The organism is Bacteroides sp. OF03-11BH (assembly GCF_003604005.1).
GTDB classification, from domain to species: domain Bacteria; phylum Bacteroidota; class Bacteroidia; order Bacteroidales; family Bacteroidaceae; genus Bacteroides; species Bacteroides ovatus.
The window spans coordinates 1-57060 of the sequence record NZ_QTMW01000025.1; the positions used below are offsets into that span (position 1 = coordinate 1).

At 40.9% G+C, this 57060-nt stretch carries 57 protein-coding genes, 2 tRNA genes and 2 pseudogenes (1 of these 61 only partly in view); 36 read left to right on the plus strand and 25 right to left on the minus strand.

The annotated features are described in order from the left end of the window. Nucleotides 1–299: 299 nt before the first annotated feature. From DXA54_RS17480 to DXA54_RS17570, 18 genes and pseudogenes are all read left to right on the plus strand, one after another. Complete coding sequence (locus tag DXA54_RS17480) at nucleotides 300–740, plus strand: hypothetical protein (protein WP_004306908.1); 441 nt, start codon at nucleotides 300–302, stop codon at nucleotides 738–740. A gap of 152 nt (nucleotides 741–892) precedes the next feature. Beyond that, complete coding sequence (locus DXA54_RS17485) at nucleotides 893–1690, plus strand: MotA/TolQ/ExbB proton channel family protein (RefSeq protein ID WP_004306909.1); 798 nt, start codon at nucleotides 893–895, stop codon at nucleotides 1688–1690. A 33-nt stretch (nucleotides 1691–1723) separates the two neighbouring features. Next, on the plus strand, nucleotides 1724–2329 hold the full coding sequence (locus tag DXA54_RS17490) for an ExbD/TolR family protein (RefSeq protein WP_004311924.1): 606 nt from the start codon (nucleotides 1724–1726) through the stop codon (nucleotides 2327–2329). Nucleotides 2330–2344: 15 nt separating this feature from the next. Then, a complete protein-coding gene (locus DXA54_RS17495; RefSeq protein WP_004296286.1) occupies nucleotides 2345–2998 on the plus strand; it encodes an ExbD/TolR family protein in 654 nt (217 codons plus the stop codon). A gap of 26 nt (nucleotides 2999–3024) precedes the next feature. Next, nucleotides 3025–3840 carry an energy transducer TonB gene (locus DXA54_RS17500; protein ID WP_008652020.1) on the plus strand — a complete coding sequence of 272 codons (816 nt, stop codon included), beginning with the start codon at nucleotides 3025–3027 and terminating at the stop codon, nucleotides 3838–3840. A 3-nt stretch (nucleotides 3841–3843) separates the two neighbouring features. Further along, nucleotides 3844–4788 carry a PstS family phosphate ABC transporter substrate-binding protein gene (locus DXA54_RS17505; protein ID WP_004296284.1) on the plus strand — a complete coding sequence of 315 codons (945 nt, stop codon included), beginning with the start codon at nucleotides 3844–3846 and terminating at the stop codon, nucleotides 4786–4788. A 21-nt stretch (nucleotides 4789–4809) separates the two neighbouring features. After that, complete coding sequence (locus DXA54_RS17510) at nucleotides 4810–6276, plus strand: tetratricopeptide repeat protein (RefSeq protein ID WP_008652018.1); 1467 nt, start codon at nucleotides 4810–4812, stop codon at nucleotides 6274–6276. A gap of 172 nt (nucleotides 6277–6448) precedes the next feature. Continuing rightward, nucleotides 6449–7294, plus strand: coding sequence for an ATP-binding cassette domain-containing protein (locus DXA54_RS17515; protein WP_004327120.1), 846 nt, complete (start codon nucleotides 6449–6451; stop codon nucleotides 7292–7294). 6 nt (nucleotides 7295–7300) lie between these two features. Next, entirely contained in the window at nucleotides 7301–8152 is an 852-nt protein-coding gene (locus tag DXA54_RS17520) for a hypothetical protein (protein WP_008652015.1), read from the plus strand. Between the two features lie 11 nt (nucleotides 8153–8163). Beyond that, nucleotides 8164–8532 (plus strand): GntR family transcriptional regulator, encoded by a 369-nt coding sequence (locus DXA54_RS17525; protein ID WP_004306916.1) that lies wholly within the window; start codon nucleotides 8164–8166, stop codon nucleotides 8530–8532. A gap of 10 nt (nucleotides 8533–8542) precedes the next feature. Beyond that, the gene (locus DXA54_RS17530; protein WP_008652011.1) at nucleotides 8543–9349 is read left to right on the plus strand and encodes a hypothetical protein; all 807 of its coding nucleotides are present in this window, start codon (nucleotides 8543–8545) and stop codon (nucleotides 9347–9349) included. A gap of 283 nt (nucleotides 9350–9632) precedes the next feature. Continuing rightward, nucleotides 9633–10279 (plus strand): annotated as a pseudogene (locus DXA54_RS17535) (tyrosine-type recombinase/integrase). Between the two features lie 370 nt (nucleotides 10280–10649). Further along, nucleotides 10650–11093: a VOC family protein gene (locus DXA54_RS17545; RefSeq protein WP_004306920.1), complete on the plus strand. Its 444-nt coding sequence runs from the start codon at nucleotides 10650–10652 to the stop codon at nucleotides 11091–11093. 62 nt (nucleotides 11094–11155) lie between these two features. Beyond that, complete coding sequence (locus DXA54_RS17550) at nucleotides 11156–11605, plus strand: hypothetical protein (protein ID WP_032853010.1); 450 nt, start codon at nucleotides 11156–11158, stop codon at nucleotides 11603–11605. A gap of 8 nt (nucleotides 11606–11613) precedes the next feature. Continuing rightward, nucleotides 11614–12408 (plus strand): alpha/beta hydrolase, encoded by a 795-nt coding sequence (locus DXA54_RS17555; RefSeq protein WP_004306922.1) that lies wholly within the window; start codon nucleotides 11614–11616, stop codon nucleotides 12406–12408. Between the two features lie 134 nt (nucleotides 12409–12542). Further along, nucleotides 12543–13472: a hypothetical protein gene (locus DXA54_RS17560; protein WP_004306923.1), complete on the plus strand. Its 930-nt coding sequence runs from the start codon at nucleotides 12543–12545 to the stop codon at nucleotides 13470–13472. 1 nt (nucleotide 13473) lies between these two features. Further along, entirely contained in the window at nucleotides 13474–14271 is a 798-nt protein-coding gene (locus DXA54_RS17565; protein ID WP_120080195.1) for a helix-turn-helix domain-containing protein, read from the plus strand. Between the two features lie 99 nt (nucleotides 14272–14370). Further along, complete coding sequence (locus DXA54_RS17570; RefSeq protein WP_004323390.1) at nucleotides 14371–14568, plus strand: hypothetical protein; 198 nt, start codon at nucleotides 14371–14373, stop codon at nucleotides 14566–14568. Between the two features lie 408 nt (nucleotides 14569–14976). Here the strand turns inward: DXA54_RS17570 and DXA54_RS17575 are convergent. Both DXA54_RS17575 and DXA54_RS17580 read right to left on the minus strand, forming a co-directional pair. Further along, nucleotides 14977–16614, minus strand: a pseudogene (locus DXA54_RS17575) (alpha-galactosidase D). Between the two features lie 107 nt (nucleotides 16615–16721). Further along, a tRNA-Pro gene (locus DXA54_RS17580) sits at nucleotides 16722–16794 on the minus strand. Nucleotides 16795–17396: 602 nt separating this feature from the next. On the opposite strand from DXA54_RS17580, the gene DXA54_RS17585 reads away from it, so the two are divergent. The 5 genes from DXA54_RS17585 (at nucleotide 17397) to DXA54_RS17605 (ending at nucleotide 20059) form a co-directional block, all read left to right on the plus strand. After that, a complete protein-coding gene (locus tag DXA54_RS17585; protein WP_004315354.1) occupies nucleotides 17397–18023 on the plus strand; it encodes a Type 1 glutamine amidotransferase-like domain-containing protein in 627 nt (208 codons plus the stop codon). Then, complete coding sequence (locus DXA54_RS17590; RefSeq protein ID WP_005645910.1) at nucleotides 18020–18952, plus strand: helix-turn-helix transcriptional regulator; 933 nt, start codon at nucleotides 18020–18022, stop codon at nucleotides 18950–18952. The genes DXA54_RS17585 and DXA54_RS17590 overlap by 4 nt, the downstream gene beginning before the upstream one ends. Nucleotides 18953–18983: 31 nt before the next feature. Continuing rightward, on the plus strand, nucleotides 18984–19223 hold the full coding sequence (locus tag DXA54_RS17595) for a hypothetical protein (RefSeq protein ID WP_005645908.1): 240 nt from the start codon (nucleotides 18984–18986) through the stop codon (nucleotides 19221–19223). Next, nucleotides 19177–19596 carry an RteC domain-containing protein gene (locus tag DXA54_RS17600; RefSeq protein ID WP_005645906.1) on the plus strand — a complete coding sequence of 140 codons (420 nt, stop codon included), beginning with the start codon at nucleotides 19177–19179 and terminating at the stop codon, nucleotides 19594–19596. The genes DXA54_RS17595 and DXA54_RS17600 overlap by 47 nt, the downstream gene beginning before the upstream one ends. Before the next feature lie 130 nt (nucleotides 19597–19726). Then, complete coding sequence (locus DXA54_RS17605; protein WP_005645903.1) at nucleotides 19727–20059, plus strand: helix-turn-helix domain-containing protein; 333 nt, start codon at nucleotides 19727–19729, stop codon at nucleotides 20057–20059. Between the two features lie 42 nt (nucleotides 20060–20101). Here DXA54_RS17605 and DXA54_RS17610 read toward each other — a convergent pair whose 3' ends face one another. The 6 genes from DXA54_RS17610 to DXA54_RS17635 all read right to left on the minus strand — a co-directional run bounded on the left by DXA54_RS17610 (nucleotide 20102) and on the right by DXA54_RS17635 (nucleotide 25072). Next, nucleotides 20102–20827 (minus strand): hypothetical protein, encoded by a 726-nt coding sequence (locus tag DXA54_RS17610; protein WP_005645893.1) that lies wholly within the window; start codon nucleotides 20825–20827, stop codon nucleotides 20102–20104. A 4-nt stretch (nucleotides 20828–20831) separates the two neighbouring features. Continuing rightward, on the minus strand, nucleotides 20832–21755 hold the full coding sequence (locus DXA54_RS17615) for a relaxase/mobilization nuclease domain-containing protein (RefSeq protein WP_057326903.1): 924 nt from the start codon (nucleotides 21753–21755) through the stop codon (nucleotides 20832–20834). After that, a complete protein-coding gene (locus tag DXA54_RS17620; RefSeq protein WP_005645888.1) occupies nucleotides 21721–22104 on the minus strand; it encodes a MobC family plasmid mobilization relaxosome protein in 384 nt (127 codons plus the stop codon). The genes DXA54_RS17615 and DXA54_RS17620 overlap by 35 nt, the downstream gene beginning before the upstream one ends. A gap of 156 nt (nucleotides 22105–22260) precedes the next feature. Next, nucleotides 22261–23241, minus strand: a complete 981-nt coding sequence (locus DXA54_RS17625; protein ID WP_172618174.1) for a toprim domain-containing protein — start codon at nucleotides 23239–23241, stop codon at nucleotides 22261–22263. Nucleotides 23242–23550: 309 nt separating this feature from the next. Then, nucleotides 23551–24783 carry a VapE domain-containing protein gene (locus DXA54_RS17630; RefSeq protein ID WP_005645885.1) on the minus strand — a complete coding sequence of 411 codons (1233 nt, stop codon included), beginning with the start codon at nucleotides 24781–24783 and terminating at the stop codon, nucleotides 23551–23553. After that, complete coding sequence (locus DXA54_RS17635; protein WP_005645883.1) at nucleotides 24764–25072, minus strand: helix-turn-helix domain-containing protein; 309 nt, start codon at nucleotides 25070–25072, stop codon at nucleotides 24764–24766. Before DXA54_RS17635 ends, DXA54_RS17630 begins: the two co-directional genes overlap by 20 nt. 337 nt (nucleotides 25073–25409) lie before the next feature. Between DXA54_RS17635 and DXA54_RS17640 the strand changes: the two genes are divergently transcribed. Further along, a complete protein-coding gene (locus tag DXA54_RS17640) occupies nucleotides 25410–25697 on the plus strand; it encodes a helix-turn-helix domain-containing protein (protein ID WP_005645881.1) in 288 nt (95 codons plus the stop codon). Between the two features lie 4 nt (nucleotides 25698–25701). Further along, the gene (locus DXA54_RS17645) at nucleotides 25702–25983 is read left to right on the plus strand and encodes a helix-turn-helix domain-containing protein (protein ID WP_005645879.1); all 282 of its coding nucleotides are present in this window, start codon (nucleotides 25702–25704) and stop codon (nucleotides 25981–25983) included. A 130-nt stretch (nucleotides 25984–26113) separates the two neighbouring features. Here DXA54_RS17645 and DXA54_RS17650 read toward each other — a convergent pair whose 3' ends face one another. The 4 genes from DXA54_RS17650 to DXA54_RS17665 form a co-directional block, all read right to left on the minus strand. Continuing rightward, nucleotides 26114–27034 (minus strand): SDH family Clp fold serine proteinase, encoded by a 921-nt coding sequence (locus DXA54_RS17650; protein WP_005645877.1) that lies wholly within the window; start codon nucleotides 27032–27034, stop codon nucleotides 26114–26116. After that, the gene (locus tag DXA54_RS17655; protein WP_005645875.1) at nucleotides 27010–27210 is read right to left on the minus strand and encodes a hypothetical protein; all 201 of its coding nucleotides are present in this window, start codon (nucleotides 27208–27210) and stop codon (nucleotides 27010–27012) included. Before DXA54_RS17655 ends, DXA54_RS17650 begins: the two co-directional genes overlap by 25 nt. A gap of 55 nt (nucleotides 27211–27265) precedes the next feature. After that, nucleotides 27266–28507, minus strand: coding sequence for a site-specific integrase (locus DXA54_RS17660; protein ID WP_005645871.1), 1242 nt, complete (start codon nucleotides 28505–28507; stop codon nucleotides 27266–27268). 251 nt (nucleotides 28508–28758) lie between these two features. Continuing rightward, a tRNA-Phe gene (locus DXA54_RS17665) sits at nucleotides 28759–28831 on the minus strand. A gap of 199 nt (nucleotides 28832–29030) precedes the next feature. Between DXA54_RS17665 and DXA54_RS17670 the strand changes: the two genes are divergently transcribed. Continuing rightward, nucleotides 29031–30299, plus strand: coding sequence for a sensor histidine kinase (locus tag DXA54_RS17670; RefSeq protein ID WP_008649757.1), 1269 nt, complete (start codon nucleotides 29031–29033; stop codon nucleotides 30297–30299). Nucleotides 30300–30530: 231 nt separating this feature from the next. Here DXA54_RS17670 and gadC read toward each other — a convergent pair whose 3' ends face one another. Beyond that, nucleotides 30531–32258 (minus strand): putative glutamine/gamma-aminobutyrate antiporter GadC, encoded by a 1728-nt coding sequence (gadC, locus tag DXA54_RS17675; RefSeq protein ID WP_120080197.1) that lies wholly within the window; start codon nucleotides 32256–32258, stop codon nucleotides 30531–30533. Nucleotides 32259–32474: 216 nt separating this feature from the next. Between gadC and DXA54_RS17680 the strand changes: the two genes are divergently transcribed. Next, nucleotides 32475–33257 carry a potassium channel family protein gene (locus DXA54_RS17680; RefSeq protein WP_008649760.1) on the plus strand — a complete coding sequence of 261 codons (783 nt, stop codon included), beginning with the start codon at nucleotides 32475–32477 and terminating at the stop codon, nucleotides 33255–33257. A gap of 410 nt (nucleotides 33258–33667) precedes the next feature. Here the strand turns inward: DXA54_RS17680 and glsA are convergent, their stop codons facing one another. The 3 genes from glsA to DXA54_RS17695 form a co-directional block, all read right to left on the minus strand. Beyond that, entirely contained in the window at nucleotides 33668–34633 is a 966-nt protein-coding gene (gene glsA, locus DXA54_RS17685) for a glutaminase A (RefSeq protein ID WP_008774599.1), read from the minus strand. An 8-nt stretch (nucleotides 34634–34641) separates the two neighbouring features. Continuing rightward, complete coding sequence (locus DXA54_RS17690; protein WP_004311934.1) at nucleotides 34642–36084, minus strand: glutamate decarboxylase; 1443 nt, start codon at nucleotides 36082–36084, stop codon at nucleotides 34642–34644. A gap of 418 nt (nucleotides 36085–36502) precedes the next feature. Next, a complete protein-coding gene (locus tag DXA54_RS17695) occupies nucleotides 36503–36757 on the minus strand; it encodes a hypothetical protein (RefSeq protein ID WP_118032473.1) in 255 nt (84 codons plus the stop codon). Nucleotides 36758–36849: 92 nt separating this feature from the next. Here DXA54_RS17695 and DXA54_RS17700 point away from each other — a divergent pair, with 92 nt between their 5' ends. Then, nucleotides 36850–38100 carry an MFS transporter gene (locus tag DXA54_RS17700; protein ID WP_004323288.1) on the plus strand — a complete coding sequence of 417 codons (1251 nt, stop codon included), beginning with the start codon at nucleotides 36850–36852 and terminating at the stop codon, nucleotides 38098–38100. A 3-nt stretch (nucleotides 38101–38103) separates the two neighbouring features. Then, nucleotides 38104–39003 carry a DMT family transporter gene (locus DXA54_RS17705; protein WP_117937105.1) on the plus strand — a complete coding sequence of 300 codons (900 nt, stop codon included), beginning with the start codon at nucleotides 38104–38106 and terminating at the stop codon, nucleotides 39001–39003. A 52-nt stretch (nucleotides 39004–39055) separates the two neighbouring features. Here the strand turns inward: DXA54_RS17705 and DXA54_RS17710 are convergent, their stop codons facing one another. From DXA54_RS17710 to DXA54_RS17720, 3 genes are all read right to left on the minus strand, one after another. Beyond that, a complete protein-coding gene (locus tag DXA54_RS17710) occupies nucleotides 39056–39448 on the minus strand; it encodes an HIT family protein (RefSeq protein ID WP_120080199.1) in 393 nt (130 codons plus the stop codon). Nucleotides 39449–39499: 51 nt separating this feature from the next. Next, nucleotides 39500–39964: a transcription elongation factor GreA gene (gene greA / locus DXA54_RS17715; RefSeq protein ID WP_032844195.1), complete on the minus strand. Its 465-nt coding sequence runs from the start codon at nucleotides 39962–39964 to the stop codon at nucleotides 39500–39502. Between the two features lie 181 nt (nucleotides 39965–40145). After that, nucleotides 40146–41297, minus strand: a complete 1152-nt coding sequence (locus DXA54_RS17720; RefSeq protein ID WP_120080201.1) for a TlpA disulfide reductase family protein — start codon at nucleotides 41295–41297, stop codon at nucleotides 40146–40148. A gap of 196 nt (nucleotides 41298–41493) precedes the next feature. Here DXA54_RS17720 and pnp point away from each other — a divergent pair, with 196 nt between their 5' ends. Continuing rightward, on the plus strand, nucleotides 41494–43620 hold the full coding sequence (pnp, locus tag DXA54_RS17725; protein ID WP_004323285.1) for a polyribonucleotide nucleotidyltransferase: 2127 nt from the start codon (nucleotides 41494–41496) through the stop codon (nucleotides 43618–43620). Nucleotides 43621–44112: 492 nt separating this feature from the next. Here pnp and DXA54_RS17730 read toward each other — a convergent pair whose 3' ends face one another. Continuing rightward, a complete protein-coding gene (locus tag DXA54_RS17730; protein WP_004296257.1) occupies nucleotides 44113–44376 on the minus strand; it encodes a hypothetical protein in 264 nt (87 codons plus the stop codon). Between the two features lie 219 nt (nucleotides 44377–44595). On the opposite strand from DXA54_RS17730, the gene DXA54_RS17735 reads away from it, so the two are divergent. After that, entirely contained in the window at nucleotides 44596–45069 is a 474-nt protein-coding gene (locus tag DXA54_RS17735) for a helix-turn-helix domain-containing protein (protein ID WP_004296256.1), read from the plus strand. A gap of 29 nt (nucleotides 45070–45098) precedes the next feature. Further along, entirely contained in the window at nucleotides 45099–46856 is a 1758-nt protein-coding gene (locus tag DXA54_RS17740) for an ATP-binding protein (protein WP_008649769.1), read from the plus strand. 215 nt (nucleotides 46857–47071) lie between these two features. Here the strand turns inward: DXA54_RS17740 and DXA54_RS17745 are convergent, their stop codons facing one another. From DXA54_RS17745 to DXA54_RS17755, 3 genes are all read right to left on the minus strand, one after another. Continuing rightward, on the minus strand, nucleotides 47072–49354 hold the full coding sequence (locus DXA54_RS17745; RefSeq protein WP_120080203.1) for a GH92 family glycosyl hydrolase: 2283 nt from the start codon (nucleotides 49352–49354) through the stop codon (nucleotides 47072–47074). 412 nt (nucleotides 49355–49766) lie between these two features. Next, complete coding sequence (gene buk / locus DXA54_RS17750; RefSeq protein WP_008649772.1) at nucleotides 49767–50828, minus strand: butyrate kinase; 1062 nt, start codon at nucleotides 50826–50828, stop codon at nucleotides 49767–49769. Between the two features lie 25 nt (nucleotides 50829–50853). After that, on the minus strand, nucleotides 50854–51813 hold the full coding sequence (locus DXA54_RS17755) for a phosphate acyltransferase (protein ID WP_004296252.1): 960 nt from the start codon (nucleotides 51811–51813) through the stop codon (nucleotides 50854–50856). A 179-nt stretch (nucleotides 51814–51992) separates the two neighbouring features. On the opposite strand from DXA54_RS17755, the gene DXA54_RS17760 reads away from it, so the two are divergent. The 4 genes from DXA54_RS17760 (at nucleotide 51993) to DXA54_RS17775 (ending at nucleotide 55314) form a co-directional block, all read left to right on the plus strand. Further along, nucleotides 51993–52796: a glycoside hydrolase family 16 protein gene (locus DXA54_RS17760; protein ID WP_008649775.1), complete on the plus strand. Its 804-nt coding sequence runs from the start codon at nucleotides 51993–51995 to the stop codon at nucleotides 52794–52796. A gap of 8 nt (nucleotides 52797–52804) precedes the next feature. Further along, nucleotides 52805–53713 (plus strand): LD-carboxypeptidase, encoded by a 909-nt coding sequence (locus tag DXA54_RS17765; RefSeq protein ID WP_004296250.1) that lies wholly within the window; start codon nucleotides 52805–52807, stop codon nucleotides 53711–53713. Between the two features lie 70 nt (nucleotides 53714–53783). Then, entirely contained in the window at nucleotides 53784–54779 is a 996-nt protein-coding gene (locus DXA54_RS17770) for a M20 family metallopeptidase (protein WP_004311944.1), read from the plus strand. Nucleotides 54780–54888: 109 nt separating this feature from the next. Next, nucleotides 54889–55314: a SufE family protein gene (locus DXA54_RS17775; protein WP_004296248.1), complete on the plus strand. Its 426-nt coding sequence runs from the start codon at nucleotides 54889–54891 to the stop codon at nucleotides 55312–55314. Between the two features lie 13 nt (nucleotides 55315–55327). Here DXA54_RS17775 and DXA54_RS17780 read toward each other — a convergent pair whose 3' ends face one another. Together DXA54_RS17780 and DXA54_RS17785 are read right to left on the minus strand one after the other, a co-directional pair. Then, nucleotides 55328–56107, minus strand: a complete 780-nt coding sequence (locus DXA54_RS17780) for a CPBP family intramembrane glutamic endopeptidase (RefSeq protein ID WP_004311945.1) — start codon at nucleotides 56105–56107, stop codon at nucleotides 55328–55330. Between the two features lie 102 nt (nucleotides 56108–56209). After that, on the minus strand, nucleotides 56210–57060 hold the 3' portion of the coding sequence (locus DXA54_RS17785) for a bifunctional riboflavin kinase/FAD synthetase (RefSeq protein WP_120080205.1). The gene runs 97 nt beyond the window's last position; only the last 851 of its 948 coding nucleotides appear in the window; the start codon falls outside the window, past its right edge; its stop codon occupies nucleotides 56210–56212.

The following is a 57060-nucleotide window of genomic DNA, read 5'->3' on the forward strand; positions in this document are numbered from 1 at the left end:
CCGCCGTTTTTAAGAAGCCCCTTGATTCATTTTGAGTCAAGGGGCTTTCTGTGTTTTGGTACTTTGGTATTTATACCGCCCTTTTTAGCAGGTACAAACCGCATAATAGTTTCTTCAATAGAGATGCTTTTTTTAACAAATTAAAAGAATGTTCCCTAGAACAAAACACATTGCAACTTGTTTTTATAGTAGAGACAAATTTTTATGCTTAAATGATGTGAACAATGATACTCGTGTACATTTTATTGCTACATTTGTCGCCGAATCTATAACGAACGCTTTAAACAACTAAAAATACAATGAAACTTTCGCCGAAATTCATATTAGCTTTTGTTCTGCTGATGCTATCTTTTAGCATGGGTGGAAATGCTATGAATTTTTCGGCTTATGCTTCAAACTATGAGGCCTCTTGTCAATTATCAGAATCGTCTTCTGATGTTAATCGTAATTCTTCTGTAGATAATCAGTCGGTTAGTTATGATAACTCGCAGTCATTAACTATTTCTGATGTAGAATTAGGATTTAAATTAGTAACTGAATCAAACTCTAATAATTATCGCCTGCGTAGAATCATTGAAATCAATGACTCATTGAAAGACGTTATGCATAAGTTTCTCGTGTTAAGAGAGAATTCTTTAGTATTAGATCAAAGTAAATCTTTTTATTCGGATAAGGATCCACATTACTCCATTACGTGTAGCGATTACTATGTGTTCGCTCTAAGACATATCCTTATTTAGTTTATTTCCCCCTATTATCCGTTTTTTTCGTACTCTGTATGAACTGTGTGACTTTTTCCTTTTAAAAGTTGCAGGGTCTGTAGCGCAGTGTGCCTAATCGAAATTTTTACTTCCTAAATAACTAAAATTAATTTCTTAACAAAAAACTTATTATGGAAACTACTAAAAAAACTCAAGTTGTAGGTATAAAAAATGCCGGTATCGTAATCATCTGCTGTTTAGTAATAGCTGTATGTATCTTCCAATTCCTATTAGGTAACCCGTCCAACTTTATGAACAATGACCCGAACAATCACCCGTTGAACATGTTGGGTACTATTTACAAAGGTGGTATCATCGTACCTATTATCCAGACATTGTTGTTAACCGTACTTGCTTTGAGCATCGAACGTTATTTCGCTCTTCGTTCTGCTTTCGGTAAAGGTTCATTGTCTAAGTTTGTAGCTAACATCAAAGACGCTTTAGCTGCCGGTGACATGAAGAAAGCACAGGAAATCTGTGACAAACAACGTGGATCTGTTGCTAACGTAGTAACTTCTACTTTGCGTAAGTATGAAGAAATGGAAAAGAACACATCTCTTCCTAAAGAACAGAAGCTGTTGGCTATCCAGAAAGAACTTGAAGAAGCTACTGCTTTGGAAATGCCGATGATGCAACAAAATCTTCCGATCATCGCTACCATCACCACTCTGGGTACATTGATGGGATTGCTTGGTACTGTAATCGGTATGATCCGTTCATTTGCTGCTTTGTCTGCTGGTGGTGGTGCTGACTCTATGGCTTTGTCACAAGGTATCTCTGAAGCTTTGATTAATACTGCTTTCGGTATCTTGACTGGTGCATTGGCTGTTATTTCTTACAACTATTACACTAACAAAATCGATAAATTGACTTACGGACTCGACGAAGTCGGATTCTCTATCGTGCAAACTTTTGCTGCTACTCACTAATTCTGCGAACCCTTATAAAATCTATTATTAATCATGGGTAGAGCGCAAATTAAAAAGAAAAGTACGTTCATAGATATGACAGCTATGAGTGACGTTACTGTATTGCTTCTGACTTTCTTTATGTTGACTTCAACATTTGTGAAGAAAGAACCAGTACAAGTTACCACTCCGGCTTCCGTATCGGAAATCAAGATTCCGGAGACGAATGTACTCCAGATTCTGGTTGATCCGGAAGGAAAAATATTTATGAGCCTCGACAAGCAGCAGGATATGCAGGCTGTATTGGAGAGCATGGGTGAAGAGTATGGCATTAAGTTTACTCCGGAACAGGAGAAGAGATTTATCTTGTCTTCTACTTTTGGAGTACCTATCAGAAGTATGCAGAAATATCTTGATCTCCCGGAAGATCAACGGGATAAGATCCTAAAGAATGAAGGTATTCCATGCGATAGTGTTGACAATCAGTTTAAATCGTGGGTACGTAATGCACGTGCCGCTAACGCTGATCTACGTATTGCTATCAAGGCAGACGCTACAACTCCATACTCAGTGATAAAGAACGTTATGAACTCACTTCAGGATTTGCGGGAAAATCGGTACAATCTGATTACTTCTCTCAAGGCAGAATCTGAAAATTAAAAAGGAGGAAATACAATGAGTGCTGAAGTACAAGAGAGCGGCGGAAAAAGAGGAAAGAGCAAGCAAAAGAAAATGACTGTCCGGGTGGACTTTACACCGATGGTGGACATGAACATGTTGCTGATTACTTTCTTTATGCTTTGTACCACACTGAGCAAACCTCAGACGATGGAGATAAGCATGCCGAGTAATGACAAAGATATAACTGAAAACCAAAAGAGTATGGTGAAGGCTTCACAAGCAATTACGTTATTGCTGGGAGCTGATAACAAACTCTATTATTACGAGGGAGAACCTAACTATAAGGATTATACCTCGTTGAAAGAAACTAGCTACGGTGCAGATGGACTGCGTGCCGTACTTCTTCAGAAGAATGCTGTTGCTGTCAATAAAGTAAGAGAATTGAAGCAGCAAAAACTTGATCTTAAGATCACGGATGACGAATTTAAGAAGCAGGTTTCTGAGATAAAGAGCGGAAAGGATACACCGACCGTGATTATCAAAGCTACCGATGATGCTTCTTATATGAATCTGATTGACGCGCTGGACGAAATGCAGATATGTAATATTGGTAAATATGTGATAACAGATATTGCTGAAGCTGATGAATTCTTGATTAAGAATTATGATGCGAAAGGTGAATTGTCACAAAACTTGGCCGATAATTGATGTAACACCTAAAAAAGAAAAGTAAAATGGCAAAATTAGATTTAGCTTCTTCGGAATGGTGTCAACTGATTTTTGAAGGCAAAAACCAAGCATACGGCGCATATAGAATGCGTGCCAATTCAACAAAACGACATAATGTCGCTATGTTGATTGTAGTGGTCATAGCAGCGGTTGGATTTAGTATCCCTACACTGCTTAAGTTGGCAACTCCGGAGCAGAAAGAAGTGATGACAGAAGTAACTACTCTGTCAAAATTGGAAGAACCTGAAATCAAACAGGAAGAGATGAAACGCGTAGAACCGGTTGCACCTCCTCCCCCTGCATTGAAGAGTTCTATCAAGTTTACAGCTCCTGTCATCAAGAAAGATGAAGAAGTGCATGAAGACAATGAAATCAAGAGCCAGGAAGATTTGAATGCTACCAAAGTATCCATCTCTATTGCCGACGTAAAAGGTAATGACGAGGCTAATGGTAAAGATATCGCAGACCTTAAGCAGGTGGTAACACAGGCTGCACCGGAACCGGAAAAGGTTTTCGATATGGTAGAACAAATGCCGACTTTCCCTGGTGGACAGACTGAATTGATGGCTTATCTGGGTAAGAATATCAAATATCCGACTATTGCACAGGAGAATGGAACACAAGGTCGCGTTATCATACAGTTCGTTGTTGAACGTGATGGTTCTATTTCTGACGTACATGTGGCTCGTGGTGTAGACCCTTATCTGGATAAGGAAGCTGTTCGTGTGGTAAAAAGCATGCCGAAATGGCTCCCTGGTAAGCAGAATGGAAAATCGGTACGTGTGAAGTTCACCGTTCCGGTAATGTTTAGATTACAATAAAAGATGATGAAGAGACAATTTAGGCTGATAGGACTGGTAGCGTTGGTGGTTTTGAGTGCTTGTAACTCAAAATCGAAAGGACCGACGGATACTTATTCTTCCGGTGTGGTATCTATCGCAGCGGATGAGAGTTTCGAACCTATCATACAAGAAGAGATAGAGGTGTTTGAAAGTCTGTACCCTTTGGCCGGGATTGTCCCTCGCTACACAACTGAAGTGGAAGCGATAAATTTACTTCTGAAAGACAGTGTCCGGTTGGCTATTGCAACCCGGACACTGACTAAGGAAGAAATGAATTCATTCCACAGCCGTAAGTTTTTCCCTCGCGAGATAAAATTGGCTACGGATGGTCTGGCATTGATCGTGAATCGTGCTAATCCGGATTCTTTGTTGAGTGTACGTGATTTCCGCCGCATCCTTACCGGTGAGGTGAAAAACTGGAAAGAGGTTAATCCGAATTCCCGTTTGAAAGGGATTCAGGTAGTGTTCGATAATAAGAACTCCAGTACCGTACGTTTTGCAATGGACTCAATCTGTGGTGGAAAAGAGTTGGCTGAAGGTAACGTCAGTGCCTTGAAAACCAACCAGCAGGTGATAGATTATGTAGCGAATAATCCCGACGCTATGGGAGTTGTTGGAGTAAACTGGTTGGGGAACCGCAGTGATACAACCAATCTTTCTTTTCGTGAAGAGATCAGAGTGATGTCAGTGAGTGCGGAGGATGTAGCAACTCCTGCAAACAGTTATAAACCTTATCAGGCTTATTTGTTTTATGGAAACTATCCGTTGGCACGTTCTATTTATGCATTACTGAATGATCCCCGTAGTGGGCTGCCTTGGGGATTTGCTTCTTTTATGACATCCGACAAGGGGCAGCGGATTATATTAAAATCCGGACTCGTTCCGGCTACACAGCCGGTGCGTATTGTCCATGTGAAAGACGAATAATAACTAAAATTAGAGACTATCATGAAACGAGTACAAATGTTTTTAGCTGGAGCGTTTATAGCAGTAGGGTCGCTCTGCGCGCAATCAACCGATGCCGAGTGGCAGGCGGAAGTCGCCAAATTGAAAGAAACTATTCAGACGAATCCGGCACAGGCTGCTGAAGATGCCGAACATCTGATTAAAGGAAAGAATAAAAAGAATGTGGAATTGCTGGTAGCTATCGGAGATGCATATCTGAATGCTGACAAGATTCCCGAAGCGCAGGAGTATGCAGCTCTTGCCCGAAAAGCGAATGGTAAATCGTCACTTGCTTCTGTATTGGAAGGAGATATTGCCGTGAAACAGAAAAATGCGGGTCTTGCTTCTCAAAAATATGAGGAGGCGATTTATTTTGATCCGAAATGTACGGAAGCTTATCTGAAATATGCAGATATTTATAAATCAGCCAATGCAAATCTTGCCATTGAGAAGCTGAATCAATTGAAAGACCTGGAACCGTCCAACACAGCCGTAGACAAAAAACTAGCCGAGATTTATTATTTGAAAAATGATTTTAGTAAAGCGGCAGGAGCTTATGCGAATTTTGCAATGGGGCCGACTGCTACGGAAGAAGATTTGGTGAAGTATGCGTTTGCTTTATTTTTGAACCATGATTTTGAGAAATCGCTCGAAGTGGCTAATATGGGATTGCAAAAGAATGCCCATCATGCTGCGTTCAACCGTTTGGCAATGTATAACTATACTGACTTGAAGCGTTTCGACGAAGCGATAAAGGCAGCGGATATCTTCTTCAATGAATGTGAAAAAGCCGATTATTCGTATTTGGATTATATGTATTATGGACATCTGTTGGAGAGTCTGAAAAAATATGATGATGCAGTAGTACAATATGAGAAAGCGGTAAAGATGGATCCGACGAAGACGGATTTATATAAGAATATCTCTTCTGCTTACGAACAGAAGAATGATTATAAAAAAGCAATCAGTGCTTACCAGAAATATTATGCATCTCTTGATAAGGAAAAACAGACTCCGGACTTACAGTTCCAGTTTGGTAGACTTTATTACGGTGCTGGTACGCAACCTGATTCATTAGCAATCACTGTTGAAGAACGCAAGCAGGCGTTAATGTCCGCCGATTCTGTTTTCCATGCAATTGCGGAAGCAGCGCCGGACAGCTATTTGGGTAACTTCTGGAGAGCACGTGCCAATTCTGCACTTGACCCTGAAACAACTCAAGGACTTGCGAAACCTTTCTATGAGGAAGTAGCCGCTTTATTGGAAAGCAAAAACGATCCTCATTACAATTCAGCTTTGGTTGAATGCTACAGTTATCTTGGATATTACTATTTGTTAGCTATCGAAAATCCGGCATTGAAAGCCGAAGCAAAGGCTAATAAAGATAAATCCATAGAATACTGGAGTAAAATTCTGGCTATAGACCCCGCTAATGCTACTGCTAAAAGGGCATTGGATGGCATCAAATAGTGAATAATTTTAGTTGTTTGTCGTGACAGGAGGAGTGGAGAGTGATCTTAGCTCCTCCTTTTTTTGCACTTTTTTCTCCTTTTCTATTGGAATATTCAAAAGATTACCTACTTTTGTGGTGTACTATTACACTAATACACCTAAAGATCATTATTCATTAAACAGAAATACTATGATTACAGTAGAAAATCTTTCATTTACTTATCGTAAATCGAAGCGTGCGGTACTACGTGATTTTTCGCTTTCGTTCGAATCCGGCAGGGTATATGGACTGTTGGGAAAGAATGGTGCGGGAAAATCTACTCTTCTCTATCTGATGTCCGGCTTGTTGACTCCTAAAAACGGCAAAGTGATGTTTCACGATACAGATGTACGCCGTCGGTTGCCGGTTACTTTGCAGGATATGTTTTTAGTTCCCGAAGAATTTGAGTTGCCTTCGGTTTCTTTGGTCAGCTATATTGAGTTAAACAGTCCTTTTTATCCTCGTTTCAGTAAGGAAGAGATGATTAAATATCTCCATTATTTTGAGATGGATATAGATATTGATCTCGGATCGCTTTCTATGGGGCAGAAAAAGAAAGTGTTCATGAGTTTTGCGCTTGCTACGAATACCTCTCTTTTGTTGATGGATGAACCGACCAACGGGCTGGATATTCCAGGCAAAAGTCAGTTCCGTAAGTTTATAGCATCGGGTATGTCGGATGATAAGACGATTGTGATTTCCACGCATCAGGTTCGTGACATCGACAAAGTGCTCGATCATGTGTTGATTATGGATGACAGCCGTGTGTTGCTGGATGAATCGACAAGTAGTATTTGTGACAAACTTTTCTTTGTGGAGAGTGATGATCGGGAATTGGCCAAAAGTGCGCTTTTTGCAATTCCTACTATTCAGGGTAACTACCTGATCCTTCCTAACGAAGAACAGGAAGAATCGGAATTAAACCTGGAACTTCTTTTTAATGCTACGCTGGCTGCTCCTGGAGAGATAGCCCGATTGTTTCACACTCAAAAATAAAAGACGATGATAAAAGATACTTTTTTCAGTTTGCCTCGTTTTATAAATCTCTGCCGTAAGGAGATGGTGGAGAATTGGAGATCGAATGTGCTTCGTATGGTGTTGATGTATGGAGTGATGGCAGTGGTAATGGTTTGGAACGGATATTTTAAATATAGGTATCACAATACGGCTTATTTTATTCGTCATGCAAATGCTGATCCTGCCTGGGAGTTTATACTGATATCTTTTTTATGTTTTCTATTCGCTTTCGGGTGTTTGAGTGCATCGTTGCTGATGGAAAAGATGAAGAATAAGACTAGTCGGCTCTCTGCATTAATGGTGCCGGCCACTCCTTTTGAGAAGTTTTTTTCTCGTTGGCTGGTATCAACCATCGTATTTTTAGTTGTTTTTCTGATTGCTTTTAAATTGGCTGATTATACACGGGTATCGATTTATTCGCTTATTTATCCGGATGCAAAAGGGGCGATACTTCCTGTCAATCTGGGATATTTAGTAGGCAGCGGGAAACGGTGGTTTTTATTCAATGAAATGTATGAGTTGATATTTGTCCTTTCTATTTATTGCTTTATACGGTCATTGTTCGTACTAGGTAGTTCTGTCTGGCCAAAGAATTCATTTCTCAAGACTTTTGTTACTGTTACCATTATTGTTCTGATTTATGTAGTGGTAGGAATAGTGGTGGGGAATATGTTATTTAATGGAAGCAACAATAGGGATTGTAGCTATATTTTTTCTTCTATAACGGAGCAACAAGCTTTTACCTTGGCATCCATTGCCTTTGTGCTTTTTGCATTAGTAAATTGTACGCTTGCCTATTTCCGTTTTAAGGAGTCCGAAATAATTCAACGCATGTAATAATTTAGCCTATGAATTTTAAAGAAAGTAAAGCTATTTATTTGCAGATCGCTGATAGGATTTGTGATGAGATACTTCTGGGGCAATTGGGGGAAGAGGAACGCATCCCGTCTGTCAGAGAATATGCTGCTATTGTGGAAGTAAATGCCAATACAGTGATGCGTTCATTCGATTATCTCCAGTCACAGAATATTATTTATAATAAACGCGGCATTGGTTATTTTGTCGCTACCGGTGCAAGGGAATTGATTCATTCTTTGCGAAAGGATATTTTTTTGAAGGAGGAATTGGATTATTTTTTCAGGCAGATCAAGACGTTGGATATTCCTATCAAAGAGATAACCGATATGTATCGGGAATTTTGTAAAAAAGAAAAGTAAAACAAATATTATGAAACGTACAACTTATATATTAATAGGGCTTTTTGTAGCCGGATTTTGCATGCTGGTAGGCGGAATGTTTGTGATGTATTGTCTGGGGAAACCATACTTTTCCAATCAAATAAACCTGCAAGGAGAACAGCTAGTCCAAGAACTGCCGACTTGTCGGGTGATCTGGATGACTCAAACAGAGATGAATACGGAAGAACGTGGTATTTGGCTGGCAAATTCTCTCTTGGGAGTTTTGCCTTCAAAAGGAGAGAAGAATACGTTCTCTTGTTCAGAGAAAGTAAATGAATATCTGAAAATGACTGTTATGGGAGATACATTGAAGATCGTTTTGGACTATTCTCTGATTGATTTTCCACAAGAGTTTAAAGAGTCTAAATATGTGGGAATGATTACAGGAGATATGCAACTGAATTTGACATCCAAAGTGGAATGTGTTATAAATGATATTTATATGCAGAAGATAGCTCTCAAAAAACTGACAAAGGATTCCATTTCCATCGATACTCCTAATTCTATCATGGTAGATTCTTGTGATTTTAGAGCTTTGAGTGTCATTAGGGGTGGTAGAAATGTGGAATTCCAAAGTGGAAATATCAATAATCTGCATTTGAATTTAAATAGGATGAATGATTGGTCTGTGAATGTTGAAGAATGTCATATTGATACAGAATATTTAACAGGTCAAAATGTTAGTGTACAACTTCAAAAGGGAGAGTGCCGGCGTATGTTTTGGATTCCCGAGAAAGATGATTCTAAGTTGAAGGTCACATTAACTGAAAAAGCCTGTGTGACCGTAATGGAATAATCCGGTGGACGTATAAAATAAAAGTCTGATAAAAAAGCAAGTTTCAGCCAAACGAGGACAACCGCCTGATAATGTGCGGGAAACGCTCTTTGTTTGGCTTTTCTTCTGGACGGCAAAAGCCACCGATAGACAAAGGTAAGACAAAGTTAGGTTACCACATCATTACCAACGGTAAAAATGCAAATCGGCTATAAGTCGCTAATTGTCTGCTTCTTGCGTTAAGTTGCGTAACCTCTTGTAACTCAAAGTAAACTAATTTTGTAATCTGTAAACTTTGAGTAAGATGAGAAGTACCTTTAAAATTTTGTTCTATCTCAAAAAGAACAACCCCAAACCCAACGGAACAGTTCCAGTAATGGGAAGAATCACGATTGACGGAACAATCAGCCAGTTCAGTTGTAAGATGAATATATCGCCCAACCTTTGGGATACCAAAGCCGGAAGGCTGACAGGTAAAAGTACATTAGCGGTAAAAACCAACCTCGCTTTGGATAAAATCCGTGTCGATATTAACCGCCACTATTAGGAAGTAATGCAAACGGACGGCTTTGTTACGGCTGATAAGGTAAAGAACGCTTATTTAGGGTTAGGAGTAAAGCAAGATACATTTTTAACCCTCTTTGCCAAACATAACCAAGAATTTTCCCTGTACCGGGTAATGGTACTTGTAATGCCATATTAAAAAAGATAGGCAAGCAATGCGGGATTAAAACACGGCTGACCTACCATGTCAGTAGGCATACTTTCGGAACTTTATTGACTATCTCACAGGGAGTTCCGATAGAAACCGTTAGCCGAATGATGGGGCATACCAATATTAAAACAACCCAAATCTATGCCAAGATAACCAAAGAGAAAATAAGTCAGGATATGGAAGCCCTATCCCATAAATTAAAAGGATTGGAAATGCAGATAATTGAAAGAATGTGAATCAAACAAGAATTTTATTGATAAAATTGATTCATTTTTACACTCTTTGATTTGATGTATGGAGTTACCTTTGCAAAGAACAATAAGTATATTAAAATGATACGATTACAAAATATAAACCTAACTTCTACTGAAGCAATACAGAGATTAGCTAATAATCACGCAATCGCTGTAAACCTACGGGATGCGTTTCCGTATCCTTATACGATTGAGGATGCTATTACAGTATGTTATATAAACTTTCAAAATTAAAACGTCAGTGAATCACACAGTGTAAGAACATGAAGGTAATCATTACGAGGTCAACAGGAATAGTCGGTTATAAAATTGCTGACGAAAGAATATTAATAACTATAAAAATTATAAAACAATGAAATTTAGTAACGTAAGATTATTAGTTAAAGATTTTGCTAAGTGTTTTAAGTTTTATTCCGAGCAACTAGGTCTGGAACCGGCTTGGGGTGACGAGAACAGTGGGTATGCCTATTTTAAGGTAGCAGACGGAATAGAAGGATTTGCTCTTTTTGTATCCGATTGGATGGCTCCGTCTGTAGGCAACGCAGATAAAGAATTGCCTGTAGGATATCGGGAGAAATCACTTGTGGCATTCAGTGTGGATAATGTTGATGATACTTATAGAGCATTGAAAGAAAAGGGTGTGATATTTGTTAACGAACCTACCGATATGGCTGATTGGGGGAGCCGCACGGTACTTTTGCGTGATCCTGAAGATAATTTAATAGAACTTTTTTCACCATTGGCTCCGGAACAATGGAGTGAAGAACTAATAGAAGAAAATAAGAAGTACGAGTAACAGGGCTATATATAACGGTTCATAAACAGAGAAAATAAAAAAAATAATTATACTTGAATAAAATGGTACACTTAGTTTATTGTGACGATAAAGCCAAAGCATTAGATAAAATAATGAATGGCAGTAAAATAATGATCGTTCGTGGAGCGGCAGGAAGAAAAATCCCCCACAGCCGGGTAAACGAAGGTGAAATACTCTACTTCATGCAGAAAGATTCGAAGAAAATCTCTGCTAAAGCCATGGTAACCCATGTAGACAACTATACCAAACTTACCGATTCGGAGATTATCGAAAAACTAAATAACCCTAAACTCGACCTGACAGACAAACAAAAGGAACGCTGGCATAAGAAATGCCTGATATTGGTAGAGTTTTCCGGCTTGGAGAAGATTGAACCTGCACTTGATTTTGAACATCAAGGAAATATGGATGATTGGTTGATTATCGAGAAAATCGAAGATGTACTTGTGGGAACAAGCATTCCCTATAATTACGAAAAAAGTAAGTTTTAATAAGGACAATGATTAAATTGAAAGTAGAAAAAGTAGATTTATATAGTAACATCCTTGAAAAAGAGATGTCAATGCTAGTGTATTTACCCACAACCTATAATCATCTCGATTCACTTCCTGTGTTATACTTTTTACACCAAAGAAGGGGTGATGAAAATATAATGTTTGAAATTGATATACATACAACAGCAGATAAATTGATAGAAACAGGGAAAATAGAGCCGATGATAATTGTATGTCCGAGAATGGAAAACAGCCGTGGCGTAAACTCGTCCATAGTCTGTAAGGAAATCCCTGACCCTGTAAAATCTCATAGAACGATACATTTAGGGAGATATGAAGACTACTTTATAGATGAGATAATACCTTTCATAGATAAAACGTTCAAAACCATAAATGACAGGAAAGGCAGATACATCGGTGGTGCTTCCGCAGGAGGATATACCGCTTTACACAATGCATTCAGGCATCAGGATAAGTTTTCGAAAGTTGGAGGACACATGCCTGCATTACTGCTCGAACTCGAAGATGAATATAAATCCTTTTACAGAGATATGAATGATTGGGAAAAGTATGACCCGCTATATATTGCAAAGCACAATGATATTTCTTCTGAAATGAAGGTTTATCTTGATGCAGGAGAAAAGGATGAGGGCAGGTTTTATGAAGGGGGCTCCATTCTTCACAATATGCTAAAGAAAAAAGGAGTAAATACTCAAAATTACCTGTTTCCGGGACATCACAATACGGAATATGTACAATCCAATGTTAGCAAGTATCTGGAATTTTACGGTTCTATTTGAGATACTTTAATTTAACTCATAAAAAACAATTCAAATCTAGAAAAAGTGGGTTTTGAAAAAGAGGCTGTTATTAAATCCTCAGTAATAAAAGAGGGGAAAATAATTGATGAACATTTATACAGTATTAGAAAGACATGAAAAAAGATATAGGTGAACATATTATCAGCAAATTGGATTTACCGGATATAGTTAAGATACTATCCGATGAATTAAGTGGGTCGGAACTGAACACTATTTTATTGGAGGTTTTTAACAGGCGCATCCAGCAAGAAACGCCCTCGTCTTTATTAAATAAATACGAGGGGAATAAACTTGTCAAACCTGCCAATATAGATGTTTTAAGGTACAAAGAACAAGAATTGACGTGCTATAAAGTATTAGCCAGCAGAGGATTTGAACCGATAGAACATTCTCCTGCCGCACAGTTGGGAACGAGTAGTGTTGTTGCTACCGTAGACCAAAAGAAAGTGTTGACAGCTTTAAGAAATACAGAAATGCAGGCAGACCCAACCAATGCAACAGCCTTGCATTATGCTTCATTAAAGAAAAAAGGCGGATTAGATAGCCGAACCTACAACTACAGTAATATTTCACGGATTATTCGAACACAGGTATTTGACAATCCTAATTTCACTCCTCATTTTTCAGTTATTTGCCTGATTTCCTGTGGTAAAGATACAGGGAGTTTTAATTTTGAAAAAGAGGAACTACTTAAACACCTGACAGCATCGTATGACGTTTTACGAAGTTACAGCTTTGAACATATATACTTCGAGATTATCCCATGCAAAGGGTATGACGGTCAAAGCCCATTAATTACAGAGTCAATATCATATGTTCAGAAAAACAGCGACCATATAAAAGTATCGGTTGTCGAACCCGACTATGAAAATAACTATTACTATGGCTTTCGGATAAAAGCAAAAATAGTAGTAGGCGAGAATGTGATTGAGATTGGCGACGGTGGGTTGCTCGACTGGACGCAACAACTTCTAACCAACAGGAAAGAACGCATGATGACAATGGGTATTGGCTTTTCGGTACTACATATAATAACAAAATAACATGGTAAAGGGCAAGGTCATATTTGAAGATGAAGAAAAAATAGAGATTAAATATCCCTGTTTTGAACTAAAGGATATTGTCGAGTATTATTTCGAAATAAAAACTCCGGACAATTCTATAAATCCGTTCTCACTTATAGCTTTGCCCAATGCTAATATTATAGTTTCAGTTTACTTGTCAGACAAGAGCCAAACATTCAAAGTTCATCGTGGACAGGGTATGTCTGATACATCAGGAGATAAAATCTCCGGCAGTTTGACAGACGCAATCGCCGTGATACACGCTCCCGGAACCCATGAATTTTCAATAAAATTCAAGCCGGGAGTTTTATACTCCTGTTTATCCGAAGATATTCCGACTTTGGTAGATAATAGCTTGCCATTGCAAAAATATCTAAATCAAAAAATAATAGACGAACTAAAATTGAAAACCTCTTTTGATGGGCGGGTTCTGTTTGTAGAGAATTGGCTTTTAAGTAATATGAAAATCTTTAGTTCTGACTTTAAGCTTAAAGCTGTAACAAAAGCAATTTACTACATTAATAATAGCCATGATTACAAGCTAAATGTTGTAAGCAAAGAGGTCGGAGTATCAAATCCTACTCTCAACAGATATTTCAAAGAAGTATTAGGAGTATCGCCTAAACAATGCTTTAAAGCTCTACGCTTCAAAACAGCATTGAAAAACTATAGAGCCAAAGGTAGTTATGATTTATATGACGAATTGGGCTATACTGATTTTTCTCATTTTGTAAAAGAAGCTAAGAATTTAGCAAACAACCCCCCATCAGAATTATAAAAAGTAGTAAGAACGATAAAACACATAAATAAAAAATCATTCAGCATAAAACAGGACTTCGGTCTGACAATCAATATTAATCATCAAAAAATTATGCTTATGAATGAATTAGTAAAGACGGAGTTATTCAGCTTATTGTCTGAATCTTCACAAGAAAACACAAACGAAGAAATGCAAAGTGCCAAAGTAATCCTTTATTCATTTGAGATACAAAAATACACACAGGGAATAGAACGGAAACACCAAGCCCTACGGGTTTTACAGGAAATCTCCACACCTGCGCTACGCTCCGGGTAGTATTTCCTGCAAAAGTGTTGCCTTATCTATTCCCTGAATGAAAGAAAGGTATATCAAATAAAAAAAGGAAAAAAATATGTATTGGTTTGTGAGAAATAATTTGTAGATTTGCAGTGAGTTATTTGAGGAAATACAGCGCAAAACGCAGAAATACGCACGGTTGCCGAATCGTTACCTCGAACGCTGAAAAATCTCGCTTAAAGCCTTTTATTCAAAAGGTTATCTCCCAAAGATAATTTTATAAAATAAAAAGAGGCCGAAAAGGCCTTGATATTATAATATAATCTTTACTACGGTTGACCTGCGCCCCAAAAGTTAGACAGAAAACTTGAGGAGCGCAGTTCTTTATGTTGTAGTAAGGGTAATTTTTCTTTTTAGGGACTTTCCTGGCTTTTTTTATAATTGCTATTACAATGCTTTTGTCAGAGTGAAGCAGTCGATGTCCGGTGCCCAGTTATAACTATTACCCATGCGAATAGTGTTGTATCCGGCTTTTAATTCAACGGGAACTGTGATTTGGTTATGACCGTTATCCTCTCCCAAAGAGTCGATTTTGGTAATGATACCGTTTACGTCCAGTTCTATTTGTCGTCCTTTGCCATATAAATAATGGATGGTCATATCATAGCGTCCGCCATTTTCGCTATATACTTCCCGCCATTCGGCATAGTTTTCAGGTTGTCCGCCAAGGAAACCTACTTTCATTTTGCCGGAGGCTTCCTTATCATGGGCATAAATAATACCTTTAGGATTTTTGCCAAGGTCATTGAAAAGAGGTAGGTAAGCCCATTCCGCTTCGTAGAGGGTCGGTTCCAGACGTGTTTCGCCTTCTATGCGGAGGAACATGGCACTGTGTGCAGGAAGCGTTTGTTCGAAGGTACCGGAGAAGTTTCCTAAATCGCTATGTTTTACCAGATCACGTACTTTTACGTTTCCTCCAAATTCCAGTGAAGAGAACGGCACGGAAAAACTACAGATGGTATCGGAAGGATTGTAAAGAGCTACTGCACGTACATTCCCACGTTTCTGTTCAATATCTTTTACGAGTACATAACCTTCATTTTCATGTTGAGCTACATAAGCCTGTAAGCCCAGCGGATCTTGGTTGAGGGCGATCAGTTCTTTATTTGTCAGCAGTTCGAGCGAAGAATCCGGCATGTTTTCCAGATTGCATCCGATAAGCAAAGGAGAGCTCATGATACACCACAAACCGAAATGAGCTTCTTCTTCTGTCGGAGTAAGACCTTGTCCACCTACTTTACTGTCGTTGCGGAATCCGATGACCATCATATCCATGTCATTATAATGTCCGTTTCCAGCATAAGCCGACAGGTAGAGATTCTTTCCGACTACATATCTTAATGATCCCCAATGTGCATTAATATCTCCACTGATACGCCAGGAAGTTGCTGCATCTTTAGCCCAAGTGCCCGGGAAGGCCCATCGGCAAATATTGATGGAAACATCTTTGTTTACTTTGTCTATACTGTTCCGGATGGAAGTGTAGCGTTCCTTTTCATTAAGTCCCAGCGCATCTCCTCCGCAGTAATCAATTTTGATAAAGTCGAAACCCTAGTCGCCAAAGTATAATTGGGCGTCTTGCGGTTCGTGTCCATAGATACCAGCTCCTACGCCTGCTGCATCATTGTCCCACATGGAGCCACATGTACTGTTGCCCGCATCGGTATAGAGACCGGCTTTCATTCCCAGGCCGTGAACGTAATCCGCAATCGGTTTCATCCCATTCGGGAAACGTTGTTCGTGGGTATGCATAATTCCGTTGTCATCGCGCTTTCCGAAATAGCCGTCATCAACATTGACATAATGATATCCGGCATCTTTCAGACCTTTTTTTACCATCAGGTCGGCTTGATGCTTGATGATGTCTTCGCTGATGTCTACGCGAAATGCATTCCATGAACTCCATCCCATGATGGGAGGATTGACTGTCTTTTCATTCTCGGAGAGGGTAGTTTGAGTCTTTGTACAACTGATGCACATAAAAGAAGCTACTGCTACTGTAAAGAGATAAATTCTGTTTTTCATGATATAATGGGTTAGTGTTTTTTGTATAGCCGTCCCGATTTCGTCCCGGTAACTAAATAAAGATAAAGGGTAACTTGCTGTACTCCAGAAAGTTACCCTTTGCTTTGTCGGAATGAGGCGACTCGAACGCCCGACCCCTACGTCCCGAACGTAGTGCGCTACCAACTGCGCTACATTCCGATTGCTTAAGAAGTGGTGCCACCAGCAACCGAAAGTCGGCTTGTATAGCACTATTTCTCAATAAGTTATATCTTTATTACGATGTTAGTCCCTTGAATAAGGTTTTCACAACTTTGCACCGTTCAACACAAGTTTGTGTCTTAGGTTCGATTTCTGCGTGCAAAGGTAGATATTTATTTGGAATTATCAATATTTCCAAGAACTTTTTTTGTATTTACTGCTAAAAGTCTGTTTGAATTTTGTTCAGTATTCTTTTAGGAGTTGTTTTGAGGATTTTTCTCTGTATCATTAAGAAGAATTGCAGGCTATGTGACGGAAGGTTTTCAATATCCATGAAGTATATAGAAAGAACTTTAGTCGAAATGTCAGGTATCAATTTTCCCAATAGATTGAATCGTAAAGGAGTATTTTTATCGAGTAATATGTATAACTACATAAACCCCACTGGTTTCGAAACGTGCAGCCACATTACAAATAGGGTAAATTTCAATAATGGATTGTTTTGATGAAAAAAACTCTTCAATATTAGACTTACTGACATAGGGCTGTCATAGAAGACGCTATCTTTGTATCAAAAAGTATTCAACTTAATATTATAGAATATGAAAAGATTATTTTTATGCTCATCATTTGCTGATGTTGCTAATCTATTTGTCGATTGTGCCAAAGAAGATTTGCAAGGGAAAATTATAGCTTTTATACCAACTGCAAGCCTTACAGAACCAATACGATTCTATGTAAAAAAGGGGAAAAAGGCTTTAGAAGAAGCAGGAATGATTGTTGAAGAAGTCGAGATTACCCAACTGCCCAAAGAGGAAATATCTTCTATATTACATAAATGCGATTATATCTACATAACAGGTGGAAATACATTTTTCCTTTTGCAAGAGTTAAAAAGAAAAGGTGTTGATAAAATTATATCTAAACAAGTGAAATTGGGTAAACTGTATATTGGGGAATCTGCCGGAGCAATAATAGCCTCTCCCGATGCAGAATATATGAGAAGTGTGAATTTTGATCCAATAGAAAAGGCTCCTGAATTGAAAGACTGTACTTCTTTAGATTTGGTCGATTTTTATACGATTCCCCATTATGGAAATTTTCCATTCAAGAAAAAAGGTGAAAAGATAGTTCAACTATATAATGAGAAGTTGCAGCTTATTCCTATAAGTAATAAACAAGCTGTTATTATTGAAGATTCAAATATTCAAATTAAAGATGCAAAATGAATAGAATAGACCGTATTTCTGCTATATTGATTCAGTTACAATCGTACTCGTTAGTGAAAGCACAGCAAATTTCAGAACGTTTTAATATAAGCATTCGCACTGTATATCGAGATATAAGAACATTGGAAGAGGCAGGCATTCCTATCATAGGAAATCCCGGTATTGGTTATTCACTTGCAGAAGGATTCAAATTATCTCCTCTAATGTTTACTCAAAAAGAGGCTTTGTCCTTTTTGATTGCAGAGAAATTAGTACATGAACTAACTGATTCAAATAGCAACGAACATTATAAGTCTGGAATAGAAAAGATTAGGTCTGTCATGCGTTTTGCAGACAAAAATATGTTAGAAACAATGGAAAAGTGCATGTCTGTATTGGATACTTATAAATCATCTACCTATAAACCTGATATTCTTTTACTTATTTTACAAAGTATATACCAAAAAAGAATTATTGAAATATCTTATTTGGGAAGTAATGCGTTAAGTGTTTCAGAACGAAAGATTGAAGCTGTTGGAATTTTCTTTTCGAGAACTAACTGGTATCTAATAGGCTTTTATCTTCCCAAAGAAATCTATCTTACATTTCGGATAGATAGAATTCAAAAAATGCACATTCTTAATGAATTACAATCACGGGAACATCCTCCTTTGGAAAAATTCATACGCGAGTTTTATGATAAAGAAAAATTACATGAAATCGTTATAAGAATAGAAAAGAATAAAACCTCCATAATGAATGATGATAAATATTATTACGGATTAACATCTGAGAAAGAGATAGGGGATATGTTTGAGCTTCATTTTCTAACATTTTCAATCAGTAAGTTTGCACATTGGTATCTGTCTTTTGCAGATAGTGCAACTATAATAAGACCAGATTCTTTAAAATATGAAGTTAAAAATATTATCAATAACATTTCTATTTGATTGCTGTCAAATAGTATTTTTAATCGACTAAATGAAAAAAATATTCGACCAAAGATTTTTCCGCTTATTGTCGGAATGCTCACAACGTAAAGTGTCTGCATCTGAATTTGCAGAAGCTATCGAAGAATTGGCGACCCATGTAGCCGATTTCAGTATCACAGAACAAGATTATAGCATTTTACTCCGCTATTTCTCTTTTGGTTTGTATCGTCTTAAATCATACCGTGTATGGTTTGAGCAGGAAAAAAATATCCTATTTGCATCTAATTGATGAAGCGATAGGGTTACTGAATACCGAAATACGCCTAATCGAATGGCGTATCAAGTACCCGGAACAGTTGCAGCAACGCACCAACAAACAAGCCCTTTCCCCTCTATATCTCGCTGACAGAACCACTCTTATCAATATCATGGAAATAGTTAGCGGGCTGTTCCTTTCCCAAAAGATTGTGTATCAAAATGGCAAGCCTGTTTATTTAGTGGACTTGACGAAAGCCTTTGAATGGCTTTTCAATATCAAGATAGGTGATTGTTACCAAAAGCATGAGGACGTGATAAAACGAAAGCCGGGCAAGCTGACAGAGTTTCTTAATGGACTGGCAGAGCTTATTCGCAAGGAACATGACAAGAAAGGGTACAGATAACCAACGGCTTACGATTTATTTATAGGGGATTCCATTAGCTCCCCCGTAATTTCTTTGCGTCCGTTTTCTGAACTTTGCTTCATCAATCGATTGACAGACCATAATGTATAATCAGAAAAATGAAGCAATCATGTATATAGACAATGACGATTTCAGCGTATGGATGCAGAAGCTGTACGCCAAATTGGAAGAACTCTGCAAGGATGTACGGGTACTGCGCAATGCCGACAGGGTGCTGCCCGAAGATGACAACCTGCTGGATAATCAGGACTTGTGCCTGCTCTTCAAGGTGAGTATCAAGACCCTGCAACGCTACCGGGCTATCGGTGCGCTGCCGTATTTCACAATCAGCGGAAAAGTGTACTATAAGGCTTCCGATGTCCGGGAGTTCATCAAGGAGCGGTTCAGCGTTACCACGTTGCGCCAGTTCGAGAAAGAACACTGCACGAAGAAAAAGAAGTGAATTAGAAAGCCGGGGCGGTTCTGCTCCGGCTTTGCTTTTGTTTTATGGCTTGCCTAATTTGTCGGCTTCCTCCTTTAGCTGCTCGGCTTGTTCGTTCAACAGCCTTGCCCGTTCCAACGCTTCCGCCTGTTTCCTGCTGCGGTATTCAAAGCCTTTCACCGAATTGGTCAGGCTTCGGATGAAAGCGTTGTCCCGTTCCCGGCTGAACTTCGTTTCCAGCAAATCAAGGCTGCTGCCGTCTGCCTTTCCTTTCATCAGGATATAGCGGTATTTTATATCGTTGTCCTGTAACCGTTGCATCCGTTCCGTAAAACGAATATTCAAGATTAGCGAAATGATACAGATAATAAAACCTGCTGAAAGAAGAAAAAACTTGGGTTTCAGGTAGGGAGTTACCCGATATATCAGTTTGCCGTACCATGAAACGGGCGTTATTTCTCCGGCTGGTGTATCATCAGCCGGGAACAACACCTTTAACCGCTCCTTGAAATATCGGTGCGAGGTCACGATAAGCCCCTTTATATCTTCAAGGTCTTGTTTTTGGTTCTCGGACTGACCTTTTCTGATACTGCCGATTTGGTTTAGAATCTCCTGCACCATGTTTTCAGGAATGCCGGATTTGCCCTGCATTTCCGAAATGCGCTGTTCGATAACGTCCAGTCGGTTAATCGTTTCCTCCCGGCTGGCTGGCGTTACCTGCTTCTCCTGCCGTTCTTTCAGTTCCGTAACCATAGAGAGAAGTCCCTCCAAAATTAAGTTATTTTCCATGTTCCTATAATTTTAAGTGTCGTTTCTTTTTCTTCTTTTTTCTTTCACCGGGATTGTCGGGTGTTTCATCAGCCGGAGAGGACGGGGCGGAGAACAGACCGCCCAAGCCTGTCAGTAACGGACTGTCGGCTTTGCCCAGTGTCTGCGATAGCTCCTGAACAGGTGCGGAAACCGTCTGTCGGTTGTTTCCGGCAGTGTTCAGCCCCGCATCCCCGAAACATTTATCCAGTTTGGAGAAACTGAAACTGCGGTCTATCTCCGAACCCTTGAACGTGTATTCACCTATGGAAAAAGATATGCCCTGCACTTCGCCAGTCTGTCCCCTGTGCTTGAAATGAATCCCGATACCCTTTTCTGCCAGCCGGGTTTGTAACTGCCGCCAGTTCCTTGATTTCCCGATTTCATCCTTTACGGCATTGTAAATCTCGTATTTGGATTTGTCCGGCTCTCTCAAACGGTGCTGTTTTACATGCTCCTTGCCTTTAGCGAAATAAAGCCCGTGTTTGGCTTTCAGCTTCTTGCATACCTGCTCGTTGCGGTACATGTCGTTCCTGTCCGAAATGGTCTTGCCGTTGTTGTCTATACGGTTGAACACGATATGTACGTGCGGATGTTCCCGGTCTTGGTGGCGCACGATGATGTACTGCGTATCGGTGATTTTCATTTCACGCATGTACTCCTGCGCAAGCTGTATCATTTTCCCGTCTGTCAGCTTGGGTGCGTCCACCGGGGAATAGCTTAGCGCAATATGTCCGACTGGCTTTTTCAGGTCGGGGTTCATCCCGGCTTGCAGTATGAAACTGCGTATGATGTCCCGGTTGCTTTCGGCTAATATTCCCTCCGCATGAAGCAAGGCTGCCTGTTCCTTGCCGAGTACATAGTTCACGCAGCCTTTAAATCCGCTTCCCTTTCTTATTTTTCCAATCATCCGACAGTTGGTTTATGATTTCAACAATCCTGTTCTTGAGTTTCACCAGTTCCACCGCTACCAGTGCAAACCCTCCGGCATTCGCCCGGTGCGCCAGCTGGTTGATGTTGTTGGCTTCGCCCGCCAGCTTGCGGATAGTGTCCGCATCCTGCCTGTTCAGCCGGGGCGTTACCTCTGCCGAAACGACCGCCTGCCGGACGTACTCGCTGACACGCAGCCCGGCTTCGGTGGCTCGCTTCCTGATTGCGTAGAACTGTAACTCGGTCAACTTCGTGCTGACTACCCGGTTCTGCTTGTCTATCCGGCTTTTTGCCGGGCGACCTCCCGGTTTGTTTCTTATCCCTGTCATACGTTTTTACTTTTAGGTGGTATCTTAAAAATTGCGACCAACGGGAGAAATTTTCTTTGCTGTCAAGCAAAGCAAGGTGTTTCGGTCTACCGAAACATAACCTTGCTCTCCCTAATCACACAGCCTGCCGTCGGTTCATGCCGCCAGCCTTGCAGGTCACATCCTTAGCCCTCTCTTTCTTTTTTCACCCGGATTTTGTCTGTTATCATGCTCCGGCTGGGGCTTGTCGGTAACTGTCAAATCTTGGGATTGCTTCACTTTAAGGCTACGCAGATAGTCGTTCAGGTCATTGTGACCGCTGTACAGGTGTGATGCGTCACGTACACGCCATTTGTATTCCTGCCTTATGGCTTCAACCGCTTTCCTCCCGGCTTCGTCATTGTCAAGCATACAATGTATATGCCCGTAACCAGCCAGCGGATATAAGGCTTTATCCGTGTTGGCGGTGGAGTTCAGGATAACGTAGTCCTGCCAGTCGGTGCAGGGTATATCCGGGCTTTTCTGTTGCCGGATAGTGAGGAATGAGAGGAAATCCAAAAAGCCCTCGAACACGAAACAGGTATCTCTCGGCTCTCCCTGCTGCCGTATATGGGTGATGTCTTTCGATGTGCTGCCCTTGAAACGGGGATTGCGAAGCTCGTAACCTCCTGAATCATTCCTGAACGCCAGCGCAAAATAAGGCTTGCCACCGATGCGGTAATACATTTCCTGCACGTATGGGGATGCCGTTCCGGGGGAAATCCCCCTTTCCTGCAAATAGCGTATGAGTGCCGGATTCTGTAACGGCTGTATTCTGCGTATCTCTATCGGGCTGGCTGCCTGCCTTTTCGTGTCCCTTTCGGGCAGTTCTTTCCCGTGAAAGGAAAAAGAGGCGGTGTCGCCCTGTTCCAGTCGGCAGATAGCACCGTAGGCGTTGCACTGGTGTTGCTTCATTACAAGGTCGATGAGCGTCCCGCCCTCACCAGTTCCGTAGTCACACCATAAATTGGCGTTATAATCCACCTTGAAACTTGGCGTGTTGTCCTCCCGTAAGGGGCTGCGGTACATCCCGTAGCTTCCCTTTTCCTTGGCTGGCTGGATTCCCAAAGAGTTCAGGTAATCTTTGATACTGATATTGTTGGCTTCCTTGTAGGTCATAATCTTTATTTTTTTATTTAACGATAGTAATAATGAAGCAAGAAGCGAGTAAGAAGAAGTACGGGACACTACTACATCTATCTTTTTCTTTTTCAACGGATTGTAGTACATGTAGTAACATAGTAATTATTTATCCTTTAAAAAAGGAATAAATATATTCTATATATTATATTGCCGTTTTTTCTTTTTCCCGGATTTTCCAAAAGTTTGGGATTCTATCTTACTTCATACTACATAATTGGTAAACTGTTGTTTATTAAATCATTATGTGTATATCAGACAATATGTAGAAGCTACTACATTCCGGTTCTACCCGTAATCATCCCCTGTACGGGAAGCCGGAACGGGCTTTATCCTGTACCCATATACCGGATAATGGTTGTTGTTGATGCGCTTCTGTACCCGCTTGAAACCGATTTTCCGCAATGATTCGCCCAGCCTTTTTTCGGATAGCTGGACGGGGGATATATTACGCAGGTATGCGAGTACCTGTGCCGTTGTCATGAAGAACAGGGCTTCTTCCTCCTCTGTCGGCTTCTCAAAGTATTGTGTCAGCATCTCAAACTCGATTGTCTGTACCTCAAATTCCGCATTTGTCAGGTGCAGTTCTTCAATCTCCGCATCATTGAACCAGTAGCGCACGCCCTGACGGTACAAGTACATGATTTCGGAATAGACGTTATCCATGCGGATGCTTTCTGCCGTGGGCTTGTCTATGTGCAGCACCTCGAACGGCAAAAAACGCCTGCTGCCTGTCGGGTCGGTCAGGAACTCGTTGCCGTTCACCGAAGCCATGAAGCTGGCGAGGTGCGGGTATTCCTCGATGTAAATATCATACGGTCTGCGGTACTTCACCGCCGGAGTGGTGATAAGATTCTTCAATGCGTTCTCGTTCTGCTTGTTGAGTTCCTTTAGCTGGTCGTCAATGTTGATGAATAGGTATTCGGCTATCAGTGTCAGGATATCTTTGCCCTGCGGGTCTATCTTCCCGGTGAACAGGTAGTTCTTAAGCGGTGTCGGGCAAAGGTTGTCCAGCCACCACGATTTGAATTGTCCCTGCCTGTCCCCGGTCAGTACCAAACAAGTATGGTTCTGACACCCCGTGTCGTTCATCGCGTTGGCTACCACACCGATAAGCCATTTCGTGAAATATTCCTCCCATTTGCCGGGGTTGGCTACCTGTACCGTGTTCAGAAGCCTGCCGATATGCCCGTGTTCGGCAGGATTAAGTAAGGGCAGGGCGTTGAAATACTCCTGTATGGGGTGAGCCTTTCTTGCGAAGTCGCTTTCCAGTATCATGCGTATGTTGTCGGTTGAGGTGGCTATGTCAGCCGTTGCGTCCAGCCTGCGCCTGAAAGTGTTCAGGGCGAATTTTGTAACGGGCTGGTACAAGTCCGAAGAACCCGCAGCCCGGTATTCCGTCCGGCTCTTTACGGTGTTGAACCGGAAATCGTACAGGACGTTCAACAGGCTTTCGATGCGCTCGTTCTTCGACTGCCAGCCCTCGATATGCCGTGTTTCATCACCTCTTTTCTTTTTCATCGGGAAGTCTGTTAGAAGCCGGGACATACTGCTGCTGCATCCACTTTTTGAGTTCCTCCATGTCGAAACGCAGGGTACGCCCACGCTTGACGCAGGGTATCAGTCCCTTGCTGGCTAAATGATACAGGTAATTGACCGAATACCCGGTTATGCCGCTGGCAACGGATATTTTGACTAACACAGGCTCTTTTCCGTCCTGCCGTTCTTCGGGCTGTGCGCCCATGACCGGGGCAATCATCTTTTCGATGTTCTCCAGCCGTTTGAAAATTTCTTCGAAAGGATTATTCATAGGTGCTTGTTTTTTGAATTAGCACCACAAATAAAATAAGAAAAATCGGTAAAAAACAAAGCGTCAGCCGTTTGGAATCGCTTTGCTGCGCTCTGCACCAAATTAATGTCGGTAAATAGAAAACGGCTTTGTGTTCATTACCTTACTTAATAAGTAAGTGGGGGAAACCGGGATTTCTGTTCTCTTATTGTTTCTTTCCTGCTCGTTTGGGGCAGTGGTGGACATTTTTGGACACGCAAGGTCATTTGCGGACAGAAAGAAACAACCTGTCATTCAGTCTTATATATTTGCACCAGTGAAGAAAAACGGAGTATTGATAATAATAAATATATCGGTTATGGAAATAGTGACGATTGAAAAGAAAACTTTTGAATTTTGGAAACAGAGGTTTGAAAATTTTGTGGGGCGTGTGGATGCGCTCTGTGTGCCTTTACGCAGGAAGCGTGACAAATGGCTGGATAACTGCGAGACCTGCCGTTTGCTGAATGTTTCAGCCCGGACGATGCAGACCTACCGTGACACGGGGAAACTGCCTTATTCGCAGATTAACAATAAGATTTACTATAAGGCTTCGGACGTGGAAACATTTCTGCTTAGCCAAGTAAGGGACAATTCTAAAAAGTAGGCGTATGGATTTGATAACGAAAGATTCCGAAACCACGCTGGTACTGTTTTCCTCCCTTGACAGGGTGCTGGAAAACGTGGAGTACGTGGTAATGAACTATCGCCCGGTATTGAACGGTGAACACTACTTGACGGGCGAGGAAGTGTGCAGACGGCTTTGCATCAGCAAACGAACGTTGCAGGATTACAGGGACACGGGACTGCTGGGATATGTGCAGCTTCCGGGAAAAATCATCTACCGGGAAAGCGAGATTTTAGACCTGCTGGAAAGGTATTACAGAAAATGAAATCTTGAAAACGTGAAATCTTGTTTTCTGTATTTATTGTTTGATTAATTAAAAGCCAGCAATCATGGTTTCTTGAAAACTATGTTGCTGGCTTCTTCATGTTTATGCGGATAGTCTTTTCAATATCTTGTTAATTTTGAATTTTTATGAATGCTTTCCCATTTTGATTCTCTATAATTTTCATTGCAGGTGTTGATGAAAATGTATGAGTTGTAGCATGAAACACAGACAGAACTAAATCTTGTAATTGAGAGTCTTTTTCAAGATATTCTATTTTTAACCCTTTTGATTCTGCTTTTTCACGGGATATATGGCGACCATGACTTTTAAAGTTATCGTGATTAGCCAAAAAAGATGCTATATTCTCTATAATAGGAGCTTTGACATCTGGAGCTTCTGTTTTGAACATGAATCTATTAAGCCAATCTCTAATTAAGTTTTCAGACATTTTGATATAATTTTCACATTGTGTAATGACAGAAGGACCATATTGATTAAGTAATATAGCCCATGCTTGTTTATTGGGTTCGTTTACTTCTTGTAATGCTTTATAGAATTGGTCAATTATTGCTTTTGCTGGATTACTTGTGGGACCGTTAGGACTATTAATAATCAACTGTGGGTCTACGGGACCTATATTAGAATGTTTTCCCATGACAATACTAGCTCCTGAACATGCAATCATTGTGGCAGCAGACATTGCTATTTGGGGAATAATAACTCTTACTTCAGGAAATTGAGCATGCAAATATTCGACAATACCTTCTGCTGCTTCGGGAGAACCTCCCGGACTGTGTATAATTAAATCTACAGGCTTTTTTTCAAGTCCGTATGAAACTTCCATCATTCCTTGCACATCTTCCTCTGTTACCGAAAGTAATTCGGGAGCTCCACCTTTTTGGGTAAAAGCAGTTGCGTACAAAATAATATTTCTGTTTGTATATTTAGATAGTTCAGAAAGGTATTTGCGTCGAATAAAATCAAAAGGAGCAGAATTCCCTTGGGCACTTTCGACTTTTAATTCTGTTAATATTTCACTCCATGTTGGCATAATTGATTCGGTTTAGATTTAATGTTATATTCAATTGAAGAATTTGCAGAAACAGTGTCACTGACGGTTTTATAACGAGTTCCACTAGTTATTTCCCATTTTTGTTTTTCTTGCTCTTGCAATATTTGATATATCGCAGGATTATTTACTTTTAAGTTTTCTATGATTCTGTTCATGGCTGTTATAACGATTACTTTAAATGCAAATATAGGCCTTTTTCCTTTTAAAAGTTTACAATTCAGCATTAAAGTTGCTGAAAAATGATATTTTTCTCTCTACGTATTGCATATCCCTTAGTATCGTTTGGTCTAATACCTTTGCGTAGTGCTGCGTCATTCGGGTGGATGAATGCCCCAGCATTTTAGCCACGTTCGGCAGTGACACGTTGTTAGCCAGCGCAATAACCGAAGCGAAACTGTGCCGGGCTGTGTGCGTGGTCAGGTTCTTTTTAATACCGCAAAGGTCGGCAATCTCTTTCAGGTAGCTGTTCATCTTCTGATTGCAGGGAACGGGCAACAAAGTTCCTTTATCCATGCAGTAGGGGTTATCCTTATACTTTTCAAGTATCTGTTTGGGAATGCTCAAAAGCGGGATGTTACAGAGGTTGTTTGTCTTTTCACGGGGTTTCACTATCCACAGGTTGCCGTTGCTGTCCTCTGAAACGTGTTCGGGGCGTAAGTTATACACGTCTATGAATGCCAGCCCGGTATATACGCAGAAGATAAAAACATCCCGTACCAGTTCCAGCCGTTCAATCCTGAACTCTTTCTGCCATATCCGGTTTATCTCGGCTTGGCTTAGGAACTGTTTGTTTACCTCCACCTCGTGAAACTTGATTCCTGCAAACGGGTTCTTTGTCAGCCACTCGTTGGCAATGGCAAGGTTTATCACTTTCTTAAAACATTTCATGTACCGGATAACGGTATTCTGTGCGCAATGCTTCTCCGTCTTTAGGTATAAATCGAATTTGCGTACCAGTTCCCCGTTTACCTCACGCAGTAACATATCATCTACCTTGTAATCCCGTTTAACCAGTTCCATGAGGTATTTAAGGCAATTGTCGTAACGTCTTACGGTGATGTCGGCATAGTCTGTCCCGATTAGCTTCCGGCAGTTGTCATTATGTTCCTTGAATACATTATACAATGTCTTGAAAGTTTCGTCCTTTCCCTGATAGCGGTTCACTATGGCACGTGCGGAGATAATCTTTCCCTCCAGTTCCAAGTCTTGGTAAATCTGATAGAATTTCACACGCAGGGCGTCAATGTAATGGTTAAGTTCTACGGAGTTTCGGTCTTTGCCTGTCGACTTCTCTTTTTCCTGCGACCAAAGTGGGACTTTTACACTCCGCTTTAGTTGAAGTTCCACGTATAGGCGGTCATAAGTGACACGCACACGCACGGGTGCTTCCCCGTTTTTTAACAGTTTGCTACGCTTGATGAAGAACAACACGCTGAATCTTTTTCTTTCCATACGGCTCAATTTTTAATGATACAAAGTTAGGAAATCGAACCGAGAACCCTGTTATGTAAAATAGTGCAACGTGCTGTAAAAGAATGAAGTAAATACCTCGCAGTGGAACATTTCGGGCTTTTAAAAACAGTCCCTTGAATAAGGACGTATGGTTTGCTTCAATCCCACTAATTTTGCCTATTCTTGGAAAAGGAAAATCCCCGAACTTCTTTGAAATTCAGGGATTTACATCGTTTTGCCTTCTTAAAAAGTGGTGCCACCAGGAATCGAACCGGGGACACAAGGATTTTCAGTCCTTTGCTCTACCAACTGAGCTATGGCACCTTTCTCGTTTGCGGGTGCAAAGATAAGTATATTTTTTAATACCGCAATAACTTAAAGGGAAATTTTTACCAATTTCTGACTCGTGGAAATATAAATGCATTTTTGTTAGAATAAATATGTAGATAAACAGCTATTTATGCGACATATTTTATAAATTTACGCACTGAAACGATCAAAACAATATAAACACTCTATTACTATGTCATCACTGGCGATTATTGTTATAATAGTTTTGTTAGCTGCCTTCATCTATATGTGGGCAAAGTGCCACTCACTCCAGAAAGAGGTGCATTCGAAGGAAAACAAAGAGAATGAACTTAAAAAGTTGGCTCTGGTTTTGCAGAACATCAATGCTTACTTCTTATTGATTGACAAGGATTTTGTGGTTTGTGACACCAATTATTATTCTTTAAACCGTTTTCCGATTCAGGTAGGTGGAGTTACCAAAAGAGTCGGGGATTTGCTGCATTGTAGAAATGCGATTGCAGCCGGTGAATGTGGTCAGCATGAACAATGCAAACTATGTTGTATCCGTGCGTCTATCGGAAAAGCTTTTTACAAGAAAGCAAGTTTTAAAAATCTGGAAGCTTCCATGAAGTTATTAAGTGAGGATGAAACGAAAGTGACTCCTTGCGATGTATCGGTATCGGGTACTTATTTGAATATTCATGGTGAAGATTATATGGTGTTGACTGTTTATGATGTGACGGAGCTGAAAAATGCGCAAAGGCTGCTGTCTATTGAAAGAGAACATTCCATTTCTGCTGATAAATTGAAATCTGCCTTTATTGCTAATATGAGTCACGAGGTACGTACACCGCTAAATGCAATTGTCGGATTTTCCGGTTTGATGGTATCGGCTTCCAGTGAAGAGGAACGAAAAATGTATGCTGATGTTATTGCAGAGAATAATGAACGCTTGTTGCGCCTGGTGAATGATATTTTCGATCTTTCTCAAATAGAATCGGGAACAGTAGATTTTGTTTATACGGAGTTTGATGCCAATGATTTACTAAGAGAGTTGGAGGGAATTTTTAAGACGAAATTGAATAACTCGTCGGTGGAATTGGTTTGTGAGGCACACATACAACCTATAATGATGTATTCGGAACGGGAACGTATCATTCAGGTATTGTCTAACCTGTTACATAATGCAATGAAATTCACCGAATCGGGTGAAATTCGTTTGGGTTGCAGCCTGAAAGGAACGGAAGAGGTTTGCTTTGTTGTGTCCGATACAGGCATTGGCATACCGAAAGAGGAACAGAAAAAAATATTCTCACGTTTCATAAAACTTGATCGTGAAATGCAGGGGACAGGACTTGGACTGACTCTTTCGCAAACGATCATCCAAAATCTGGGTGGAAATCTTGAACTTGATTCGGAAATTAACCGGGGATCTACTTTCAGCTTTGTGTTGCCACGGGTGATAAAACCGGAACTAATAAAGTCACAGGCAATAAAGTAATCTCCAATCGCTAGGTATTGTATCTATTAAATGATGATTGGCATACTTCTAAATAAGAGGGCCTGCAAAAATCTCTAAAATAAATTACCCTCACTACAACCGTGAAGTGCATCCCAAAGGTTTTATAACCGACTAAAGGGGAGCACTTCACTGTAGTGAGGGTAATTTTATAAGTTCAAAGCTGTTTGAATAGCCTCTTACTTTTTTGTGAACAGGATGAACACTTAGTCTTTACGACTTAGGTGCATCCTTATCTTTGTCTCCGGTTCCCGGAGATGCTTTGCCGGAAGTAGAATTTCCGCCGGATGTAGCAGAACTGCTGCTTGATGGAGTAGCACCGGAAGCGGTGGCACCAGAGGATGCCGCATCAGGAGCTGCTGCATTAGAAACGGTTGCACCAGGCTTAGCTGTACTTGCCCCGGTTGCTCCTCCTGTATGTGCAGAAGTTGCGGTAGGACGGGCAACATTAGCGTTACTTGCACTGACATTGACAGTGGCAGGTTGAGCCTGAACTTCCCAGTGGAACGGTTCGAAATTGGAGTTTGGATCTACCCAAGACGGTTTCTTGGAAGCATAGATAATAAACGGAGCAATAACAACGATAATGGCACCGATAATCAGTACGGAGAACCAAACGGTGTTGCTACCTGTAGAGATCTGGCTGGGCGGGATGAAGCTGAGGATAAAGGCAAGCAATGATCCGCAGAAACCAAGACCGCCAACAAACCACATCAAACCGTTACCTGACTTACCGATACGGAACGGACGGTTGAGTTTCTTCATCTTATAACGCAATGCGATAGCTCCGGAGAACATCAACAAGTACATAATCAGATAAAGAATAACTGTCAGCTGTGACAGAATCTGATAGAAGCTCTGTACGGACGGCATAACGACGAACAACAGACTTAATACAGTAACAGCGATACCTTGTACGAACAGGATATTCTTCTGTACACCCAGTTTGTTTGTTTTCTGGAAGAACGGAGGCATATACCCCGCTTTACCTACGGCAAATATACCTTTTGACGGACCGGCAACCCATGTTAATACACCTGCCAGTACACCAAATGCAAGAGCGACAGCAATGATTGGTGACAACCAGGAAGCATGAATATATCTGAAATAGTTGTCGAAGCCGACGAGTAGACTTTGAGTCAGGTTGATATCTTTTGCAGGGATAATCACACCTAATGCAAAAGTACCCAAAACGAAGATCAACACTGTGATAAGTGCACCGATGAATACGGCTTTCGGATAGTTTTTGGAAGGGTTCTCTACGTCTTTTACGTGGATACCACCCATTTCCATACCGGCATAAAACAAGAAGATACTGGCAGCAAGAACAACATTATCAAAGTTGGTAAAGTCGGGGAAGAAGCTGCTGTTGAAATCCATATTGGAATGTCCGCCGCTTGCCAGATAAATGATTCCTAAGATAATCAACAGGGCAGCCGGGATAATTGTACCGACCATACCACCGATTTTAGCAACCTTACCTACCCAGCTCATACCTTTCAGGGAAATGAAAGTAGCCAGCCAGTAGATGATAAGTACTACGACGAGCGTATAATACTTATTGTTTGCCAGTGACATGTCATGTACGTCATTCATTCCGATGAAAGCGATAGATACGGCACCAAACGTTAACACTGTCGGATACCAGATCGTACTTTCGATCCATTGTACCCAAATGGCGAGGAATCCCAGTTTTTTGCCGTAGGCTTCGCCTACCCACCGGAACACACCACCCTGCTTATCCTGAAACATCGCCGCCAACTCTGCTGCAACGAGCGATGTAGGGATTAGAAAGACAATAGCTGCAAAAAGATAATAGAAGGCCGAACTCATTCCATATACGGCCTCGGCTGGTAGTCCACGCAAGGATACTACTGCCGTAACATTCATGATAGCCAGGGTAAACACACCCAGCTTCACTGCATTTTTAATATTCGCCATAAGTTAAGGTTTTAAGTGAAAAATATTTTAAAGTCAGTGTTATAACAACATTTTGCGTGAGATGTTTCCGCAATCTCTTTCAAAGTTCGTTAATTAACATCCCCGAAATGGGAGATTGTAACCCCGGATTTACTTCTTCCGAAACAATCGCTTTCTCCAATTGTTTTTAAGCAATCTAAATTATAAATGAATCATTTTATTATAAATTAAGTAGTTATGAAATCAGCGCTTTCAGATTTTATTTCCGGGAAAAAGGGAATCTATGGTATTCTTCACATTATTATATTAGTAATGTCCCTATTCCTGGTTATTAGTATCTCGGTAGATACTTTTAAGGGAATTCCTTTCTATACACAGTCTTCGTATATGAAAGTACAGCTATGTATCTGTCTTTGGTTTCTTTTTGATTTTGTATTGGAGTTCTTTCTGGCAAAACATAAGGGACGTTATTTGCGGACGCATTTTATCTTTTTATTGGTGGCGATTCCTTATCAGAATATTATCGCCTATTATGGGTGGATATTTTCGGATGAGATCACCTATCTTCTCCGTTTCATACCTTTATTGAGAGGAGGATATGCGCTTGCCATTGTGGTCGGCTGGTTGACCTACAATCGTGCTTCGAGTTTGTTTGTCTCTTATCTGACGATGTTGTTGGCAACGGTCTATTTTTCCAGTCTGGCATTTTTTGTGCTTGAGCATCGGGTGAATCCCTTGGTGAATGGTTATGGAGATGCTTTGTGGTGGGCTTTTATGGATGTCACTACCGTCGGTTCGAATATCATAGCGCAGACGGTGACCGGACGTGTACTTTCCGTTTTGTTGGCTGCCCTGGGTATGATGATGTTCCCTATCTTTACGGTTTATATCACAAATCTGATTCAGCAATCCAACAAACGTAGAAAACAATATTACGAAGAGGAGGAACTAGAGAAAAAGGCTTCCGAGAAAAAAGAATTGGCAGAAAAAGCAGCCGTACAGAAAGCAAGCACATCATAATGTGCTTGCGGATAAGATGAAAAAACAGATGAAGTGATGATGACGGTAAAGTGTTGAAAACCAAAGATGAATTACTTTTCTTAATACTATAATTACTTTTCTTTATAAGCGGCGAAGGAAAAGGGGTGGAAAAGAGGTATTACTTTCTATCTTTGTTGAGAAGAGACAAGACACGACGCTGTTATAACCGTTATTGAATGAATCAAACTTTACCTTATCCGGGTTAATAACAGCTATCTCATTTTAATAACTAGAGTTGTTCAGGGGTAAGTTCAATTTGTAGCATTTGAAAAATGATGCCGTTTGTATTGAAACATTGGCGGGAAATCAAGAGGGTAAGGGGAATAGAAAAAGGTTACTATCAATAGATAGTAACCTTTACCTTTCTTATAAAAGAGATTGAGAGAATTTTAGTCAACAACGGTGATATGGTTGTTGCTAAATACATTCAATTCCAGCTTGTTCATGATGTATTGAATAGCTAACTGCGCTTTCACGGAGTTGCCCGAACCATCCAAAGGAGGAGCAAATGCGGCAATACCGAACTGTCCGGGCAGTACGCCCATCACACCGCCACCTACACCTGTTTTTGCAGGAATACCGGAAGTGTACATCCAGTCGCCGGTATGTTCGTAGAAACCTACGGCGGCAATCATGGCAGTGATTTTAGGAGCCAGGACGGCATCAAAAACTTCTTTTTTAGTCACAGGGTTCACACCACCGTTGGCGATTGTACCGGCTGCGATGGAAAGCTGCAATGCGGTAACTCCCAATGAACACTGGCGGGTGTAAAGGTCTAATGACAGATCCGGGTCATCATAAATCCGGTTGTAATTCTTCAATAGCCATGCGATAGAACGGTTGTTGAAGTTGGTGTCCGATTCCGACTTGTACAATTCATCAATCAGTTGCGGGGCACTGCCGCATAGGTCTGTCACATTTCCTACGATGGCATCCCATTTCTTGGCAGAGTCACCGATAGGTTGTACCATACTACAGGCGGAGATGGCTCCGGCATTTACCAGTGGGGTAGACGGATGATCGTTCTCCAACAAGATAGCGATGATTGAATTGAAGGGCAAGCCTGTTGCGTCGGCTCCAATCTTGTCCAGAATCTCTTTAGCACCGTATTGACGCAGTGCCAGGATAGCCGTATGTACTTTGGATACGGATTCTATACCGAAGCGATAGTCAGTATCTCCCACATGGATGGTCTGCCCGTTGAGCAGGCAGACACTGATTCCAAAGAGATCCTTGTTGACATTTGCCAGATAAGGAATATAGTCGGCATTCTTGCCGCCGGTATTGGCCTTTACCTGATCGTATGCCTCCTGTACCACTTCTTTCAATTGAGCGAGTGTTACTTTTTTATCCATAGATCATTTTATTTTTTTACGGTTTTACGACGACCACCGTGGTTGAACATCTTGGCTTCTACCGGAAGATTCTTTTCTTGAGCCATACGGGTAGGAGTTGGATATTCCAGTTTTTCCAGTTCGGCGATGGCATTGTTGATGTCGCCCAGAAGCATATCTGCCATGTCACGGCTGAATCCCTGACGAACAACGACACGCATCACTACATAATCTTCCAGTTTAGAAGGCAATGTATAAGCAGGAACCATCCAACCATGTTGAGATAGTTTGTCTTGCAAATCATACAAAGTCCATTTGGCGCTCTTTGCATATTCCGGTTTCAGATACCAGATGAATAGCGGGTTCACAACATCTTCTGAGTAGTTAACGAACGGAACCATCTTGGCTATTTCACTATGGATATATTTGGCAATTTGCAGGGAGTTGTACTGCACTTCTTTGTAACCCTGGAATCCTAAGCGGATGAATTGATAATATTGTCCCAGAATTTGTGCGGCCGGACGAGAGAAGTTCAAACCTACCTGTGTAATGTTGGCGCCCAGATAGTTGACGCTGAATGACATTTCTTCGGGCAGATATTCTTTGCCTTTCCAACAAACCCATCCGAGTCCCGGATATACCAAACCAAACTTGTGGCCGGATACGCTGATAGAAAGTACCCATTTCAAACGGAAGTCCCATTTCTTTTCCGGATACAGGAACGGAAGGATGAAACCACCACTGGCGGCATCTACGTGGATAGGAATGTCATAACCGGTCTTGGCATTGTAAGCATCCAGAGCTTTATCCAATGCTTCGACATCATCATTCAGTCCAGTCCATGTAACACCTTGAATCGGTACGATACAGATGGTGTTTTCATCACACATTTTCAAAGCTTCTTCGGGGTCAAGAGTGGTTTTTTCAAGTGTCAAAGGCACTTCACGCATTTCAATCTGCCACAACTGTGCAAACTTTTCCCAAACAACCTGGAAACCTGTAGAAATAACAAAGTTTGGTTTATCAAATGGTTTGCCTTGTGCTTGTCTTTTCTTACGCCAACGCAACCAGGCGGCTACACCACCCAACATACATGCTTCTGAAGAACCGATAGCCAAAGCACCTGTTTTCCAGGTATCTTTTTCAGGAGAGTTCCACAAGTTGGCAACGATGTTGATACATTTACCGTTCATCACAGCGATACGCGGATATTCTGTTTCATCAATGTAGTTGATGTTGATGGCCTCATTCATCAGCTTGGTTGCATATTCGTCCATATAAGTGGTAACGAAAGTAGCCAGATTCAAACGGGGCTGAGTTTGAGCAAATGTTTCATCTTTCACCATTTGATAGGCGACTTCAGGAGTAGTAGGTCCATCAGGTATTTTCTCTACCGGAGAGGGTTGTAACATTCTGTCTGAACCAAATACATCGGTTTTTGCATCACCTTTTCTGAAATTTAAATCTTCCATACTAATTTGTTTTTTTAAAGGTTTAGGGCGATGGGGATTTTCCCCGTCGAATTTCCCACAACAACAGCAGATAGGTTTGAAAGTTTCCCGGTTTTACATTATTTGGCGTTTATTAAGGAGGAGGACGCCCTTATTGAAGCGGAGTTTTTGTGATTTAGCGGAAAAGCTTATGATCGTACTAGTTTTGAACTAATTTCGAGCTTGTGCAGATTTATTTTTGATGCCTAATGGGTTTATGGCTAATGATACATAATTTTATTCGTCTGGCAGTTGTTTCTTTTTCGTCTGACAGTTGTCAGACGAAAGAATAACAGCTGTCAGACGAAAGTTCAACAACTGTCAGACGAATAAATTTATGTATGATGAATATTAAATCATCGCATATTACCAATTAAATTTTAGAAGAACTAAGATTAGTTCATTCCCGCACAGTTTTGAATAAAATAATGGAGTATTCTGGAAACGTTGTGGTAAATCTGAAAAAGATGATTGAGTTTTTAAGATTCCCCGTTATCTTTTTATTATAAGATATGGGTCCAGGGTGAGGGGTGGTGAGGGTAGATTTATAACCTTTTATTTTATTATTTTCTATACTATCTCCTTTTTTATCCTCAAAAAAAAATACGAAAGTTATAAATCTACCCTCACCACCCCTCACCCTGGACCCATTCATTAGCGCAACGTTTAACTCATTTCGGTGCATATTTGAACTTTATAAAGCAACTATTGTTTTCTTCAAACCTAAACTTTTAACGAATAAGCATTATGAAGATACAGACGGGACGGGGAACAATTCCTCTTATTACTTTAATTGCCATCTGGTCTATTTCGGCATTGACTTCATTGCCGGGACTGGCTGTTTCACCTATATTGGGTGATCTTACGAAGATATTTCCGAAAGCTACGGATCTGGACATACAGATGTTGACTTCGCTGCCATCACTGCTCATTATTCCTTTTATATTGCTGGGTGGTAAACTGACAGAGAAAGTCGATTATGTCCGTGTATTAAAGGTCGGACTCTGGCTTTTTGCCGCGAGCGGTATTTTGTATCTGATTTCCAATCGAATGTGGCAATTAATTGTGGTAAGTGCTTTGCTCGGTATCGGTTCCGGTCTGATTATCCCTTTATCTACCGGGTTGGTTTCCAGATACTTTGTAGGAACCTATCGGGTGAAACAGTTCGGATTAAGCTCCGCTATTACTAATTTCACATTAGTGATAGCAACTGCCGTAACGGGCTATCTTGCAGAAGTCAGCTGGCATCTGCCTTTCCTGGTCTATCTCCTCCCATTGATTTCCATTCTGCTGGTAGGACATTTAAAAGAAGACCGGACGGGAGAAGTCGCTTTTACACCTTCTTCTTCTGCAGATACTACAAAAGACAACGAATCCTCCGAACAATCTACTTCCATAGATATAGGAGGCAGCAAGTACGGTATTCACATCAAACATCTGATAGAGTTGATGCTCTTCTATGGCGTGATAACATATATCGTGGTAGTGGTGATCTTCAATCTACCTTTCTTAATGGAAAAGCATCACTTCTCCAGTGGCAATTCCGGATTGATGATTTCGCTTTTCTTTCTGGCCATCACTGCTCCGGGTTTTTGCCTGGACAAGATTGTAGCCCTGCTGAAAGGACGTACAAAAGCATACAGCCTGCTGTCGATGGCATTGGGATTGTTATTAATCTGGATAGCTCCGATCGAATGGCTGATTATTCCCGGATGTATCCTGGTTGGTTTGGGATATGGCATTATTCAACCTATGCTTTATGATAAGACCACCCAGACCGCACTGCCGCAAAAGACCACATTGGCTTTGGCGTTTGTGATGATGATGAATTATCTGGCTATCTTGCTTTATCCCTTTATTGTCGATTTTTTCCAGTGGATATTCCATACCCAATCACAGGAGTTTCCTTTTATCTTTAATCTTCTGATAACTATTGTTACTCTTTTCTGGGCATATCGGCGCCGTAATACCTTTTTGTTTAACGACCAATTAAAATAGAAAATGAAGAATAAGAAACTGGAAGCCAATCTTAGTATGGCTGTCTCGAAAGTATTTAGCGGTTTAAATATGAATGCCTTAAAGTATCTTCTGCCTTTGTGGATGAGTCCATTGACAGGAGCCACGCTTCGTTGCACATTTGCAGCAGCTGCTTTTTGGGTGATCGGGTGGTTTATGCCTCCGGAGAAATCGTCAACCAGAGATAAATGGCTCCTCTTTCTGTTGGGGGCTTTGGGACTTTACGGTTTTATGTTTCTCTATCTGGCCGGATTGAGTAAAACAACTCCTGTCTCCAGTTCCATATTTACCAGTCTCCAGCCTATTTGGGTTTTTCTTATCATGATATTCTTTTATAAGGAGAAGGCGGGCGCTAAAAAAATAATAGGAATTTCTATCGGTCTGATAGGAGCGTTGGTTTGCATCCTAACCCAGCAAAGCGATGATTTGGCCTCTGATGCTTTTACGGGGAATATGCTTTGTCTTCTAAGTTCTGTGGTGTATGCTGTCTATCTGATTCTTAGTCAGCGCATCCTCACGGCCATTGGAGCGATAACGATGTTGCGATATACCTTTTCCGGTGCTGCCGTGTCTGCCATTATAGTCACGTTTATTACAGGATTTGATGCCCCGGTATTCTCCATGCCGTTCCATTGGACGCCTTTCCTTATTCTGATGTTCGTATTGATTTTCCCGACCACTATCAGTTATATGCTGCTGCCTGTCGGTTTGAAATATCTGAAGACAACGGTCGTCGCTATCTACGGTTATCTGATTCTGATTGTGGCGACTATTACCTCCCTTGCTCTCGGACAAGACCGTTTTAGCTGGACGCAGACATTTGCAATCATTTTTATCTGTATTGGAGTTTACCTGGTTGAAGTGGCCGAAAGTAAAGAAAAGTAAAGAAAAAAGGCATTCCATCACGGAATGCCTTTCATTATTTCATCATCATGTTTTATAGAGAGGAGTTGATTGCTTGCGCTATGGACTTGAATTCTTCATCCGACAATTTCAGTTTCGGATTCGAAAACAACATATCCGATTCCTTTTGAATAGGAATTAAATGAATATGTGCATGGGGTACTTCCAGTCCGATAACAGCTTCGCCTACCTTTTGGCAAGGGAATGCTTTTTTAATGCCACAGGCTACTTGCTTTGCAAACACGTGCATAGCAGCCAGGTCTTCATCGCTCAAATCGAAAATATAGTCTACTTCCTGTTTGGGCACTACCAATGTATGTCCCTTTACCAATGGATTGATATCGAGAAAAGCAAAAAACTTTTCGTTTTCTGCCACCTTGTAGCAGGGGATTTCTCCTGCGATGATTCTACTGAATATTGTTGCCATAACTTTTATTGATAAATTAAGGCAAGCCTCACATGGAGACCTGCCTTTACGTTAAATTGATATGTTTACTACTTCCAGTGCAATTTTACCTTGTGGAACAGTAATTTCTGCTACATCACCCACCTTCTTGCCAAGCAGACCTTGTGCAATCGGGGTATTAACGGAAATCTTCCCTTCCTTCAGGTTAGCTTCACTTTCTGAAACGATGGTATAAATCATCTTCATGCCATTCTTTACATTCTTCAGTTCCACCTTATTTAAAATCTGTACGGAATCTGTTTTCAATTTAGATTCATCGATGATTTTGGCATCTGCAATGGTAGCTTTCAATTTGTTGATGCGCATTTCAAGCATACCCTGCGCCTCTTTGGCGGCATCGTATTCTGCATTTTCCGACAAGTCTCCTTTATCTCTGGCTTCGGCTATTGCCGCAGAGATCTTCGGGCGTTCCACAGTTTCCAGTTCCTTCAGTTCCGCCATCAGTTTCTTGTAACCTTCTTCTGACATATAAGCCATGATGTTTTCCTCCTTTAATTGTTTTAAATGGTCATATAAACAAAAAAGAATTCCAACATGAGCCATGTTGGAACCCTCTTTTCATTATTTCTTTGCAAAGATAGCCTTTTAAGTGATACGTGTCAAGTGAAAAAAGATGCTATGTAACATATTTAAATGAAATATGCTAAATTATAACAACTTAGAGCAATGACTTGACAGCTGCTTCCAAATCCTTAATGTCTTCGCCACGAAGCTTCAATTCGTTGTTACGATTAATCAAAAAGATAGATGGAACCTGACGAACATTATATACGGCTACGTTGGTAGAGTAAACTCCGTTTCTATCGCGCACACAGACCCATGGAAGATTATCTGCCGCTGTTTTCCAGTAGTGTTCGTCCGCGTCGAGAGATACTTGGTATATTTCCAGTCCTTGTTTTGCGTATTCATTATATAGTTCGCGAAGCATCAGGTTGTGAGGAGCTCCGGCAGGCGACTGGAATACAGAGAAATCGAGCAAAACGACTTTGCCTTTCAGGTCGGTCAGCTTGCGCACATTTCCTTTCACATCACGCAAGGCAATGTCGATAATACCGGTTTCTACGATTTTGTCCTGTGGAATTTCCAGAGCTTTTGTTTGCGGCTGACGCGTGTTCTTCATTCCTTTGATTACAATATTATAAAGGTTCTTGGAACGTACCGCATGAGGAAACGCATTGTTGAGGCTCGTAGCAACAGCTGCGAAACATTTCACATCGTCTTTATTGTTCAACGGATCGAATATCAGATAATTATTGAGCTTCTGGAACAGGGCAAAGTAAGCTGCAGCCGTGTTGGGAGCAGCAAAAATATAGTTCACTTTGACATCTTCCTTATAGTTGTTGAGCAATGTTGCCAGGCTGTCTTCAAATACATCATGCCCTATTCCGTTGCTGCGCAGGGATGCCAGTAAATTGTCCACCTCTTTTTGAAGGCGAATCTGCTTCAACGTCAGTTCTTTTATCTTATTGCTGTTTTCCGAACCTTCCACCGTATAAGTAGTAGAGAAATCCACATACGGAGCTTTGATTTGAATTGTTTCGATAGAATCTACAGAAAAATTGATGATTTTGTCGTCAATCCGCAAACGGTAAAATTCGGGTGACTCGGGACGAGGCTGCTTAAAACTGAATGTACCTTCCCCTTTCAGCTTCACTGAATCGAGCGGAACAATACCTTCCAGACCGGAAGCTTCGAGATAAAGCATTTTACCGTCGGCTCCTGATACATCCCCGTTCACCTGGAATTTAGGGCCGGAACTACAAGCAGTAATAGTAAGTGCGGCGAGCGCTGCAAAAGTAACCTTTTTCATATAGTGTGTGTTATTAACGAGATGCAAATATACTTCTTTTCGAGATTAGTCAAAGCATTTTGCTGTGTTCTTCATCCTAATTTTGAAAAAAAATCAGTTCGCCACTAACTTTTTACCTCATTTCCACCTAATTACCACGATAAATGTATATCTTTGCAGGAATTTTGAAAGAAAAAGTATAGATAAAACAATTTTTATGATTAACCCAATTGTTAAGACAATCGAGTTACCTGATGGAAGAACCATCACGCTCGAGACGGGAAAGTTGGCAAAACAGGCAGACGGTTCTGTAATGCTCCGCATGGGAAACACCATGTTGTTAGCTACTGTTTGTGCCGCTAAAGATGCAGTTCCCGGAACAGATTTTATGCCTTTACAGGTAGAGTACAAAGAAAAATTTGCGGCATTCGGCCGTTTTCCCGGTGGTTTCACCAAGCGAGAAGGTAGAGCTTCTGATTATGAGATTCTCACTTGCCGTCTTGTCGACCGTGCTCTCCGTCCTTTATTCCCCGATAATTATCACGCAGAGGTATATGTGAACATCATCCTCTTTTCTGCTGATGGTGTGGATATGCCGGATGCATTGGCAGGACTTGCCGCTTCTGCAGCACTTGCCGTTTCAGATATTCCTTTCAACGGACCGATTTCTGAAGTACGTGTAGCACGTATCGACGGTCAGTTCGTTATCAATCCTACTTTTGAACAACTGGAAAAAGCTGATATGGATCTGATGGTGGCCGCTACTTATGAGAACATCATGATGGTAGAAGGTGAAATGCACGAAGTATCCGAAGCTGAATTGCTGGAAGCAATGAAAGTAGCTCATGAAGCTATCAAGGTTCATTGTAAAGCACAGATGGAGTTGACTGAAGAGGTTGGAAAAACAGTGAAACGTGAATACAACCATGAAGTGAACGACGAAGATTTGCGCAAGGCTGTTCGTGAAGCATGCTACGAAAAAGCTTACGCTGTTGCCGCTTCCGGAAACAATAACAAACACGAACGTTTTGCTGCTTTCGAAGCTATCCGTGAAGAATTCAAAGCTCAATTCTCTGAAGAAGAGTTGGACGAAAAGGGTGCGTTGATCGACCGTTACTACCACGATGTAGAAAAAGAAGCCATGCGCCGTTCTATCCTTGACGAAGGTAAGCGTTTGGATGGTCGTAAGACTACTGAAATCCGCCCGATCTGGTGTGAGGTTGGTCCTCTGCCTGGTCCTCACGGATCTGCTATCTTTACTCGTGGTGAAACACAATCACTGACTTCTGTTACTCTGGGTACCAAACTGGATGAGAAGATCATTGACGATGTTTTGGAACACGGAAAAGAACGTTTCTTATTGCATTATAATTTCCCTCCTTTCTCTACAGGTGAAGCAAAAGCACAACGTGGTGTAGGTCGTCGCGAAATCGGTCACGGTCACTTGGCTTGGCGTGCTTTGAAAGGACAGATTCCTGCTGACTATCCGTATGTAGTACGTGTGGTTTCAGATATTCTCGAATCTAACGGCTCTTCTTCTATGGCTACTGTATGTGCCGGAACATTGGCATTGATGGATGCTGGTGTGAAGATCAAGAAACCGGTATCAGGTATCGCTATGGGATTGATTAAGAATCCGGGCGAAGAAAAATATGCTGTATTGTCTGATATTCTGGGTGACGAAGACCACTTGGGTGATATGGACTTCAAAGTAACGGGAACAAAAGATGGTATTACGGCTACCCAGATGGATATCAAGGTAGACGGTCTGTCTTACGAAATTCTGGAACGTGCTTTGAATCAGGCAAAAGAAGGACGTATGCACATTCTGGGTAAGATTACTGAAACAATCGCTGAACCACGTGCTGACCTGAAAGAACATGCTCCACGCATTGAAACGATGACAATTCCTAAAGAATTTATCGGTGCTGTAATCGGCCCTGGTGGAAAAATCATCCAAGGTATGCAGGAAGAAACCGGTGCTGTGATTACTATCGAAGAAATTGATGGTATGGGACGCATCGAAGTTTCCGGAACAAACAAAAAATGTATTGATAATGCAATGCGCATGATTAAAGCAATCGTTGCTGTTCCTGAAGTGGGCGAAGTTTATAAAGGTAAAGTTCGTTCTATTATGCCTTACGGTGCATTCATCGAATTCTTGCCGGGCAAGGATGGTTTGCTGCACATCTCTGAAATTGATTGGAAGCGTCTGGAAACAGTAGAAGAAGCTGGAATTAAGGAAGGTGATGAAATCGAAGTAAAACTGATTGATGTTGACCAGAAAACTGGTAAATTCAAACTTTCAAGAAAAGTGTTGATGCCAAGACCAGAAAAGAAATAAGAACGCGATAGCGTCTATATATAAAGAAGGCTGTTTCAATTTTGAAACAGCCTTCTTTTTTTATTAGTATCATCCGGGGTTGAACTGTTTTATATATAGAGTTAGTATATATTAGATTTATTCAGTTTATTAAAACCTTTAAAAAGATGAAAGACACCTTGTTATATCCTCCCCAAAAAAAGAATCGGAAAGTACCCCCATACTTCCCGATTCGAAACAGTCAAAAATCGACCTTAATCAATTTATTAACTTAACACGTCGCAAAGATATGAGAAAAATTTCTTTGAAAGAGCTTTTTTATTTAAAAAGTTTATGATACAGGCAAATATACCTGCAAATAAGGCTGTTTTTTCTTCCTTTAAAACCAAAGCCTCGTTCCTTTTAAAGGAACGACCCCTTCCTTTAAAAGGAAGAGGCCGTTGGTTTTAAAGAAACCGGTGGGGTGTTTATATAGAGATTAGGATTAATGATTTTTCGATTATATAGATCCGTTTACAAGTTTGTTTTATACTCCTCTTTTATTCGTTTTATGTGTGCGAAGTTCTTTTCCAGTAATTCATTTAACTCATAATCTGAAAAACAAGCTCCTAAATAGATCGTGCTTTCTGCTTCAAAATCAAATGATTCGTTGTCTTCATTCACCACAATCTCAATTTTCCCTTGCGCATCTGTAGAGATCACCGCATTGTATTTAATCATCAATTCTTTGAGCCCTTTTATGAACCTGTATTCTTTATTTGTCAATATTCTTTTCATGTCCGTAAGCTCTTTTGTTTTGTTGCCCTTTCGTGCGGTAAAGTTCGTGATAATTTAACACATTATGCGCTGTTTGAAGTATTCATTTTATTCTATTTGTCAGGTTGTAATATTCCTTTTATCCATATTATCACATCTATTCGTTTTTTTCGTATATTTGCTTCGAGCGAAACTTTTCATTTGTATATTTGTTGGATTTTAAAAAGAAAGAAAATAAAAATGGAAACAGAAGAATTGACAATTGGGAGAGTCCATCACGGACGCAATATACGTCGTACCCGTATTGAAAAGGATATGAACCAGGAGGGTTTGAGTGAATTAGTACATCTCTCACAACCTGCTGTTTCTAAATATGAGAAGATGAAAGTGATTGATGATGAGATGTTGCAACGTTTTGCACGTGCATTGAATGTCCCTTTCGATTATCTCAAGACTTTGGAGGAGGATGCACAGACGGTGGTGTTTGAAAATAATACGGTGAATAATTCAGAACAAAGTGCAGGTGGGGCAAACATCAGCATGGGTATAGTTAAGTCTGATACCGAAGATAGTATTAATGATAGTCGAGTTAACAACTTCAATCCTATCGACAAAATCACTGAACTCTACGAGCGTCTTTTAAAAGAAAAGGATGAAAAGTATGCTGCGTTAGAACGCCGTTTGCAGAATATTGAAAAAAGTCTGCAGAAATAAGGGACAGATAAATTGAAAGGAATCGCAATATGATGAAACAAATACCTTACGGAATAACTGATTTTAGCCGAATTCAGAAAGAGAATTATTATTATGTAGATAAGACAATGTTCATTGAAAAAATAGAGATGCAACCGCCTTATCTGTTTCTGATACGTCCCCGTAGATTTGGGAAGAGTCTGACTTTGGCTATGTTAGAGGCCTATTATGACGTAAATCATGCTGAACAGTTTGACGAGTTGTTTGGTCAGCTATACATAGGTCAGCATCCGACGAAGCTCCACAATCAGTTTCTCATCATGCGATTTAATTTTTCGGAAGTGAGTTCCAATGTCAATGAAGTAGAACTATCGTTTAAGCTGCATTGTTGTAGCAAACTTAAAGATTTTGTCTTTAAGTATGAAGATTTGTTAGGAAAAGAAATTTGGGATGTTCTTGATGAGAAAATACAAGAAGAACCCGGTGCTTTTCTGTCTGCGATTAATTCCTATGCTACCCGTAAGAAAAATATTCGTATTTATTTACTCATTGATGAATATGATAATTTCACCAATACCATTCTTTCGACTTACGGTACGGAATTTTATAGGAAAGCAACGCATGGCGAAGGTTTTATTCGTGGCTTCTTTAACGTGATAAAATCTGCCACTACCGGAACCGGAGCCGCTCTTGAACGGTTGTTTATTACCGGAGTGAGTCCGGTGACGATGGATGATGTGACTAGTGGCTTTAACATCGGAACCAATATAACGACTGATCCTTGGTTTAATGATTTAGTTGGTTTTAGTGAGAAAGAATTGCGTGAAATGCTGACTTATTATAAAGAACAAGGAGTGTTGATGCAATCTGTAGATGAAACTGTTGTCATGATGAAACCTAATTATGACAATTATTGCTTTAGTAGAAGTAGATTGGTGGACTGTATGTTTAATTCTGATATGGTACTTTATTTTATGAAGTCTTTTGTTTTGCATGGGGAAAAGCCTGAAGAAATCGTAGATCCCAATATTCGCACTGACTTTAACAAGTTGGCATACTTGATAAAGCTAGATCACGGGTTGGGAGAGAATTTTTCCGTTATAAAGGAAATAGCCGAGCAAGGAGAAATCACTACTGACATCGTTACTCATTTCTCTGCATTGGAGATGACGGACCCCAGTAATTTCAAGTCTTTATTATTCTATTTCGGACTTCTTTCCATCAAAGGTGTGGACATGGTGGGAAGACCCATTTTACATGTACCGAATTTGGTTGTAAGAGAACAACTGTTTAATTTCTTGATACAAGGCTACATCAAGCATGATATCTTTAAAATTGACATGAACAGGATGAGTGCTTTATTTGAGAATATGGCTTTCAGGGGAGACTGGAAACCTTTGTTCGATTTTATCGCCAATGCTGTTCGTGAGCAAAGTCGTATCCGTGAATATATTGAAGGTGAAGCGCACATTAAAGGCTTCTTGCTTGCCTATTTAGGAATGTATCGTTATTATCAGCTCTATCCGGAATACGAATTGAATAAGGGTTTTGCAGATTTCTTCTTCAAACCTAGTCCGTCGGTTCCTGTACTGCCTCCTTTCACCTATCTGCTTGAGGTGAAATATGCAAAAGCCGGTGCTTCGGAAAAAGAAATACGTATCCTTGCCGATGAGGCACGTGGTCAGTTGCTTCGTTATAGTGAAGACGAACTAGTGGCAGAAGCCAGGGCGAAAGGTGAGTTGAAGTTAATTACTATTGTTTGGCGTAGTTGGGAGCTTGCTTTATTGGAGGAGGTAACTCTTTCTTAAGAGACAAGTAGCATACATGTTGCTATAAGGTGTGTGGCTCCTCTATCTTTTTCTGATTTTTGAAACGTTGATGAATAAGGAGATCACTTTTTCCTTTTAATGAATATCCCTAATAAGTCTTGAAGAATAAAATTTGCCTCTGCTATGGATTCCCATAATAGAGGCAAACTTATCAACATGAGACTTAGTTAAACAGTCTCTTGTTTTTTATGAATTTAACGAATCTTTTTTAGGACTTTAGAGAAGGAGTAAGGAAAGCTTTCCTCTTCCGTTCCTCTGTTTAAATTGGGCTGGCTTCCCATTTGGAAGTTAATGTTTCCTCCTTTTAATAAGTCTTCATGGCGTAGATAGTTCTTTTTATATTCTGTGCCGTTCAGATTCATTGTTTGAATATACATATTCTTCTTGTTGTTATCGGTTGCACGGATGATGAGGCTGTTACCGTTTTCAAGATGTAAGGTTGCTTTTTTAAAAAGAGGAGCTCCAACGACGTATTCGTCGGTTCCCGGACATACGGGGTAAAAACCTAATGCGGAGAAAACATACCATGCCGAAGTCTGCCCATTATCTTCATCTCCACAATATCCGTCAGGGCCCGGTGTGTACATTCTATCCATGACCTGGCGTAGCCAATACTGCGCTTTCCAGGGTTGACCGGCATAGTTGTATAGGTAGATCATGTGTTGGATTGGTTGGTTGCCATGCGCGTAATTCCCCATATTCATGATTGTCATTTCACGAATCTCATGAATAACCTGCCCGTAATAACTCTCATCAAAGACAGGAGGTACGGAAAATACAGAATCCAGCATAGTGATAAACATATCTTTTCCTCCCATTAAGTCAATTAATCCTTGTGGATCGTGGAATACAGACCATGAGTAGTGCCAGCTGTTTCCTTCGGTAAATGCATCTCCCCATTTCAATGGTGAGAATGGAGATTGGAATGTTCCATCTTCATTTTTTCCTCGCATGAGCTTGGAGTCTTTATCGAATACATTCTTATAGTTCATCGCCCGTTTGGCAAAGAGCTGTATTTCTTTTTCCGGTCGCTTTAATTCTTTGGCTAATTGATAGATACACCAGTCATTGTAGGCATATTCCAAAGTTCTGGCTGTGTTTTCATTGATTTTTACGTCATAAGGGACATAGCCTAACTTATTATAATATTCGTATCCGCGTCTTCCTGTGGAAGATACGGTGGGATGTACGTTCTTTGTTCCGTGTATTAACCCTTCGTACAAAGTTTTCACATCTTCTACTTTAATACCTTTTAAATAAGCATCTGCCAGTACGGAAGCCGAATTATTTCCTATCATGCAGTCTCTGTGTCCGGGGCTGGCCCATCCGGGGAAGAATCCGCTTTCTTTGTAGGTATTGATGAGCCCTTCCTGCATTTCTTTATTCATCGACGGATACATCAGATTCAGTAATGGGAAAAGACACCGGAAGGTATCCCAAAATCCGGTGTCGGTAAACATATATCCCGGTAGAACTTGCCCGTTATAAGGGCTGTAATGAACAGGTTTTCCGGCTTCGTCCAGTTCGTAGAATTTTCGGGGGAAAAGTAACGAACGGTATAAGCAGGAGTAGAAAGTGCGGTATTGATCGAGGTTTCCTCCTTCCACTTCGATTTTTCCCAGTACTTGGTTCCATGCTTTCTGTCCCTTTTGTTTTATCTGCTCTAGATTGTCATTTCCTAATTCTTTCATATTTCTTGCAGCCTGTTCGAAGCTGATAAAGGAAGAGGCGATGCGTGCATGTACTCGTTCTCCACGTTGAGTTTTAAAACCTATAATGGCTCCTGCATGGTCAGTTGTCTGTTCGGTTGCATTTTCTTGAATATTTCCATTATTTACAGTGGCTTTATAGGTGAAAGGCTTATCGAATTGAATAATAAAATAGTTCTTGAAGTTTTCGGGAACTCCTCCGCTATTGCGTGTACTATAACCGATAATTTTGTTTTCTTCTGGGATAATCTGAATAAAAGAACCTTTGTCAAATGCATCGACTGCAATATACGAATGTGCGTTTTCCGGGAAAGTGAACCGGAAGAGAACAGCACGTTCGGTCGGAGACATCTCCGTGACAATATCATATTCGGCCAGATATACCTTGTAGTAATAAGGAGTTGCTTCTTCTCCTTTGTGTCCGAACCAACTAGCCCGCTTTTCTTCGTCGAATTCAGGTTTACCCACCATCGGCATAATGGAGAACTGTCCGTAATCGTTTATCCATGGGCTGGGCTGATGAGTTTGTTTGAATCCACGGATTTTATTGGCTGTATAGACATATTGCCATCCGTCTCCCATTTTTCCGGTCTGTGGGGTCCAGAAATTCATTCCCCAAGGGCGGGCAATGGCGGGGTAGGTGTTACCTGTTGATAATTCAAAAGATGATTGTGTTCCCATTAACGGATTAACGTATTGTGTCCAGTCTTTGGACTGGGCAAGAAACGTGCAACTAAGCACTAAAAATAATAACCAACATTTCTTCATAATTTTCTTTTTGAGTTTATAGCTTGCGAAGTAATCACAGCGTTTTCATGTGTTGCCAATGTTGAATGTTCCAACGAGTTGAGACATGACAAAAGTATAGCTTCGTGGTTAAGGTCGTGGTTAAAATCGTGGTTAATGCGATGGCTAATAGGCGCTTTTTTATTAACCCCGCTAAAGAAACTATCGCAAAAGTGTTTTTTTACTATGTTATTCAACTATCTATGTGAAATAGACAAATATACCTTACTGTTATTATTTGTATTACTGTTTTTTGTCGTACCATTTATGTGTTCAAGACTTTATATTAGCAGGCATTGTGAATGATGCTGTGCAGTTAGCCGTTTCCAATTAGAAACAGAAACTATCAGATTGCTTGGTGATTGGTAACTGAATAGCCTTTTTGTGCGCCCGCCTATTTATAGATTTGTATCGGCAATTCCCCCTTTAGTGCTCCTATGGCATTAAATGCTAACGACTCCATTTCATTCTCTCCGGGATAAACATAGATGGGAGCCAGGAAAGAGATTCTTTTTTTCAGTCTTGAAATCACATAGTCCGAATAGGCGATACCTCCTGTCAGAAGGATGGCATCTATCTTCCCACAAAGTACGGTGGCACTGGCTCCTATCGCTTTTGCAACATTGTAAATCATGGCATCCAGTATCAGTTCCGCTTTTTTATCTCCTTCTTCGATAGATTGTATAATGGCGGGAACATCGGTTGTACCTAGATGGGCGGTCAGTCCGGCGCGTCCGGAGATACGTTTTTTCAATTCGTCTTTGGTGAGTTGACCGCTAAAACATAGGTCGATCAGTTGACCGGCGGGAAGTGTACCGGCACGTTCCGGTGAGAAAGGACCTTCACCGTCCAATGCATTGTTGGCGTCAATGGCTCGTCCGTGGTGATGGACTGCGACAGAGATGCCACCTCCCAGATGGCAGATAATTAAATCCAGATTTTCGTATTGGGTTCCCTGCTCTTTGGCAAAGCGGCGGGCGATTGCTTTCTGGTTTAATGCATGCCAGATGGTGATCTTCGACATTAAGGGAGAACCTGTAATGCGTGCTATATCTTCCAGTTCATCCACCACTCCCGGATCAGCAATGAAAGCCGGACAGTCGGGTAATGTGGAGGCCAGTTCGCTGGCAATCAATCCTCCTAAGTTACAAGCATGGGTACGCATAGCATGCACTGTATCACGTTTCATGGCCTCATTTACTTCATACACTCCGCCCGGTATCGGTTTCACTAAACCGCCGCGTCCGATGATTGCATCAAAAGAAAAAGGTATCTTATTGTTTTCCAATTCTTGTAACACCAGGTTTTTCCGGAATTCAAACTGGTCTATCACCTCGGGAAAAGCGGATAGTTCTTCTACAGAATGTTTTATATTACTGACAAACAGCGGAGTTTCATTTTCGTAAACTGCTATTTTAGTAGAAGTAGAACCGGGGTTGATAACCAGAATTTTCATGAATAGTAGGCTTTTAGTGGTGAATTTAGAATGATGAGCCGGTGACTTGGCTGACTTGTTTTCTGCATTTGCAATCTCCTGACACTTGTAAGCATGCCATTGCAATGCTGTAATATTTGGACAAGCCGGAATCACTACGCGATGGAAGTACTACAGGGCAAATAGGACCTTGCAGCAATCCTGCCATTTCTGCCTGTGCAAACAAAGAGACGGATTTGTAGAATGCATTACCCGATTCAATGTTCGGGAATATCAAGACATCTGCCTGTCCGTTGATAGGAGATACAATCCCTTTAATATCACCACTTGCTTGTTCGCAGGCAGTACGTACATCCAGCGGGCCGTCAATAATCACATTTCCGAATTCTCCCGCTTCGGCAAGTTCTACGATATTCACATAATCTAGTGAATGAGGGAACTTGGCACTCACTTTTTCTGTGCAGTGAATCAATGCGACACGCGGTTGTTCGATACCAAAGTGACGGCAGGTGCAGATAGCATACCAAATCATTTCTATACGTTGCTGTAAAGTAGGACGCGGAATGACGGCGGCATCCGAGAAGAAAAGCAGTTTATGGTAAGTAGGAATTTCCATTACTGCCAGATGCGTGAGGATTTTCCCTTTCGGTAACAAACCTTTTTCTTTGTCGAGTATGGCATGCAGTAAGTTGTCCGTATTGATAATCCCTTTCATCAAAATATCCGCTCCTCCTTCACGCACAATGCGGACAGCTTCGCGCGCCGCTTCATCCGGATTTTCTATGTGGATGGTTTTTACGTATTCAGGATATTGTTTGAGCGTGGGATATTTCTTCAGAATGGTAGAATCTCCAATCATCAGAAATTCTGCAATCCCTTCTTCCAAAGCACGGGAGATGGCATATTCAGTGTTAGGATCGTTCGCACAGACCACGGCAATTCGTTTTCTATGGTTTAGTTTTTTAAGATGAGCCGTTAACTGGGCAAAATTTAGAATAGGTTCCATAACGTTAGATTTTTAGCAAATATCAGAAAAATGATTGAAAAAATAATGATTATAACCCGAAAAATTACATCCATTATGTAACATTTTGCTATATTTTATTTGTTTTGGCTGTTGGATGTGCATGGAACCGTTTTTTCCTGTATTTTTGCAAATAAATCCCCCAATAAAATAAAAGCACCATGAAACAGTTTAAAAATCTATTATTTCTTAGCTTAATTCTCCTTTGTTGGACGCTTGTTTCCTGTAAAAGCAGCAAGACGTCTTCCGGTTGGTCTTTGATCTGGGAAGAGAACTTTAATCAGAAAAAGAGTTTCGATTCACAGGTCTGGAGCAAGATTCCACGAGGTAAGTCAGACTGGAATAACTATATGACAGACTTTGATTCCTGCTATGCCATGCGTAAAGGCAAACTGGTGTTGAGAGGTATTGTCAATCATACCCAACGCAATGACACTGCCCCTTATTTGACAGGCGGTGTGTATACAAAAGGCAAAAAGGCTTTTACGAACGGGCGTATTGAGATTTGTGCCAAGTTGAATGCGGCGGGAGGAGCATGGCCTGCCATCTGGATGTTGCCTGAAGGAGCGGCATGGCCATCTGGCGGTGAGATTGATATCATGGAACGTTTGAATAACGATTCTATTGCTTATCAGACAGTTCATTCCCATTACACTTATACGCTGGGGATCAAGGATCATCCGGTATCACATTCTATGGGAGTGATTCACCCTGACCGCTACAATATTTTTGTAGTCGAAATGTATCCGGACAGTCTTTCATTTTATGTCAATGATGTGCATACGTTTACTTACCCCCGCATACAAACGAAAGAAGAAGGACAATTCCCTTTTACTCAGCCATTTTATCTGCTGATTGATATGCAGTTGGGAGGCTCGTGGGTGGGAGCAGTCTCTCCCGAGGATCTTCCGGTAGAAATGGAAGTGGACTGGGTACGTTTTTATCAACGAAAGTCAATAAAATAAGAACATATATGGATATTCAATTTCCTCCCTTTTTGCAGAAAGGTGATAAAGTGGTTATTGTATCACCTTCGAGTAAGATAGACCAACAATTCCTAAAAGGAGCCAAGAAACGGATGGAATCATGGGGCTTGAAAGTGGCTATAGGAAAGCATGCCGGAAGTTCATCCGGAAGATATGCCGGGACAATCAAGCAGCGGCTGAAAGATTTGCAGGATGCGATGGACGACCCTAAAGTGAAGGCTATTCTTTGCAGCCGTGGAGGGTACGGGGCGGTACATTTGATCGATAAAATTGATTTTACGGCCTTTTGTGAACATCCGAAATGGTTACTGGGCTTTAGCGATATAACCGCTTTGCACAATCTGTTTCAGAAAAATGGATATGCTTCCCTTCATTCATTGATGGCACGTCATCTTACGGTGGAACCGGAAGACGATCTTTGTGCGAACTATCTGAAGGATATTCTATTGGGAAATATTCCTTCTTACATGTGCGAGAAGCATAAACTGAACAAGCAGGGGACGGCACAAGGCGTTTTGCATGGCGGTAACATGGCGGTAGCCTACGGTTTGCGTGGCACTCCTTATGATATTCCGGCGGAAGGCACTATACTGTTTATTGAAGATGTTAGCGAACGTCCGCATGCCATCGAACGTATGATGTATAATTTGAAACTGGGGGGCGTGTTAGAAAAACTGTCCGGATTGATTATCGGTCAATTTACAGAATATGAAGAAGACTGTTCGTTGGGCAAGGAACTGTATGCTGCTTTGGCAGATTTAGTAAAAGAGTATGATTATCCCGTCTGTTTCAATTTCCCGGTGGGGCATGTGACTCATAATCTCCCGCTTATCAACGGTGCAAAAGTAGAGCTTGTGGTGGGAAAGAAAAATGTGGAACTAAAGTTTATATGTTAATAATCCATTCCATCTGAACGATGCTGTGGTGAAAATGACTAATTTTGAGGCTTTAATAGATAAAAGGACGATGAAAAAGAAAACTATGATAGTATTAATGAGTGCCTTTTTGTTATTATCAGCATTCTCTTGCGGTGGAGGTAACAAGGCAAATAGTACGAGTGAACAAGACGAAAAGACAGTTGTGAATGTACCTCAGTTTGATGCGGATAGTGCTTATTTGTATGTAAAGAATCAGGTAGATTTCGGACCTCGTGTTCCTAACACTAAAGAACATGTTGCCTGTGGCAATTACCTTGCCAGTCAATTAGAGGCTTTCGGTGCTCAAGTGACTAATCAATATGCTGATTTGATTGCTTATGACGGTACGTTGTTGAAAGCGAGAAACATTATCGGTTCTTATAAGCCGGAAAGTAAAAAGAGAATCGCTTTGTTTGCACATTGGGATACACGCCCATGGGCTGATAACGATCCTGACGAGAAGAACCATAAAACTCCGATTCTGGGTGCAAATGATGGTGCCAGTGGGGTAGGAGCTTTGCTCGAAATAGCTCGTCTGGTCAATCAGCAACAACCGGAATTGGGGATTGATATCATTCTGTTGGATGCAGAGGACTACGGTGCGCCACAGTTTTATACAGGAAAGCATAAGGAGGAATTCTGGTGTCTGGGATCGCAGTATTGGGCACGTAATCCTCATGTACAAGGATATAATGCACGTTTTGGTATCCTGCTCGATATGGTAGGAGGTGAAGGCAGTGTGTTTATGAAAGAAGGGTATTCGGAAGAATTTGCTCCGGACATAAATAAGAAGGTTTGGAAAGCGGCAAAGAAAGCGGGTTACGGAAAGACTTTCATGGATGGAAACGGAGGATTTGTAACAGACGACCATCTGTTCATAAATCGTCTGGCACGTATTAAAACGATCGATATCATTCCCTACAATCAGGAAGGTGATTTTACCCCGACATGGCATACTGTCAATGACAATATGGAACATATTGATAAGAATACGTTGAAAGCAGTCGGTCAGACGGTATTGGAAGTGATTTATAATGAGAAATAATAGAATTGAGAAATAATATAATAAGGTGTTGATAGATTGATATGCCGGTTTTAAATACGGCATCTGCTATTCGCACATTGGTATATTGTCTAATTAAATAATTACTATAATGTCAATTAATGAACTACAAGATGAAGTGATTGCGGAATTCAGTGACTTCGACGATTGGATGGACCGTTATCAATTACTTATTGATCTGGGGAATGAGCAGGAACCACTTGAAGAAAAATATAAGACGGAACAAAATCTGATTGAAGGATGCCAGAGCAGGGTATGGCTTCAAGCGGATGATGTGGATGGTAAAATCGTTTTTAAAGCAGAAAGCGATGCTTTGATTGTAAAGGGGATTATTGCCTTGTTGATTAAAGTCTTTTCCGGACATACTCCTGATGAAATCTTAAATGCAGATCTTTATTTTATAGACAAGATCGGACTGAAAGAGCATCTATCGCCAACGCGTAGCAACGGTTTGCTGTCGATGGTAAAACAAATACGAATGTATGCATTAGCATTCAAAGCGAAAGAGGGGAAGTAAAAACTTCCCTTTTTTATTGCTGCTTTTGGGAAGTCAGGTGGTTCATGGTCAGTATGATACCGATAAACAGGAGGATTGACCCGAATAGGACGATGAGATACGGGGTACCGTTAATCAGGTCGTCCATATTTTCTGCTTCGGGGTATTTGATACTAAGATATACTGCTAAGGAGTTATTCAATATATGCATGAGTATACAGGGAATCAGACTGCCGGTTTTATAGTATGTCCATGCCAGCAGGATACCAATCAGAAATGCCGGAAGTATCTGGGCCGGATTGATGTGAAAGACACCGAATAGAAGTGCTGAAATGAGGATGCCTTTCGTCGGGTTGTATTGTTGCAGCAAAGCTTTGGTAATGGCTCCGCGGAACAACAGTTCTTCAAGTACAGGACCGATGATAGCTATTGCAAGAATACCGCCCCAACCGGATTGGAGAATGTCGAAAGATTGCTCCATGATGTTGGGTATCCAGTCTAGCAGTCCCATCAGTGCGGATACCAGAAAACCACCGGTGAGAATAGCTAGTCCGCTACAAATTAGGAATGGAGCTGATACGGGTGACCATGTTGTCTTCTTTTTACTGATATAACCGGCTTTCCATAGATAAATACCCATCATAATCTGTCCGGCTAGTTGTGCCGGGATCATAATCATTTGCGTCAGAGTGACTTTATCCAGATTTCCCGTGGTGACGAACAAATAGATCGTACAGGGAATCATAATCAGGATAGGGGCGACAATCTGTGCAATGAGAAGGTCTATTAATACTAATTTGATAGCCGTTTTCATGGTTTTTTATTTAGTGGTAAAGAAACTATAGATAAACATAGCTAACATGGATATAGCTATTACCACCAAAGAGATGCTCATAAATGACTTTTGCATAAGAATCTATTTTTTAAGAATTGTTTCTGTCTCTTCAGCATCCTTATGGAGCTGTGTTATTAACTCGTCGATACTGGAGAATTTCAGTTCGGGACGTGTCCGTTTAACAAAAGTAAGCCGGATGAATTTATCATATATGTCAGAATGGAAGTGGAGGATATTCACCTCAATCGTCCGGTTCGGACCATTGTCAATCGTCGGGCGGACACCTATATTCAGCATCCCCATATACGTTTTCCCGTCAAATGTTACCCATACGGCATATACGCCATCGGCAGGAATCAGTTTATCGGGATCATCCACCCGTAAATTGGCCGTTGGGAAACCTATCTTTCCGCCTACCTGATAGCCGCCTACTACGATCCCGTCAAGGAAATATTCATATTTCAGACAATGGGCGGCCAGGCTAACTTCTCCTTCATGAAGAAGTTTGCGGATCAGGGAAGAGCTCACCGGAATGTTGGGTTCGTTCCCTATTTCTATATTGCTGGTATACGCTTTGGCGCGAATTACTTCTATGCCAATTTCTTTTCCATAACGTACATAATCCTCGAAACCTTCGCTGCGGTTATGTCCGAAACGATGGTCATAGCCGATAACCAGGTATTTTACCTGATAACGCTCTTTTAGCAACTGTGTCATAAACTCCCGGGCAGTGAGCCGGGAAATTTCCGGAGTGAAATCAAGCATCAGGCAGTAGTCTACCCCGATGTCTGCAAGCAGACTTATTTTTTCTTCGGGGGTAGTCAGAAGTTCCGGATGATACTCCACATTCATCACTTTTCGGGGATGAACGGGAAAAGTAACCAATGCAGAGCGTAGACCTTTGGCGGCGGCTATCTCTTTCACTTGCTGAA

Coding starts and splice junctions, on each gene's coding strand:
- pnp (WP_004323285.1), top strand. CDS start 41,494: ATGATTAACCCAATTGTTAAGACAATCGAGTTACCTGATGGAAGAACC.
- DXA54_RS17625 (WP_172618174.1), bottom strand. CDS start 23,241: ATGACCTACAAGGAAGCCAACAATATCAGTATCAAAGATTACCTGAAC.
- DXA54_RS17555 (WP_004306922.1), top strand. CDS start 11,614: ATGATTAAATTGAAAGTAGAAAAAGTAGATTTATATAGTAACATCCTT.
- DXA54_RS17570 (WP_004323390.1), top strand. CDS start 14,371: ATGAATGAATTAGTAAAGACGGAGTTATTCAGCTTATTGTCTGAATCT.
- DXA54_RS17560 (WP_004306923.1), top strand. CDS start 12,543: ATGAAAAAAGATATAGGTGAACATATTATCAGCAAATTGGATTTACCG.
- DXA54_RS17645 (WP_005645879.1), top strand. CDS start 25,702: ATGGATTTGATAACGAAAGATTCCGAAACCACGCTGGTACTGTTTTCC.
- buk (WP_008649772.1), bottom strand. CDS start 50,828: ATGAAAATTCTGGTTATCAACCCCGGTTCTACTTCTACTAAAATAGCA.
- DXA54_RS17760 (WP_008649775.1), top strand. CDS start 51,993: ATGAAACAGTTTAAAAATCTATTATTTCTTAGCTTAATTCTCCTTTGT.
- DXA54_RS17765 (WP_004296250.1), top strand. CDS start 52,805: ATGGATATTCAATTTCCTCCCTTTTTGCAGAAAGGTGATAAAGTGGTT.
- DXA54_RS17745 (WP_120080203.1), bottom strand. CDS start 49,354: ATGAAGAAATGTTGGTTATTATTTTTAGTGCTTAGTTGCACGTTTCTT.
- DXA54_RS17615 (WP_057326903.1), bottom strand. CDS start 21,755: ATGATTGGAAAAATAAGAAAGGGAAGCGGATTTAAAGGCTGCGTGAAC.
- DXA54_RS17480 (WP_004306908.1), top strand. CDS start 300: ATGAAACTTTCGCCGAAATTCATATTAGCTTTTGTTCTGCTGATGCTA.
- DXA54_RS17590 (WP_005645910.1), top strand. CDS start 18,020: ATGAATAGAATAGACCGTATTTCTGCTATATTGATTCAGTTACAATCG.
- DXA54_RS17485 (WP_004306909.1), top strand. CDS start 893: ATGGAAACTACTAAAAAAACTCAAGTTGTAGGTATAAAAAATGCCGGT.
- DXA54_RS17710 (WP_120080199.1), bottom strand. CDS start 39,448: ATGGCAACAATATTCAGTAGAATCATCGCAGGAGAAATCCCCTGCTAC.
- DXA54_RS17680 (WP_008649760.1), top strand. CDS start 32,475: ATGAAATCAGCGCTTTCAGATTTTATTTCCGGGAAAAAGGGAATCTAT.
- DXA54_RS17545 (WP_004306920.1), top strand. CDS start 10,650: ATGAAATTTAGTAACGTAAGATTATTAGTTAAAGATTTTGCTAAGTGT.
- DXA54_RS17770 (WP_004311944.1), top strand. CDS start 53,784: ATGAAAAAGAAAACTATGATAGTATTAATGAGTGCCTTTTTGTTATTA.
- DXA54_RS17620 (WP_005645888.1), bottom strand. CDS start 22,104: ATGACAGGGATAAGAAACAAACCGGGAGGTCGCCCGGCAAAAAGCCGG.
- DXA54_RS17630 (WP_005645885.1), bottom strand. CDS start 24,783: ATGAAAAAGAAAAGAGGTGATGAAACACGGCATATCGAGGGCTGGCAG.
- DXA54_RS17490 (WP_004311924.1), top strand. CDS start 1,724: ATGGGTAGAGCGCAAATTAAAAAGAAAAGTACGTTCATAGATATGACA.
- DXA54_RS17585 (WP_004315354.1), top strand. CDS start 17,397: ATGAAAAGATTATTTTTATGCTCATCATTTGCTGATGTTGCTAATCTA.
- DXA54_RS17695 (WP_118032473.1), bottom strand. CDS start 36,757: ATGAATGGGTCCAGGGTGAGGGGTGGTGAGGGTAGATTTATAACTTTC.
- DXA54_RS17530 (WP_008652011.1), top strand. CDS start 8,543: ATGAAACGTACAACTTATATATTAATAGGGCTTTTTGTAGCCGGATTT.
- DXA54_RS17525 (WP_004306916.1), top strand. CDS start 8,164: ATGAATTTTAAAGAAAGTAAAGCTATTTATTTGCAGATCGCTGATAGG.
- DXA54_RS17500 (WP_008652020.1), top strand. CDS start 3,025: ATGGCAAAATTAGATTTAGCTTCTTCGGAATGGTGTCAACTGATTTTT.
- gadC (WP_120080197.1), bottom strand. CDS start 32,258: ATGGCGAATATTAAAAATGCAGTGAAGCTGGGTGTGTTTACCCTGGCT.
- DXA54_RS17705 (WP_117937105.1), top strand. CDS start 38,104: ATGAAGAATAAGAAACTGGAAGCCAATCTTAGTATGGCTGTCTCGAAA.
- DXA54_RS17735 (WP_004296256.1), top strand. CDS start 44,596: ATGGAAACAGAAGAATTGACAATTGGGAGAGTCCATCACGGACGCAAT.
- DXA54_RS17640 (WP_005645881.1), top strand. CDS start 25,410: ATGGAAATAGTGACGATTGAAAAGAAAACTTTTGAATTTTGGAAACAG.
- DXA54_RS17520 (WP_008652015.1), top strand. CDS start 7,301: ATGATAAAAGATACTTTTTTCAGTTTGCCTCGTTTTATAAATCTCTGC.
- DXA54_RS17730 (WP_004296257.1), bottom strand. CDS start 44,376: ATGAAAAGAATATTGACAAATAAAGAATACAGGTTCATAAAAGGGCTC.
- DXA54_RS17515 (WP_004327120.1), top strand. CDS start 6,449: ATGATTACAGTAGAAAATCTTTCATTTACTTATCGTAAATCGAAGCGT.
- glsA (WP_008774599.1), bottom strand. CDS start 34,633: ATGGATAAAAAAGTAACACTCGCTCAATTGAAAGAAGTGGTACAGGAG.
- DXA54_RS17605 (WP_005645903.1), top strand. CDS start 19,727: ATGTATATAGACAATGACGATTTCAGCGTATGGATGCAGAAGCTGTAC.
- DXA54_RS17700 (WP_004323288.1), top strand. CDS start 36,850: ATGAAGATACAGACGGGACGGGGAACAATTCCTCTTATTACTTTAATT.
- DXA54_RS17635 (WP_005645883.1), bottom strand. CDS start 25,072: ATGAATAATCCTTTCGAAGAAATTTTCAAACGGCTGGAGAACATCGAA.
- DXA54_RS17655 (WP_005645875.1), bottom strand. CDS start 27,210: ATGAACAGAATCATAGAAAACTTAAAAGTAAATAATCCTGCGATATAT.
- DXA54_RS17755 (WP_004296252.1), bottom strand. CDS start 51,813: ATGGAACCTATTCTAAATTTTGCCCAGTTAACGGCTCATCTTAAAAAA.
- DXA54_RS17550 (WP_032853010.1), top strand. CDS start 11,156: ATGGTACACTTAGTTTATTGTGACGATAAAGCCAAAGCATTAGATAAA.
- DXA54_RS17775 (WP_004296248.1), top strand. CDS start 54,889: ATGTCAATTAATGAACTACAAGATGAAGTGATTGCGGAATTCAGTGAC.
- DXA54_RS17650 (WP_005645877.1), bottom strand. CDS start 27,034: ATGCCAACATGGAGTGAAATATTAACAGAATTAAAAGTCGAAAGTGCC.
- DXA54_RS17740 (WP_008649769.1), top strand. CDS start 45,099: ATGATGAAACAAATACCTTACGGAATAACTGATTTTAGCCGAATTCAG.
- DXA54_RS17780 (WP_004311945.1), bottom strand. CDS start 56,107: ATGAAAACGGCTATCAAATTAGTATTAATAGACCTTCTCATTGCACAG.
- DXA54_RS17510 (WP_008652018.1), top strand. CDS start 4,810: ATGAAACGAGTACAAATGTTTTTAGCTGGAGCGTTTATAGCAGTAGGG.
- greA (WP_032844195.1), bottom strand. CDS start 39,964: ATGGCTTATATGTCAGAAGAAGGTTACAAGAAACTGATGGCGGAACTG.
- DXA54_RS17495 (WP_004296286.1), top strand. CDS start 2,345: ATGAGTGCTGAAGTACAAGAGAGCGGCGGAAAAAGAGGAAAGAGCAAG.
- DXA54_RS17660 (WP_005645871.1), bottom strand. CDS start 28,507: ATGGAAAGAAAAAGATTCAGCGTGTTGTTCTTCATCAAGCGTAGCAAA.
- DXA54_RS17670 (WP_008649757.1), top strand. CDS start 29,031: ATGTCATCACTGGCGATTATTGTTATAATAGTTTTGTTAGCTGCCTTC.
- DXA54_RS17595 (WP_005645908.1), top strand. CDS start 18,984: ATGAAAAAAATATTCGACCAAAGATTTTTCCGCTTATTGTCGGAATGC.
- DXA54_RS17505 (WP_004296284.1), top strand. CDS start 3,844: ATGATGAAGAGACAATTTAGGCTGATAGGACTGGTAGCGTTGGTGGTT.
- DXA54_RS17690 (WP_004311934.1), bottom strand. CDS start 36,084: ATGGAAGATTTAAATTTCAGAAAAGGTGATGCAAAAACCGATGTATTT.
- DXA54_RS17565 (WP_120080195.1), top strand. CDS start 13,474: ATGGTAAAGGGCAAGGTCATATTTGAAGATGAAGAAAAAATAGAGATT.
- DXA54_RS17720 (WP_120080201.1), bottom strand. CDS start 41,297: ATGAAAAAGGTTACTTTTGCAGCGCTCGCCGCACTTACTATTACTGCT.
- DXA54_RS17610 (WP_005645893.1), bottom strand. CDS start 20,827: ATGGAAAATAACTTAATTTTGGAGGGACTTCTCTCTATGGTTACGGAA.